The following is a 56493-nucleotide window of genomic DNA, read 5'->3' on the forward strand; positions in this document are numbered from 1 at the left end:
CACCTGAGCCTTCTTCAGCTCAAGGTCATGTCGGCGATCGAGAACTGCCGCACCGCAGCGCTCGGCGGTCACGTTGAGGCCTGCAAGGACTGCGGCCAATGGCGCATCGCCTACAACTCCTGCCGCAACCGGCACTGCCCGAAGTGCCAGGGCAAGGCGGCGCGGACATGGCTTGCCGAGCGCGAGGCCGACCTGCTGCCGGTCGGCTACTTCCACGTCGTGTTCACGCTGCCCGCTGAGGTCGCCGACATCGGGTTCCACAACAAGGCCCTCGTCTACGACCTTCTGTTCAAGGCGGCGTCGGAGACGATGCTGACGATCGCAGCCGATCCAAAACACCTCGGCGCGCGCATCGGCATCACCGCCGTGCTCCACACCTGGGGATCGGCGATGACCCACCATCCGCACGTGCACATGATCGTGCCGGGCGGCGGCATCGCACTGGGCGGAAGCCGATGGGTCTCCTCGCGGCCGGCCTTCCTGCTCCCGGTGCGCGTGCTCGGCAAACTGTTCCGACGGCTCTTCCTCGCCCGGCTGGTCGCTCTGCACGACGCCGGGCGGCTCGCCTTCTTCGGATCGCTGGTGCACCTGTCCGATCGACGCGCATTCCTGCACCACCTTGCTCCTGTTCGGAAGAAGTGTTGGGTGGTCTACGCCAAGGCGCCGTTCGCCGGGCCGGAGGCGGTGCTCGCCTATCTGTCGCGCTACACCCACCGCGTGGCAATCTCGAACCGCCGCCTGATCGGCTTCGATGAGGCCGGCGTCACCTTCCGCTACAAGGACTACCGTCGCGACGGCGCTGACATGCAGCAGGTAATGACGCTTGCTGCCGAGGAGTTCATCCGCCGCTTCCTGCTCCATGTGCTGCCGCGCGGCTTCCATCGCATTCGGCACTACGGCTTGCTCGCCGGCTCTGCCCGCAAGGCCAGCCTCGCGCTCGCCCGCCAACTCCTAAATGTCGCCGCGCCGCCCGATGACGACACACCGGGCGAACCGGACGACTTCCGCCCGCCATGCCCCTGCTGCGGCGGACGCATGATCATCATCGAGACGTTCGAACGGTGGAGACAGCCACGCGGACCGCCCGCCTCAAGAGCGCCGAACCGGGAGACCGCCCCATGATCCGGCATGACATCATCCAGATTCAGGCCTCAGGCATCCAGCCTCCGGCAACGGACCCACGCGTGTCCATGGTGACTATCGCAACCGACGGAGTCGCGACGAGCCACGTGCACGGCCGGCTAAACCGCGCGGAGGCACAACGAAGCGGCCTGTCCGCATCCACCCCCGCGCTTCCCAGCGGCGGTTGAGTTATCGCCGACATCGGCCGCAATTCGAAATCCCCATAGCCGTCGACTGTGGCCCGCGGGTTCCTTTCGTGAAGAGTTTCGTACGCCTGCCGGCGCCCGAAACTCTTCACGAAAGCAGCCGCCCGCAGCGTAGAAGTCAAATGGCTTGGGTCAGAACCTACCATTTACCAATGTCAGCTTCATGATCCATAGGCGCAGTCTTGGGGTCAGATGCGATGGCGGAGCGCCTCAACGATCACCGCCATCGCAGGCGAGAGCTGTCGCCTGCTCGGGTAGTAGAGGTGATAGCCCGCAAATGGCGGACTCCAGTCGTCAAGCACGAGCCTAAGGCATCCCTTGGCGATGTGGTGGCTGACGAGGTTTTCCGGGACATAGGCGATTCCGAAACCGCTTATCGCAGCCTCGATCATGGGAATGGACGAATTGAAGGTGAGTTGGCCTTCCACCCGCACACGAAGGTCGCGGCCATCCCTGGCGAATTCCCAGGCATATAATCCGCCGAACGTCGCCTGCCGCATATTAATGCAGTCATGATCGACCAGATCCTGCGGTGCGGTCGGAACCGGATGGCGGGAAAAGTACTCCGGCGAAGCCACGGCCACGAGCCTCCAATCCGGCCCGATGCGCACTGCTATCATATCCCTGTCGATGCTCTCACCAAGCCGCACGCCTGCATCGAAACGCTCCTCCACAATGTTCTTCATGCCGTTGTCGCTGTAGAGCTCGACGCACACGTCAGGATAGTCGCTGAGCAAGGGCTGCAGCTTCGGCCAGACGGTCGTCTGGAGCGCATGGTCGGACAGCGTGATGCGGACCGTTCCAGAGGGCTTGTCGCGAAAGGCCACCAGGCTTGCAAGGTCGGCTTCGATTTCCTCGAAGCGGGGAACAAGAGATTGGAAAAGTCGCTCGCCGGCCTCGGTCGGAGCGACGCTCCGCGTCGTACGTGTCAGCAGGCGGACGCCAAGACGACCTTCAAGCTCCTTGATTGTCGAGCTCAGGGTCGACTGCGAGGTTCCGAGCTTGGCCGCCGCCTTGGTGAAGCTGCGCTCCCGGGCGACCGCCACGAACCAGAGCAGATCCTTCATCCCATCGCGCTGCATAGGGCACCTCCCGTCGGACATTTATATCATGAGCAGATAAGTCCATGCGAATTACTTAGTCTAATAGAATGGGTTCCTCTGCAATATCTTCTGGCATCGCGACGGGGATTGGCGGCTGATCCGCCCGGTCGCCTAGCAAGGATGCCAATTATGGAAACGACCTACGACACAAGGCTTGTCGAAGACCGCGCCGCATGGGGCGCGGTGCTGTCGATGGCTCTGTGTGTTTCCGTGCTCATCGCATCGGAATTCATGCCGGTCAGCCTGCTGTCGCCGCTCGCGGCCGATCTCGGCATCACCGCGGGCCGCACGGGACAGGCGATCTCGATTTCGGGCGCTTTCGCCGTCGTGACCAGCCTGCTGGTCGCCGGCCTCACGCGCCGGATCGACCGCCGACTGGTCGTGACCGGCTTCACCCTTCTCCTGATCGTGTCCGGGCTCGCTGTCACCTTCGCGCCGAACTACGCGTTCCTCATGGTCGGCCGGGCGCTGCTCGGCATCGCGATCGGCGGGTTCTGGTCGATGTCGACCGCGATCGTCATGCGCCTCGTGCCGCAAGACATGGTTCCGAAGGGTCTCGCCATGCTAAACGCTGGCAATGCCATTGCGGCCACCATCGCCGCGCCGCTGGGCAGTTTTCTTGGCGCCTATGTCGGCTGGCGCGGCGCTTTCTTCCTCGTCGTGCCGCTTGGGCTCCTGGCGCTGGTCTGGCAGTGGACTAGCCTGCCGGCGCTGCCCCCGCGCCGGAGGAAGCGTCCAGGCAATCCGCTGGCGCTCCTCGGCCGTCTTCCTGTCGCCACCGGCATGGCGTCGATCATGATGCTGTTCATGGGCCAGTTCGCGCTCTTCACCTATCTGCGGCCCTTCCTCGAGAGCGTCACTAGGCTCGACATCGCCGCGCTTTCGGCGATCCTGCTGGCGATGGGGCTGGCCGGGGTGCTCGGCACCCTCTGCATAGGCCGGCTTTTGCGCACGCGCCTGTTTAGCATCCTCGTCGTCATCCCGCTGGTCATGGCCGCGTTGGCCGTAGCGCTCATCGCCTTCGGTACGCTGCCGATTCCTACAGCGCCGCTGCTCGTTGCCTGGGGCTTCTTCGGCACGGCCGCGCCCGTTGGCTGGGGCACCTGGCTCTGCCGCACGTTGCCGGACGACGCGGAGGCCGGCGGCGGGTTGCAGGTAGCCGTCATCCAGCTCGCCATCACCGGCGGCGCCGCCATCGGCGGCACGCTCTTCGATACGGTCGGCTGGTGGGGTGCATTCACTTTCGGCGCGGTGCTGCTCTGTGGATCGGCGCTCGCCGCCTTTGCAGCATCGCATTTGGCCCGGAGGTCGCAGCCATGACGGCAGCCATGACGATCGACCGTCCGGACCTCAGCCGCCGCGCGTTGCTCGGCGGCGCGCTCGCGGCAACGGTCCTGCCGCGGGCCGCCCGCAGCCAGCAGGGCAGCCAGGAGCCCACCGACATGAAGATCAAGATGATTTTCAATGGCCGGACCATGACCGCCACGCTCTACGACAATCCGTCGGCGCGCGACTTCTTCACCATGCTGCCGCTCAATCTCACCATCGACGACTACGCGCATAACGAGAAGATTGCCTATCTGCCGCGCAAGCTGACCGAGGAGGGCAGCGGCCCGTTCGGCAACGAGCGGCCATACGACCTTTGCTACTTCATGCCCTGGGGCAATCTCGCCATGTTCTACACCGACTACCGCCATCCCGGGCTGATCAGGCTCGGCCGCTTCGACGCGGCCGAAGAGGCCCTACGCGTAAGCGGCAAGTTCCCGCTTCGCATCGAACGCATCTGACAGGAGATCACCATGGATATTCTTCGCGCAGGCACCAGGCCGTCTGGCAAGGGGCCTTCCGACTGGTTCACCGGCACGGTCCGGATCGATCCGCTGTTCAACCCGTTCGACGCCGCGCGCGTGCAGGGCGCGCAGGTGACGTTCGAGCCGGGCGCCCGCACCGCCTGGCACACGCATCCGCTTGGACAGACGTTGATCGTCGTCTCCGGCCTCGGCCTCGTTCAGAGCGAGGGCGGGCCGGTCGAGGAGGTCCGTCTCGGTGACGTTGTCTGGTTCGCACCCGGCGAGAAGCATTGGCACGGTGCCTCACCCGAGACGGCCATGATCCACATTGCCCTCCAGGAGGTCAAAGACGGCAAGGTGGTGGACTGGCTGGAACACGTCAGCGACGCCGACTACGGCGCCTGACATCGATTGAACGAAAGGAAAGCAAAATGCTCGCAACCGTTCTTCATAAGCCCGGCGACATCCGCTGCGAGGAAGTCGAAGACCCAAGGATCCTTCGCCCGACGGATGCTATCATCAAGCTCTCGGCGAGCTGCATCTGCGGCTCGGACCTGTGGCCCTATCGCGGGCTGCAGCCGGTCAACGGCCCGATGCATATGGGCCACGAATATTGTGGCATCGTCGTCGAGGTCGGCGCAGAGGTGCGCACGGTCCGTCCCGGCCAGTTCGTCGTCGGCTCGTTCTGCCTCTCCGACAATACCTGCCCGCATTGCCGCTTCGGCTTCCAGTCGTCCTGTGTGCAGCGCGAGTTCATGTCGGGCGCGCAGGCGCCTTACGCCCGCGTGCCGTTGGCGGATGGCACACTGGTCGCCACCGCCGAGGTGCCGCCGGCCGAACTCATCCCCGACCTGCTGGCTGTGTCCGATGTGCTCGGCACCGGCTGGTATGCGGCCGACGCAGCCGAGGTCCGAGAAGGATCGACGGTGGTGGTGGTCGGCGACGGTGCGGTCGGCCTGATGGGCGTGCTTGCGGCCAAGGAGATGGGCGCCGAGCGCATCATCGCCATGAGCCGGCACGCCAGCCGCCAAAAACTCGCCCGCGAATTCGGCGCGACCGACATCGTCGCTGAGCGCGGCGAGGAAGGTGTGGCCCGGATCAAAGGGCTCACTAAGGACGTCGGCGCGGACTCGGTGCTGGAATGCGTTGGCACGGCGGAATCCTTCGACCAGGCGCTGGCCTGCTCTCGCCCCGGCGGCACCATCGGCTATGTCGGCGTGCCGCATGGCGTGAGCTTCGATGGCCAGAATCTCTTCTTCGGCCAGAAGCGCATGCTGGGCGGCCCCGCGCCGGTGCGCCGCTTCCTGCCCGACCTCATGGACCGTGTGCTCAAGGGCAGGATCAAGCCCGGCAAGGTCTTCGACCTCAAGCTGCCGTTGGCCGAGGTCGCTGAAGGCTACCGCGCCATGGACGAGCGGCGCGCCATCAAGGTCATGCTTTCGGTGTAAGCGAAGATTGGGCGGACGGCCTGTCCGCACCCACAAACCAGAAAAAGGACAACGACATATGACGATGAGATTGAAGATCGCTGCCCTTGCGCTTGCGCTTTCGGTCGCCACGCCGGCTTTCTCCCAAGAGTCCCCGATCATTGGCGCATGGCGCATGAGGTCGCTCGAGGCCGGTGCCGAGGGAAACCTCAAGCCCGTGACATATTCCGGCCAGGTCATCTTCACCGAGGCCGGCACCCTCTCGGTGCAGGCCCAGAACCCCGACGCTAAGGCGCCGGACACGCCTTACACGGCGAATGGCTACGAAGCCTATTACGGGCCGGTCGCCATCAACGACCAGGACAAGACCTTCGTCATCACGATCGAGTCCTCCCTGGTCCGCAACCTTGACGCCGGACAATCCGGCCGAAGGCTGGCGCGTGACCTACGAACGTTACTGATCGGAACAGCCCGGCTGTCAACGTGTTATCGGTGGCCACAATGGCCCGGACTTCTGACCGAAATGGCGCGATGGCGGAACTGGTGCCAATCATGGCGGCTGTCTTCGCCGGCTTCCTCCTGATCGGCTTGGCACTACCCGTCCTGCCGCTGCATCTTCACCAGCAGCTCGGCTTCGGCCCCTTCGCAGTCGGGCTGGTGACGGGTAGCCAGTTCGTCGCCTCGATGCTGTCGCGCATTGGAGCCGGAAATTATGCCGATGGGCGCGGCGGCAAGCGGGCCGTCGTCGTCGGCCTCATTGCCGCTGTCCTGGCGGGGTTCATTTACCTCGGCTCGCTGGCATTGCTCGACCGGCCGGTAGCGTCCGCATCGGCGCTCTTCGCCGGCCGGGCGGTACTGGGCGCGTCTGAGAGCTTCATCATCACAGGCGGCGTCGCCTGGGGCCTCTCCCTTGCGGGCGGACAGAACTCCGGAAAGGTCATAGCCTGGGTGGGCACGGCGATGTTCGCGGCGCTCGCGCTAGGCGCGCCGATCGGATCTGCGCTTTACGCGGCGAGCGGCTTCGCCGCGATCGCACTCGCGACGGTCGGCCTGCCACTTGCGACGCTGCTTGCCATCCTGCCTATGCGTGGCACCAGCCTCGCCGCGAGCGCCGCGCGACAGTCATGGACGAGCGTGGCGCAAGCGGTCTGGCTTCCCGGCGTCGGAGCTGCTTTCAGCAGCCTTGGCTATGGCGCAATCCTGTCCTTTGGCGCGCTGCTCTTTGCCGAACGCGGCTGGCAGCCGGTCTGGCTTCCCTTCACCGCTTATGCCGCGTCGCTGATCGCGGCAAGGCTGTGCTTCGGCCACCTGCCTGACAGGTTAGGGGGCGCGCGCGTCGCCGTGATCTTCGTGGCGGTCGAGGCTGCAGGGCTGATGCTGATCTGGCTTGCGCCCGGGCCCGTTCTCGCCGCCATCGGAGCGGGCCTGACTGGCCTCGGCTACTCGCTGGTCTATCCCGGTTTCGGTGCCGAGGCCGTAAGCCATCTTCCACCACGCAGCCGCGGCCTGGCCATGGGACTCTACACCGTCTTCCTCGACGTGGCGCTCGGCTTCGGCAGTCCGGCGCTCGGCTTGGTCGCTGGGTCGGCCGGGCTGCAATTCGTCTTCTTCGCCGTCGCGACGGCGACGCTTCCGGCGTTGGGCATCGCTCTGCTGCTGGGTCGCCGTAACGCTCCACTATAGAGCCGGATAGTCTGGGCTCGAGATGTCGCGCAACTACGATCGCTCCCGCCCCGCCCACGACCTTTTCGCCTCCGACATTATTGGCTTTGATCCAGCACTCGGCGATCAGCAGATCATCGCCTACCTGCTGCCGCTCAAGCAGGTCGAGAGCAGCCGCGATCGATAATGTTCGACCGCCGTTTGGATGGACGGAGGCATCATCTCGCTTCCGGATGCTGTCCGCAGCTTCCACCGTTTGTCTCGATGCGAGCAGATCCTAGTCTTTCGTATAGTCAGGCTCAAAACGAGTCGGCAGGTTGTCGGCGAATTTCAACCAAGGGAGCTTCTCCTCAAAAGCGACATGCAGCGTAGGTGCAAATTTTTCTGGCTCCTCCATCGCTGCCGCAAAAAAATGCATGACATCAGACATATTCTTTGAGCGGAAGGACAGCGGCGTGCCACAGTGATCGCAAAATGTTCTTTCCACACCGGGAGAAGAGTTGAATACCTTCGGTAGCTTGCCCAGCCATCGCCATTGGCCGTTCAAGACGCCAATATAGGAGGTCATCGGCGCAGAACATTGCCGCCGACAACTTTCACAATGACAGACCACGCAGGCCTGTGCCGGGCCATCGACTTCAAAGGCAATAGCGCCACATAAGCAATGACCACGCATGCAAATTCTCCTTGAGCCAACAAGGACAGCTTCATGCCTGGGCGTGAGGGAGGCGCCATGAAATGCGTCGAGCTGGCGCCCAATTCCGACATTCGGCGCTGGCGATTGTCCTCGCGTGCGCGAGGCGTTGCCTCCAAGCTGCCTGCACTACCCCCTTTCGGCATATTGAAATGTTCGTAGAGTTTCTCCGCCGGGCCGCTGAATTCACGGCCTGGCAGGTCTATCGCAACCCGAACACTACAGTGGAATTGCGGTCACTTCTTTGGCCGTTCGGATCACGAACATCGTGTGGTATCGCGCGACGTTGCTTCGGTCTCGGAACAGTCGCTCGCACAGCGCATCGAACTCTTCCATATCCGTCAGGCGGAGCATGAGGACGGCGTCGGTTTCGCCGCTCACACTGTAGGCCTGAGTGACGGCCGGTTCCTGAGCGGCCAACTCGAGAAAGTCCCGCATAAACTGCTCGCCATGACGCTCCAGTTCGACGGCGACGATCGCCTTCAAGCCCCGGCCAGCCTTTGCCGGTGCGAGAAGCGCGACAACGCGGCTGATGACACCGCTCTTCTTCAGTCGTCGTATGCGGCGCAGGCAGCTCGAAGGGGAAAGCCCGACTAATCCCGCCAGTTTGGCGTTAGTTCGTGAGGCATCATCCTGGAGCAGGTTGAGAAGCCTTCTGTCGATCTTGTCCATGTCGGTCGCGCTCATCGTCGGTGCGTTGCAATTTTATTGCACAGAATCGCCAACTTTGACCACAAATGCGAAGCGTCTCACGCTACTCAGATGGCTCCAGGGATGATGGAGCAGCATGATGGCAATTTGCGTCGCCTTCTATCGCAAGACATTGGAGACGCTTGAAATCTATTGGGAACTGGTTCGCGTGATCGTTCCGGTTGCGATTGCCACGCGGCTGCTGCAGGACCTTGGCGTCATCCAGGCGATTTCTCCGTTCTTCTCCCCGCTCATGTTGCAGGTGGGGTTGCCACCTGAACTCGCCTTTGCCTGGCTGACGGGATTGCTGGTCGGGATCTGGGGCGCGCTTGTGATCGTATTCACCTTGGTTCCGGTTTCGGCGCTCAGCACTGCCGACATGACGGTTCTTTCGGCTCTCTTGCTGTTTGCACATGCCATTCCGATCGAGCAACGGATCATTCAGAGGGCCGGGCCGAGCTTCCTGGTCACCGCGGCGCTTCGTATTGGCGGGGGTTTGGTCTTTGCTGTCCTTCTGCATCAGATATTCACCGTGACCGGATGGCTGTCAGGACCGGTGAAGCCGGCGTGGATGCCGACGAATGAAAGCACCGACTGGGGCGGCTTTCTCCTGGGTACGCTCAAAACCCTGGGCATCATGCTCGTTGTTCTGCTTGCGCTGAGCTGGGTGATCGAGCTTCTCAAGATGTCGGGCATTTTGGAGTGGATGAACAGAGGGCTTGCACCGCTCTTTCGGCTCGCCGGCATCGAAAAGCAGACGGTACCTTTCGCCGCTGTTGGCCTGTTTCTCGGGATTTCCTATGGCGCAGGACTGCTGATCCGCGAGGCGCGCACGCCTAGCGCGGAGCCGCGTCAGATATTCCTTGCCTGCGTGTTCATGGGTTTTGCCCATAGCCTCATTGAGGATACGTTGGTCGTTGTCACACTTGGCGCCGATGTCACGAGCGTGCTTCTCGGTCGCCTAGCGTTTGCCGTGCTCGCGACCGCCGTGATCGCAAAAGTGATCAAGGCGGTTCCCGACGCTCTTTTCTTCAAGACACTCTTCCACAAGGAGGAAGACAGTCCGCGCAATCGGATTTCGGAGCCGGCGATTAGCGGGCCGTTGACGTGCCCTCCTTACGCAGCAGCCGACATGTGTGTCGCATCGCTATCGGGACAGGACGCGGCTACCCCTCGCCCGACAGATCGCGCCGCGCCTTGTCGAGTTCTTCGGCATAGCGCCGCATCAGGTGGCCTTCGGTCAGCAGACCGACCACCTCGCGGTCGGTGAAATCCTCGACCACCGCCAATTCCTCGGCGCCGGCGCGCTGGAAGGTCTCGGCCGCCGATTGCACGTTCATGCTCGGCACCAGCACCGCATCCCTGAATTTGGCGAAGGACAGCACCGGCAACCATGCCCGCGTGATGCTGCGGCGATAAAGCCCATCTTCACCTCGGGGAACTGCGTTGACGTAAACGTCAACCCGAAGCTATATGCGCCGGCGGCCGTGGCTGTAAAACCAGGCAAGCGGCTTTCGGCCGGATCGAAGCGCCGGCGCGCGACAAACGCAAGCAGACGAGGAGAACCGCCATGAGCGTTCAGGAGATTGCCGACAACATCAGGTCGCGCGTGGCGAGTGCCGGGTTCGATCGCTCGGTGAAATTCGACACCGGCAGCGACGGCGTCATCGTCATCGACGGCGCCGATGTCTCGACCACCGATGCGCCGGCCGATTGCACCATAAAGCTGTCGCTCGACGATCTGGACTCGCTGATATCAGGCGACCTCAACCCGACCATGGCCTTCATGTCCGGCAAGATAAAGGTCGAAGGCGACATGAGCGTCGCCATGGCGCTGAGCCAGCTGATCGGCTGATCCACTCCGGTCAGGGATGAAAACAAGCCGCCGTGCAATGGGCGGCTTGTTTCTGATCCGTCACGCAGCGAGGGGCAGCCTCTGTGCCTTCAGTTTGCGCCCTGCCGCCTTCAGCGTGCCTTGCGCGCCGTCGAGCGCGCCGACGACCAGTTCCCGCGCCAGCAGGCGGTGCCGCTCGTAAGGCCCCGGCATGGCCAGCGAGCCGGTCTTTGCGGCCGAAAACCCGAAGCGCTCGTAATAGGGCGCGTCGCCGACCAGCAGGATCGCCGCATGGCCAAGCCGCTCGGCCTCAGTGACCGCATGGCGCATCAGCGCCGAGCCGATGCCGGCATTTTTCAGCGCCGGGTCGACCGCAAGCGGGCCGAGCAGCAGCGCTGCCTTGCCGCCCTCGCCCAGCACCACGTCCCACAGCCGCACCGTGCCGGCAACAGTGCCCGACGCGTCGCGCGCGACAAAGGCCAGGCCCTCGGAAGGCCGGCGGCCGCGCCGTAGCTTTTCCGACGACTTCTTCCGGCGCTTCGGCCCCATGGCGCGATCGAGCAAAGCCTCGCGCGCCGGGACGTCGGCGGCGGTTTCGGCGACGACCGCAATCTCCCCCCTCGAGGGGGAGATGTCGCCGAAGGCGACAGAGGGGGTTGTCGCGCGTGAAGCGCCGGCCTCCATCTCCGGCAGGAGGCCGAGTCCAGTCGAACCGACCCCCTCTGGCCGCCTCGCGGCCATCTCCCCCTCGAGGGGGGAGATTCCCACGCCTTCAACGATGAGATCTGCAATGTTCATTTCCGCGATCCTTCACAAGCGGATTGTTCCACAGGCGAGCCCGGGCGGGCGACAGGCGCCCACCGGGGATGATCTGAGCAACTCTTGCGAGCCCTCAGATCACGTAGGATCGGAGAGGCTCGAAGCCGTTGAAGGCGACCGAGGCGTAGGTCGTCGTGTAGGCGCCGGTGCCCTCGATCAGCACCTCGTCGCCGATGGTCAGCGACAAGGGCAGCGGGTACGGCGTCTTTTCGTACATCACGTCGGCCGAATCGCAGGTCGGTCCGGCGAGCACGCAAGGCGCGGTCTCGCTGCCGTCATGCGCGGTGACGATCGGATAGCGGATCGCCTCGTCCATCGTCTCGGCGAGACCGCCGAACTTGCCGATGTCGAGGAACACCCAGCGCACATTGTCGTTATCGGCCTTCTTCGAGATCAGCACGACCTCCGACTTGATCACCCCGGCATTGCCGACCATGCCGCGGCCCGGCTCGATAATCGTCTCTGGGATGGCGTTGCCGAAATGCTTCCTGAGCGCCGAGAAGATCGCCTGGCCGTAGGCCTGCGCCACCGGCACATCCCTGAGATAGCGGGTCGGGAAGCCGCCGCCCATATTGACCATCTTCAGCACGATGCCTTCGTCGGCCAGCGTCGCGAACACCTTCTTGGCGTCGGCCAGCGCACGGTCCCAGGCGGTCAGGTCGGTCTGCTGCGAGCCGACATGGAACGACACGCCATGGGCGTCGAGGCCGAGCGCCCTGGCATGGCGCAGCACGTCGACCGCCATCGCCGGCACACAGCCGAACTTGCGCGACAGCGGCCATTCGGCGCCCTCGCCGTCGGTCAGGACGCGGCAGAACACACGGGTGCCGGGAGCGACGCGAGCGATCTTCTCGACTTCTTCGACGCAGTCCACCGCAAACAGCTTGATGCCGAGTTGGTAGGCGCGCTGGATGTCGCGCTCCTTCTTGATGGTGTTGCCGAAGGAGATGCGGTCCGCCGGCGCACCGGCGTCCATCGCCATCTCGACTTCGGCAACGGAAGCGGTGTCGAAGGACGAGCCCATCGCAGCAAGCAGGCGCAGGATTTCCGGCGCCGGATTTGCTTTCACCGCATAGTAGATCTTGGAATCGGGAAGCGCCTTCTCGAAGGCGCGGAAATTGTCACGCACGACATCGAGGTCGACGACTAGGCACGGGCCGTTCGGACGTCGGGTGGCGAGAAAGTCAAGGATGCGCTGGGTAGCCATCGGGTCTCTCCATCAGCGCCTTTCGGCGCGCACAAAGGCTTGCGGACGCGGGCTCTCGGCCTCGCGAACACGCGGTGGACAAAGGCGGGACGGAAATCCATGGAACCAGCCGGTGGAGACCCCGGAACCATGAAGCGCCGTCTCGCGGCGGTGAACCTTGGCCTTGCCCGGCCTCGGTTCGCTTTGTCTGCCTTGGCTTGGATGGGAGACCCGTCCGCACTGCCGGCAATGAAGGTGTGCCTCTTCAGTAACCCCGGTCTTTGGACGACCGGCAGAACACCAGAAAGGCCCGCACCGTCGTTGCTTCAAGGTGTCCTCGGTTGGCGGTTGGCCGCTAAACCGACTGGAGGGGTTGGCTCCAGTTACCTTACCGATTACCCTCACCATTCGAGGATCGGCGGACACCCACAGGCACGTGCGACTTTGGGCAAGCGCGATATAAGATCGAAAGATTTCACAAGCAATAAAAATCGTATGGCAGGTTGTAAAATTTGTGGCATCGAACAATGCTGCGGCAACCAGAAGAACAATGCTGCGGCAAGCACATCCGGATATCGAACGCATGACAGGCACTCGCGGCCCGCTGAACGCTTTTCTCGACCTTGATCAAACCCCTGTAGCCAATGCGAAATCCGGCCCGCTTGCCGGCTTGCGGCTTGCCGTAAAGGACATCTTCGACGTCGCCGGCTACCGCACCGGCTGCGGCAATCCGCAGAAGTACCGGGACGCTTCACCGGCCATGGCCACCGCGCCGGCCGTCCAGGCGCTGCTTGATTCGGGCGCCCGCTTCGTCGGCAAGACGCAGACTGATGAACTGGCGTTTTCCCTGCTGGGGCTGAACGCGCATTTCCCGTCGCCGATCAATCCGGCAGCACCCGACCGCATCACCGGCGGCTCGTCCTCCGGTTCCGCCGCGGCGGTTGCCGGCGGGCTGGCCGACATCGCCACCGGCTCCGACACCGGCGGCTCGATCCGTGCGCCGGCAAGCTTCTGCGGCCTGGTCGGCCTCAGGACGACGCATGGCCGCATCCCGCTCGACGGCACCATGCCGCTGGCGCCTTCGCTGGACACGTTCGGCTGGTTCGCAAGCGACATAGTCATCTACGAAAAGGTCGGCACGGTGCTGCTCGGCGACGATCCGCATTCCCACGAACTGAGACGCCCCGTCACTCTCGCTGCGCTGGACGGCCTCGTGCTCGGCCCGCACGAGGCCGACGAATATCGCGCCATGCTCCGCAGTGTCGCTTCGGTGCTGGGCGCACAGCGCAGCGTCGGGCCGCTGTCGCATTCGACCGACGATCTCTATTGGTGCTTCCGCAAGCTGCAAGGCTATGAAGCCTGGCAAAGTCACGGCGCCTGGATCGCCGGCGGCGACCGCATGCTGGGACCCGGTGTCAAGGAGCGTTTCGAGCACGGCGCGACTGTCGACGCGGCAACCGCGCAGCACGAAACGGAACGTCGCGTTTCGTTTCGCCTCGAGCTTGCCGATCTGCTTGGCGAGGACGGCGTTCTTGTGCTTCCGACCGTTCCCGGTGCCGCGCCGCTCAAGGCCGCATCATTCGACGATTTGCAGACCTATCGCGAGCGGGCGCTGAGACTGCTCTGCCTTTCCGGCCTGTCCGGTTTTCCGCAAATCACGCTGCCGCTCGGCAAGACCGGCGGGGCGCCGTTCGGTCTTTCGCTGCTCGGCCCGAAGAACAGCGACCGGCAGCTGATTGCGCTGGCCGCCCGCATCCTTTCGGCCCACCAAGGAGGCGCATGACATGGATACGCTGACCCGCATGCGCGCCTTCATCGACGTGGTCGAGGCCGAAGGATTTTCGGCGGCGGCGCGCAAGATCGGCCGCTCCAAGGCGCTATTGTCGAAATATGTGCGCGAGCTGGAGGACGAACTCGGCGCGCTGCTGCTCAATCGGACCACCAGGCAGTTCTCCCTGACCGAGGCCGGCCACACCTACTACCGGCGCGCCTCGGAGATCGTGCGCGAGGTCGACAGCCTTGCCGATGCGGTGCGCGAATCCTCCGGCGACGTGCGCGGCAGGATCAAGCTGTCGGCGCCGCGTACGTTTGCCGACGCGCCGATCGGCCAGTCGCTGATCGATTTCGCCAAGCAGCATCCCGACATCGTCCTCGACATCCATCTCGACGACCGTTTCGTCGATCTGGTCGAGGAGGGCTTCGATCTGGCGGTGCGAATTTCGCGGCTGGAAAATTCCTCGCTGATCGCCAGGCGCCTGGCGCCATTTTCGGTACGGCTTTGCGCGTCTCCCGAACTGATCGCCAAGCACGGCATGCCGGTCAGGGCGCAAGACCTTGCCCGCGTGCCCTGCATCATCGACACCAACGGCCGCTGGCTGACCAATTGGCCGTTCAAGGGCGACGGTGCCGATACGGTGAGTGTTTCGGTCTCTGGCCCGATCGAGGTCAACAGCCCGATGGCGGCGAGGGCGGCCGCCGTGGCTGGATTGGGATTTTCCATCCTGCCGGATTTCATCGCCGCGCCCGACATCGAAAGCGGCAAGCTGGTGACTGCGCTGGATGACCGCATTCTGCCCGGCGGCGGCATTTTTGCCGTCTATCCGCACCGGCGCTATCTGCCTGCAAAAGTTCGCGTTTTCGTCGACTTCCTGGTGCAGTGGTTCAAGGCGCTGGACAACGCATGAGCTTTCAGCCGCGTTGCGGTCCCATTTTCGCCCGCTTTCTGGTAACTGTCGGCAATTCACCGAAGCCGATTGAATCGCGACCGAGAATGCACCTGAAACGGCAAGCAATGATGCTGGCTTCGGCCTTGACCGCGACGTTTGCCGCCGTCGGACCGGCTGAGGTGCATCCCCACGTCTTCGCTGAAGCCCGCCTCGAAGTGGTCCTCGGCCCGGATCACCAAACTGTGAAGGCATTGCGCCATGTCTGGCGCTTCGATGATTTGTTTTCGAGCACGGTGATGATGGAGTTCGACAAGAATTCCGACCTGAAACTCGACGACAAGGAGCTGAAGGATGTCGCCGATACCGTCCATGCCTCGCTTGCCGAATTCAACTATTTCCAGCTCGTCACCGTCGACGGCAAGGACGTGGCAATGACTCCGCCGCCGCATTTGATGGCCAATTTCGACAATGACCAGTTGATCATCCTGTTTGAATCTGAACCGAAGGTGCCGATCAAACTGAGCGGCAAGATAGATATCGGCGTCTACGACCCGACCTTCTACACCGCGATCGATTTCACCGAGGATGCTAATCTGCAGGTCGATGGGTTGCCGCCGACCTGCACCAGCAAGGTTGTCCGCCCAAACCCGGACGAGGCGATCGCCGAGAACCAGAAGACCCTGACCGATGCCTTCTTCAATGATCCGACGGGCACCGACATGAGCAAGATCTTCGCCACCAAGCTCGAACTGACCTGTCAGCCGGAAGGATAGATCCAGTGACGAAACCGTCCCTGCGTTTGGCCATCGGCCTTCTGGCCGTCGCCTTTGTGATGACGCACTTCCTCGGCTCCGCCCACGCCCAGAGCTCGCTCGGCATCGGCACCAATGACGGCATGGCTCCAACCGCCACCGGCCCGTTCGCCCACATCCTGATGTGGATCAATCTGCGCCAGCAGGAATTCTATCATGCGCTTGCCGGCGCAATGAAGGCGATGCGCCAGGACGGTAGCAAGTTGTGGCTGCTCATCGGCCTGTCCTTTGCCTATGGCATTTTCCACGCCGCCGGCCCCGGTCACGGCAAGGCGGTGATCTCGTCCTACATGGTGGCCAATGAAGTGGCGCTCCGGCGCGGCATCATGCTGTCCTTCGTCTCGGCCCTGCTGCAGGCGCTGACCGCGATCGTGGTGATGCTGGTCGCCTATTTCTTGCTGCGCGGCACTGCTGTCTCGATGACAGACGCCGCATGGTTCCTCGAAATCATGAGCTATGTCTTCGTCACTCTGTTCGGCGCCTGGCTGCTTTGGCGCAAGGCAGGCCCGGCCATCCTTCGCCTGTTCGGCGCAAATCCGGGCTACAGCCTCTCGGCTGCCCATGCCGGCCATTCACATGCCGGCCATGCGCATTCCGCGCATGCCCATGCGGCACATTCCCACGCGCTTCATGCACATGACCACCACGATCATGCGCATGACCATCACGATCACGGCGCCCACGACCACCACCACGCCCATGCTGCGCACGATCACCACAGCCATGCGGCGGGCGAGGTCTGCGAGACCTGCGGGCACTCGCATGCGCCCGACCCGGCGCTGCTTTCCGGTGATCGCTTCGATTGGCGCACGGCCTGGTCGGCGGTGGCTGCCGTCGGTATCCGCCCCTGTTCAGGCGCGCTGATCGTGCTGAGCTTCGCCTTGCTGAACGGGCTGTGGTTCGGCGGCATCCTTTCGGTGCTGGCCATGGCGCTCGGCACCGCAATCACCGTCTCGGCCTTGGCGACGCTTGCGGTGACCGCGAAGAACTGGGCGGTGTATTTCGCCGGCGACGGCCGCATGGGCAACCGCATCCATTCCTTCGTCGAGATCGGCGGCGCCGCCTTCGTCTTCCTGTTCGGCCTGCTGCTGCTCTCGGCCAGCCTGACTGGCGCCTGACCTCGTTGCGTCCGATCGGGGCGCTTTAACTAGGGATATTGCCCCCCAACTCGTCCTCGATATGGACGCGGATGATCTCGTCGAAGCTCGTTTCGGCGGCAAAGCCAAGCTCCCTCGAGCGCCGCGCCTCGAAGCGCGTCGGCCAGCCCTTCACGATCGCCCAGATCGTCTCGTCGGGCTCCTCGCGGATCAGTTTCACCGCCTTGGCGCCGGCGACACGTTCCAGCGCCTCGATCTGCTCGCCGACGGTGACGGCGACGCCCGGCATCGTCAGGTTGCGGCGCGGGCCGACGGCACTGCCCTCGATCTGAGCCGCATGGATCAGGAAATTCACCGCCGAACGCGGGCTGGCGTGTGTGTGGACGACCGAGCGCGGCACCGGCAGGATCGCTTCATGGCCGCTCAGCGGCTCGCGGATGACACCGGAGAAGAACCCTGAGGCCGCCTTGTTCGGCTTTCCCGGCCTGACGCAGATGGTCGGCAGCCTGATGCCGATGCCGTCGAAGAAACCGCGGCGCGTATAGTCGGCAAGCAGCGCCTCGCCGATCAGCTTCTGCGTGCCGTACGAGGTCAGCGGCGTCGGGTGGAACTCGTCCGGAATGATCTCGGGAAACGGTGCGCCGAACACGGCGATCGACGAGGTGAAGACGACGCGTGGCGTATAGGCGGCCAAGCGGATGGCATCGAACAGCGCCCTTGTGCCGTCGAGATTGACGCGATAGCCGAGATCGAAATTGGCCTCCGCCTCACCCGACACCACGCCGGCGAGATGGAAGATCACGTCGGGGCGCGGCGCGACCAGATTTGCGGTCGCTCCCGGTGCGGCAAGGTCGCCGGTGTGGAGGGTAATGCTGACACCTTCGAGCACCGGCGCTTGCGGCGGCACGATATCGTGAAGATCGAGCGCGGCGATCTTGCGGCCGCCGAGCGTCCCGTCCTTGGCCAACCTGGCGATGAGTTTGCGGCCGACCATGCCTGCCGCGCCGGTAATCAGAATGCGCATGTCACTTTCCCTTTTTGCGCTGGCTGCGGCTACGCAGCCAAAACACGACGAAGATTGCCACCATGAAGATCGCCGCGACGACACCGGCAAGCACCGTCGAGACCTTGCCGACCGCCAGCATCACTGCTGGAAGATAATAGGCTGCGATGCCGAACAGCAGCAAAACCCAGGCGGCGCCGATCGCCGCATTGCGGGTGTCGCGGTCCATCACGCGGCGCCAGGGTGGCGAGAGTTCATGTCGATCGTTGCCAATGCCCAGAACTCCCGAAGTCAGTGATAATGGCCGCGGTGCGGTGCCGTGTCATGCGCATGCTCGTGCTCGTCATCATGCTCATGGCTGTCCGCACATCGGCCGAATTCCGGTTCGACCGTGGCATGGGCTATGCCATGTTCCGCCGTAAGCCGCTTCTTGATCGCGCTGACCGCCATATGCGCGTCGACGCCGTCATTGAGGCAGGCATGCAACGTCGCCATGTTGCTGGAACCGTCGATCGACCAGACATGCATGTGATGCACCTCGCGCACGCCCTTGACTGTCGCCTCGATGTCCCTGGCGATCAGGTCGCGGTCGAGGCTTGCCGGCACGCCTTCGAGCAGGACGTGGGCGGCTTCGCGCATCAGCGACCAGGCCGTGGACAGGATCAGCAGCGCGACAAGCACCGACAGGATCGGATCGATAGGTGTCCAGCCCGTCGCCAGGATCACCAGCGCCGCCACGATCGCCGCCGCCGAGCCAAGCAGATCGCCGAGCACGTGCAGGATGGCGCCACGCATGTTCAGGCTATCGCGGTCGCCGCCATGCAGCACGAAGAAAGAGCCGATATTGACCGCAAGGCCGGCGATGGCAACGACCAGCATCGGCCCGCCGAGCACGGGCTCAGGCGTCAGCAAACGCCCCCAGGCCTCGTAGATGATCCACAGCGCGATGGCGAAGATGGCGATGCCGTTGGTGTAGGCGACCAATGTCTTGACCCGGCCGAAACCATAGGTGAGGCGCACGGTTGCCGGCCGGCCCGCGAGATGGAAGGCATACCAGGCAAGGCCGAGCGCAATGCAATCGGCAAGCATGTGGCCGGCATCCGCCAGCAGCGCCAGCGATCCCGTCAAGAGACCGCCAAGCGCTTCGACGACCATGAAGCCGGCGGTCAGGCAGGCCGCGATCAGCACGCGCTTCTTGTCGGTCGAGCCATGCACATGCCCGGCACGGTGACTTTGGTCGTGGCCCTGCACAGCATGGTCGTGGGTATGCGCCATCTATGAGCTCCTGCTAGAGCCTGATCCATCCCGGCAGAATCGGGATGGAGGCTCTATCTTTTTAACCATGATCTTACCCGAAAAATCGAATTCCACTTTTCGGGATCATGGTCAGGCGCCGAACTCAGCGCGAAAATCCTCGAGCCGCCGCCTCTGCTGGCCATCGCTGTCGAAATTAGCCGGATCCAGCCACGCCTCATAGGCTCTGCGCAGATCAGGCCATTCCCTGTCGATGATCGAATACCACGCGGTATCGCGGTTTTCGCCCTTGACCACAAGATGCTGACGGAAAATGCCTTCGAACTTGAAGCCGAAACGTTCCGCCGCGCGCTTCGACGGCTCGTTACGGTTATTGCATTTCCATTCGTAGCGGCGGTAGCCAAGCTCGTCGAAGACATACTTCATGAACAGGAACTGCGCTTCCGTCGCCGCCGGCTTTCGCGAGATCAGCCGGCCCCAATAGATGTTGCCGATCTCAATGACGCCATAGGTGGCGTCGATGCGCATCAGCGTCTGGCGCCCGGCGACCTTGCCGCTGGCCTTGTCGATGACCGTGAAGAACAGCGGGTCTTCGCTGGCTTCCGCCTTGTCCAGCCATGGCTGGAAGGCGGCACGGCTCTCCGGCGGGTAGTCTGGCAGCCAGGCAAAGCGGCCGTCGACATCGGCCACCGACGAGGCCTCAAACAGGCCGTCGCCGTGCTTTTCGGCGTTGAGCGGCTCCAGCCTGACAGTTCGCCCCTCCAGCACCTTGCGTTCGGGCCGCGGGCGCGGTTGCCAATTCTTGAGATTTTCCGACACCGAAAACTCCAATCCGTTTGACTTTTGCGGGCGGACGCTCACAAAAACGCACGCTCGCTGAAAGAACCACACGGACAGGAAAAATGCTCCACACGATTTCGGCCTTCGACCGCCTCGGCGAGGAAAATGCGTTCGCAGTGCTGGCGCGCGCCACGGCACTTGCCCATCAGGGCCGCGACATTGTCAATCTCGGCATCGGCCAGCCCGACTTCAAGACGCCGCAGCACATCGTCGAGGCCGCGATCAAGGCGCTGCGCGACGGCCATCACGGCTATACGCCGGCCAACGGCCTGCTGGCGACCCGCGAAGCGGTGGTCCGCCGCACGCTGGCCACTACCGGCGTCGAAGTCTCGCCGGAAGCGGTGATGATCCTGCCCGGCGGCAAGCCGACCATGTTCGCGGCGATCCTGATGTTCGGCGAGCCGGGTGCCGAAATCCTCTATCCCGATCCCGGCTTTCCGATCTACCGCTCGATGATCGAGTTCACCGGCGCTGCCCCCATCCCGGTGCCGATGCGCGAGGAGAACGGCTTTGCCTTTTCGGCCGAGGAGACGCTGGCGCTGATCACGCCGAAGACCAGGCTGCTGATTCTCAACTCGCCGGCCAATCCGACCGGCGGCGTCACGCCGCGCGCCGAGATCGAGAAGCTGGTCAAGGGGCTGCAAGCGCACCCGGACGTCGCCATCCTCTCCGACGAGATCTACGACGTGATGACCTATGACGGCGAGACGCACTGCTCGCTGCTCGCCTTCCCCGAAATCCGCGACCGGCTGATCGTGCTCAACGGCTGGTCGAAGACCTGGGCGATGACCGGTTGGCGCATGGGCTGGTCGATCTGGCCGAATGGCGACAAGGGCGCGCATCTCTACGACAAGGTGCGCAAGCTAGCGGTCAATTGCTGGTCCTGTGTCAACGCGCCGAGCCAGTATGCCGGCATTGCCGCCATCGACGGCCCGCAGGACGATGTCGACAAGATGATGCGCGCCTTCGACCGCCGCAGGAAGGTCGTGGTCGAGGGGTTGAATGCCTTGCCCGGCGTTTCCTGCATTACGCCGAAAGGCGCCTTCTATGCCTTCCCCAATGTTTCCAAGACCGGCTGGAAGGCCAAGAAGCTCGCCTCGGCGCTGCTCGAGGATGCCGGCGTGGCGCTGATCGGCGGCCCCGATTTCGGCATTCTCGGCGAAGGCTATGTCAGGCTGTCCTACGCGAATTCCGAAGAGAACATCCTGCGCGCGCTGGAGCGGATCGAGGCGTTCCTGGCGAAGTGAGGACGACGAAAGGAGACGCCAGATGTTCTATGCCATTCTTGCCTATCACGAGGAAGCAGCGATCACGGCACTGACGCCTGAGCAGGATGCGGCGCTGATGACCGATCTTCTCCAGATCAACGATCGGCTCTACCGGCAAGGCACCCTTGGGCCGGCGGCCCGGCTCGGCGCGACACAAGACGCCTGCACCTTGCGCGGGCCAGGCACCGGAATGGTTATCGACGGCCCCTTTGCCGAGACCAAGGAACAATTGCTGGGGCTCTATGTCGTCGACTGCGCCAACCGTGACGCCGCTATCGACATTGCGCGCGACCTTCGCCGCGTCAATCCGACCGCCGTCTACGAAATCCGCCCGATTTCGCTCTATCTTCCCGGCGTGCCGCTTCCGGTCACCCGGCCCTGATTTAGGACCGGGTTGAGATTAATTTAGCCTCGCCCGACAAACGGCATCTTCGTCGCCATCACGGTCATGAACAGCACGTTGGCGTCGAGCGGCAGGCTGGCCATATGGAGGACCGCATCGGCGACGCGCTCGACATCCATCACCGCTTCGGCGGCAATGGTGCCGTTGGCTTGCGGCACGCCGACCGTCATCGCCTGCGCCATGTCGGTCAGCGCGTTGCCGATGTCGATCTGACCGCAAGCAATGTCGAAGGGCCTGCCGTCCAGCGCCAGCGTCTTGGTCAGCCCGGTGATGGCGTGCTTGGTCGCCGTATAGGGCACCGAGCCCGGCCGTGGCGCATAGGCCGACACCGAGCCGTTGTTGATGATGCGGCCGCCCATCGGCTGCTGCCTGCGCATGGCGCCGAACGCGGCGCGAGCACACAGGAACGAGCCGGTGAGATTGACCCCGACGATGTCGTTCCACACGTCGACCGGGATGTCGTCGATCAATGTCGATTTGTAGCTCGTGCCGGCATTGTTGAAGAGCAGGTCGACGCGCCCGAAAGCCGCCGCCACCGTCTCGAACAGATCGTCGACCTGATCGGCCTTGCTGATGTCGCAGGCGAAGGCCAATGCCTTGGCCTGCGTCGGCCCGGCCGCGGCGATCGCATCCTCCAGCACCGGCTTGCGGCGACCGCAGAAGACCGTATCCCAGCCGGCCTTGAGCAGCGCCGTGGCGACGCTTTTGCCGATGCCCGTGCCGGCGCCGGTGACGATGGCGGTTTTATAGTCGGTCATGGCTGTACTCCCTGAAAGGGATGAGGCATCGCAAATGACGGGAACCATGGCAAGCCGGCCCAAAGCCTGTGCTCACAAAAAGGGCGGCCGTTGGCGACCGCCCCTGATCCGAACCGGGCATGGGAGGAGGAAAGCCGATCCGACTGACTGAAATCATGCGCTCACCGGATTAACGAGAAGCTAACGCCAACGGCGCTGAGCTCCGAGGCTTCCTCTTCGAGCTACCAGCGCGAGCCTGCGACCGGCTTGGCCGTGCTGCCCGCTGCCGGCACCTTCGCCGCCGTCACCGTCGCCTCGACATGGTCGACCAGCGCATCCGGCAGGCCGAGACGGCCGGCAAGCAGGTCGAGATAGCCGCGTTCGGCCCGCGTGTCCGGATCGATGGCAAGACGCGAGGCGGTGTAGAGTTCCAGCTTTTGCGCATCGGTCTTGGCCCCGGCGATCAGCACATCCAGATCGAGCGGCGCCTCCAGTTCCGACATCAGGAATTTCTCCGCTTCGGCGCCGACGCCGGCGAGGCTGAGCTTGCCGGCGATCTTCTGCCGCTCTTCGTCATCGACGTGACCGTCGGCCTTCGCCGCCGAGATCATCGCCCTGACCAGCGTCAGCGTGAATTCGTCTTCGCCCTGCGGCGCTTGCGACGGATGGAAGGCGGTATCGGCCGGCGGCGGCAGCAATTCCGGTTCGCCTGCAGCTTGCGTCTCGGCCGGCGCGTTGCCGTTCTTGTAGTTCTGGTAGGCCTTGTAGGCGAGGCCGCCGATCGCAGCCAACCCACCAAGCTTCACCGCCGCACCGGTGACCTGGCGGCCGGGGCCGGTTCCGAGCAGCACCGCAGCCAGCGCACCGGCGGCAAGCGGATTGTCCTTGGCCATCTGCACCGCCTGCCCGGCCTTGTCGCGGACGGTTGATCCGGTGCCGGGAACTTGCGAGCCGAGCAGATCGTCGAGGAGCTTCTTGGGATCGAACATCAATGCCTCCAGAATTGGCCCGGCCAAAGGCGCGCGGGCAGGGTTTGCACGTCGAAGACCTAGGTCCCGCAGTTTGACATTACAATGACGCGGTGCATCCTTTTGCCCGCTGCCACGCATGACGTTGCACCGACATCTGCTGGGATTTCACGCGGAAATTATAGTGCTGCAGCCTCCATCCGCGTCAAAAAACGCGCGGCGCTGTGGACATTGGACGTGTCGAAACCGCCCCCGACTAATGTCGCGGCATGTCGCTTGGGAGGAGCCTGGCATGACCGATGAGACAGACCGCCAGCCGGCACGCGACCCCCAGGAACTGGAGCGCCTGTTGATTTCACGGCAATGGGTCGGAGACATTGACGGCATGGCAGCGCTTTTCGAGCAGCATGCCGTCATCGACAGCGGTGGCGGACAACTGACGTTCGGCCGCGAAGCCATCCGGGGGCTGTTCGCGGAGATCACCGCAACCGGCCGAAAATTTCAGTCCGGAGATCAGCGCCCGGCTGTCGTCAATGGCGACCTGGCGCTCACCTCGACCCGGCTTCCCGACGGCACCATCACCACCGAGGTCGCGCGCCGGCAGAGCGACGGGACATGGCTGTGGGTCATCGACCGCTTCTCTGTTGCTTGACGTTAAGTTGCTTAACGTGAAGCTAACTTCCGATGTGGCGGTCGCCGCGTGCTTGCGCCAGCTCGACCTGGTGCTGGCGCTCGGCGTAGCGGGCGCGATCTTCGTCCGAGCGGGCATCGAAGCAATGCGGGCATGAAACGCCGGTAGCATATTGCGGCGACAGCCGGTCTTCCGCGGCTAGCGGATGCCGACAGGCGCGGCAGAGTTCGGCCTCGCCTTCGACCAGCCCGTGCGATACCGAAACGCGCTCGTCGAAGACGAAGCATTCGCCTTGCCAGAGGCTCTGTTCGGCGGGCACGTCCTCGAGATATTTCAGAATGCCGCCCTTGAGGTGGAACACATCCTCCAAACCGAGCGACTTCACATAGGCCGTCGCCTTCTCGCAGCGTATGCCGCCGGTGCAGAACATGGCGACCTTGCGCCCGTCGAGCTCGTGCCGATGCCGCTCGACCCAGGCCGGGAATTCGCGGAAGCTGTTGGTGGCGGGATCGACAGCGCCCTTGAAGGTGCCGAGCGACACCTCGTAGGCGTTGCGCGTGTCGATGACGATGGTACCCGTATCCGAGATCAGTGCATTCCAGTCGGCCGGCGCGACATAGGTGCCTGCACCTGCCGCCGGATCGATATTCTCCACGCCCACGGTGACGATCTCGCGCTTCAACCGCACCTTCATGCGGTGGAACGGCATCGTTGCGGCGCTGCTGTATTTGATCTCGAGGCCGGCGAGACCGTCGATGGATTCGAAATGATCGATGAGCGCGGCGATTGCCGTTTCACTGCCGGCGACCGTGCCGTTGATGCCCTCACGCGCCAACAGCAGCGTGCCTTTGATGCCGCGTGCGCAGCAGAAGGCGGCGAGCGGCGCGCGCAGCGCCTCGAAGGTGTCGAGCCGGGCGAAGCGGTAAAGCGCGGCAACGCGGAAGGCTTGGCTGGGCAGTGTCATCACCAAGCCACTAAACGCTCACGACAGCCGGATCAAGGCAGAGCCGGGTGCGGTCTGATCGCGGAAGGTTTCGAACACCACGCGTGACATCGCGACACGCCGCGTTTCGTGGACAGAAAAACCGCCTTCTGCTAACCGGTCGACTTGATCAACAGAGGAGAGACGACGAATGCCCAGCACGACCGAAAAGCTCCTGTCGCTCCTCAACGGCCAGCCGGTCATACCGGTGCTGAAGATCGCCAATCCCGCCGACGCGGTGCCGCTGGCCCGGGCGCTGGCCAGCGGTGGCCTGCCGGTGATCGAGATCACGCTGCGCACCGCCGACGCGCTGGAGGCGATCCGCCGGGTGGCAGGCGAGGTCGAAGACGCCGTCGTCGGCGCCGGCACCATCCTGGACGCCCGGCAGTTCGGCGAGGCGGCGGCCGCCGGCTCGAAGTTCATCGTCAGCCCCGGCATCACCCGCGAGCTTCTCGCGGCAGCCAAGGACAGCGACGTGCCGTTGCTGCCCGGTGCCATCACGCCGGGAGAGGTCATGGCCGCCCGCGAAGCCGGTCTGCGCTTTCTGAAATTCTTCCCGGCCGAACAGTCGGGCGGCATTGCCTCGCTCAAGGCTTTCGCCTCGCCGCTTGCCGACGTGAAATTCTGCCCGACCGGCGGTATCACCGGCAAGAACGCCGCCGACTACCTCAGCCTGCCCAACGTCATCTGCGTCGGCGGTTCCTGGGTGGCGCCGGACGAGCTGGTCAAGGCCGGCAAATGGGACGAGATCGAAGCCTTGGCGCGCGCGGCAAGCAAGCTCGGGCGCTAGCATCTTCTGCATCAAAAGTCGCCGCCGATCTGGCCGATCTGGTTCGCAGGCTGGTTCCCGCTCATGGGCTCGAACCACGATTCACGCCTTCAAAGGGCGCTGTCCTACCATTAGACGAAGCGGGAGAATGCCGACCAGTGGTTAGCATCCCTGGATGAAGGAAGCCAGTGCCGGCGGTGGAGGCCGCGCGGGGTGCCAGCGCAGCCTTTACGATATTTGCCCAGCGCGGCCTACTCGGTCTTGAAGCGGGCAACCGACATGAACTTGACGGCTTTGCCGGTGAACCGGTTTGCGTCGGCCATCTCGTTGCCCGGTTGGAAGCCTATCGTATAGACCTCGCTCGGTGCCGTACGGACGAAGTCGTAGGCGTAGCGCGGCGCCGTTGTCGCATCTGAAACGGTTGCGACATACTCACCGCTGTGCAGCGCCCAACGGGCGGCCTGCGGCGCGGCGGCGACCACCACCGGCTTGGGGCCGGGCTTCAGGTCGCGGGCGGTGGCCCTGGGTTCCTTGCGTGTGGTCTTCACGCCCGCTCCGATGACGGCCGCCGGATCGGAGCCTGCCCGGCGGGCAACGATGGCCTCGCGCGGCGATGCCCCGTCGCTCGATGCCCCGTCGTCGCTCGCCGGTTCCTCGAACACCGATGCTTGCTCGGAAAGCGACGCGACCTTGTATTCGTCGGTCGCGCTGACCCTTTCCAGAACGGCCTTGACCTCGTCGGGCTCTGAACTGTCGGGCCGCGCCGACGGCAATACCGAGAATGCGTCGGTGGCGGTGTTGCTCCGCTCGGCCGCACTCGCCAGCGCCAGCAACACTTGCTTGTCCTGCGGCGCAAGACCCGCCGGCGAAAGATCGGCCGGCAGCGAATGATCGGGCCGCCAGCTCGGCACGGGAATGTTGTTTGCAGCGACCTGCGCCGGGCCGGCCGCAGCAGACGGGTCTGCTATGCCGAACGGAACATTTGCCGGCGCCACACTTGCCGGCGCTTGCGCGGTCGCCACCGCCTGTTCAGTCGATCCAGCCGCATCCGCCACGCCGAACGGAACGTTCTCAGGCGGCTGGGCGCCGACGTCCGTCTTCGGGCGCGGAGCAAAATCCGGCAGCGGGATGCTGCGCGCAGGCAATGCCGCGATGATCGTCTCCGGCGTGTCGTTCTCCGGTTCAGGCGCAGGCGCCGGAGCATCGGCGACTTCCGGAATCTGAGCGCGCTTGGCATCCTGAGGCGCCACGATGGCAATGCCAGGCAGGTTGCTGCTCTTGGCGGACGGCGCCGGCTTCACGTTACGGGGCTTTGGCGCCGGCTCGGCCATCGCCACGTCGGCGCTGTCGTCCGCCTCGTCGTCGCCACCGCCGAAGAGGGCTGCCAGGAACCCACGGGATTTTTTGGCACCGCCGCTTGCGCTGGCGAGTTCGATGGCCGGCGCGCCGGCGCCCTTGCGGGCTTTGTAGGAGGCGAGGGCCTGTTGATAGCCAGGCAGCGGCTTGCCGTCGCTCGGCACATGCAGCGTCTTGCCGTTGGGGAACACGCGCGCCAGTTCCTGGCGGCTGATGCCGGGCCAGTGGCGTACATTGCCGACATCCATATGCACGAAGGGCGAGCCGGAGCTGGGATAGTAGCCGACGCCGCCGCCCTGCATCCTGAGGCCGACGTCGCGCAGCTTCTTCAGCGGCACGCCGGGAATATAGAAATCCATCGCCCTGCCGAGCATGTGCTGGCTCTTCTCGGCGACGCCCCTGCTGCGGCTGCGCAGCATCGAATTCGTGGCCGGCGAACGATAGCCGCAGACGACCTGGATGTAATCGGTGGCGCCGCTCTCCCGATAGGCCTCCCAGACCAGGTCCAGCAGGCGCGGATCCATCTTGGTCGGCTCGTTGCGACGCCAGTCGCGCAGGATGATGTTGATCTTTCGCAAGCCCGCCTGGTCGTAGCGCCCGTTGCGCTTATAGACGATCTCCGCCTTTTCATGCGTGTGGAGATGATAGAGCTTCAGCGAACGTGTCTCGGCGCTGGCGCCGGTTGCCGCCGCTGCAAGGAACCCGACGGCAACAATCACCGCTGCCAGCCATCTCGGCCAGACGCTCATGTGATAATGCCGCCCGTTTTTGTGTCGTTCGATTCTGTTCAAATCAAAAGGCCTTGCAGGCTGCCGTTTTGTCCCCGGATTTGACCAAACGGATGCGTGGTGTGTGCATCCGAATATCGATCCTAATGGTTAATCATCGCTTATTGAAGCCGAAATGCGGTAACACGGTGGCGATATCCCGCCAAAAATATTGCGCAGGATATCTTGGTAAACCGCTGGTTTAGATCATGTTTTGGCGCCAGCTCGAAACACGATCTGTTACCGTCCGCCTTAATACGTGAACACTGTGGCGAACACATCATTTCGACGCGCAGTTGCGTGGAATGATGTCCGGATGAGAACCGGCCTGGCCCTGTGACTCAGGAAGCGAGCCGTTCGACGCGGCCGGTTTCCGGGTCGATGCCGTATTCCTTGAGCTTGCGGTAGAGCGTCGACCGGCCGATGCCGAGGCGGCGGGCGACTTCGCTCATCTGGCCGTTGTAGTGATCGATGGCGAGCTTGATCATTTCGAGTTCGACGTCGGCCAGCGCACGCACATTGCCGCGCTCGTCGAGCGCCCGCAGCGTGCCGAAACGAGGCTTGGCTGGTGCATCGGCGTCGGCGGCTGCGATGCCGCCAGCGGCGGATATGTTGTCGCGCGGCTGGCTGCCCGAAGCCACTCCGGAAGCTGGCCACCCTGGAGTTGGCCCCCCTGAAGCTGGCCACCCTGGAGCTGGCAAGGCAATACCCGAATCGAGATTGACCGTGCCCTCGATTTGCGTCCGGATCTGCGGGAATTCTTCTTCGGTCAGCATGTCGCCGTCGGCGAGCACCGAAGCCCGGAAGACGGCGTTTTCGAGCTGCCTTATGTTGCCCGGCCAGTCATAGGCCTGCAGCATGGCAAGCGCCGCAGCCGAGATGCCTCGCAGGCGGTGGCGCGGATCGGCGGGCGCCACCTTCTCCATGAAATGCTCCACCAGATAGGGGATGTCGTCGCGACGGTCGCGCAATGGCGGCACGAAGATTGGATAGACGTTCAGCCGATAGAACAGGTCCTCGCGGAACTTGCCGTCCTTGACCTGCTGCAGCAGGTTGCGATGGGTTGCCGAGATCAGCCTGATGTCGACCCTGACGGCCGAGCGCCCGCCGACCGGATCGACCTCGCCGTCCTGTACGGCGCGCAACAGCTTGACCTGCACGTCGAGCGGCAGGTCGCCGATTTCGTCAAGGAACAGCGTGCCGGTGTGCGCTTCGACGAACTTGCCGGTATGTTTTTCGGTGGCGCCGGTGAACGAGCCCTTCTCGTGCCCGAACAGGATCGATTCGACCAGATTGTCGGGGATGGCGCCGCAATTGACGGTGACGAAGGGTTTCGAGCGGCGGTCGCCGCTGCCCTGGACGGCGCGCGCCACCAGTTCCTTGCCGACGCCGGATTCACCTTCGATCAGGATCGGAATGTTGGACGCCGCCGCCTTGCGGCCGAGCCGGATCACCCGATCCATCGCCGGACTGTGGGTGATCATGTCCTTGAATGTCAGATGGCCGCCACGCTGTCGTGACGAGCGCTTCACTTCGCCTTCGAGCGCTTCGACCTTGAGGGCGTTGCCGATCGACGCCTGCAGCCTGTCGGGAGAGGCCGGCTTGACGACGAAGTCGAAGGCGCCGTGACGCATTGCCGAAACGACGGTTTCGATGCCGCCCTGCGCGGTCTGCACGATGACGGGAATGTGGATGCCACGCTCGCGCATCGCCTTCAGCACGCCGATGCCGTCGAGCCCGGGCATCATAAGGTCTAGGATGACCACCGACACGTCGCGCGCATTGGGTCCGTCGACAAACTCGAGACCCGCCTCGCCGCCATCGGCGACGATCGCGGTGTGGCCGAATTTCGTCACCGCCGCCTCGAGCAGCCTGCGCTGCACGGGATCGTCATCGACTATGAGTATGGAAGCTGCCATGACTGATCCGACCGTGCCCGCCCGAGAATGCGCCCTATGGATCATCTTGGCACAGGGTTCTAAATAAGCTTTCAAAAAACCCGGTGAATGAATTCCTTAGGATTTGACCGGCTTCTCGTTTCCTCGAATTTTTGTGTCTGGAAGGATCGGCAATGCGCATGGTTTTTGCTCGAAAGCTGGCGGCGGCGCCCGGTCAGGGCGTGGCGGAGCTTGGCGACCTGCCGGAATGGAATCTGGCCGATCTCTATTCGGGCATGGAAGCGCCCGAGTTGAAGCGCGACATCGCCAAGGCCGCCGTCGATGCCATCGCCTTCGAGAGCCGTTGGAAAGGCACGCTCGCCGCCGAGGCCGGGCGTGGCAGCGCCGGCAGGCTTGGCGAGGCGCTTCAGGCCTATGAAGCGCTGGAGGAGCTGATCGGCCGCATCGTCTCCTATGCCGGGCTTGTCTATGCCGGCAACACGTCGGATCCGCAGCGCGCCAAGCTCTATGGCGACATCCAGGAAAAGATGACCGATGCCAGCGCGCACCTGCTGTTTTTCGCGCTCGAGCTGAATCTCATCGACGATAGCGCGATCGAAACCGCACTCGCCGCCGATCCGGCCTTCGCCCATTACCGGCCCTGGGTGCTCGATCTGCGCAAGGACAAGCCCTATCAGCTCGAAGACCGCATCGAGCAGCTCTTCCATGAAAAATCGATCACCGGGCGCGGGGCCTGGAACCGCCTGTTCGACGAGACGATGACCGATTTGCGCTTCGACGTCGACGGCGAGGAGCTGACGCTGGAGCCGGCACTCAATCGCCTTCAGGATGCCGACGGCGAGGTGCGCCGCCGGGCATCCGAGGCGCTGGCCACGACCTTCCGCAAGAATTTGCGCGTCTTCACGCTGGTCACCAACACGCTGGCCAAGGACAAGGAGATTTCCGACCGCTGGCGCGGCTTCGAGGACATTGCCGATTCCCGCCACCTCGCCAACCGCGTCGAAAGCAGCGTGGTGGATGCACTCGCCGCCGCGGTTCGCGACGCCTATCCACGCCTGTCGCATCGCTATTACGCGATGAAGGCGCGCTGGCTCGGCATGGAGGTGATGAACCACTGGGACCGCAATGCGCCCCTGCCGGAGACCCCGCAGGCGGTCATCGGCTGGGACGAGGCCAAGAACACCGTGCTTTCCGCCTACCAGCGCTTTTCGCCCGACATGGCGGAGATCGCCAGAACTTTCTTCGACCGCAACTGGATCGATGCACCGGTGAGACCCGGCAAGTCGCCTGGCGCCTTCGCGCATCCGACCGTGCCTTCGGCGCATCCCTATGTGCTGCTCAACTACATGGGCAAGCCGCGCGACGTGATGACGCTGGCGCACGAGCTCGGCCACGGCGTGCACCAGGTGCTGGCCGGCGGCCAGGGCGCCTTGATGGCATCGACGCCGCTGACGCTGGCCGAAACCGCATCGGTGTTCGGCGAAATGCTGACCTTCCGCTCGCTGCTCGAGCAGACCACCGACAAGCGCGAACGCAAGGCCATGCTCGCCCAGAAGGTCGAGGACATGATCAACACGGTCGTGCGCCAGATCGCCTTCTACGAGTTCGAGCGCAAAGTGCATGCCGAGCGCAGGAGCGGCGAACTGACCTCCGACAAGCTCGGCCAGTTCTGGTTGGAAGTGCAGGCGGAAAGCCTCGGGCCGGCGATCAAGCTGCGCGAAGGATACGAGATTTTCTGGACCTATATCCCGCACTTCATCCACTCGCCTTTCTACGTCTATGCCTACGCATTCGGCGATTGCCTGGTGAACTCGCTCTACGCGGTCTACCAGAACGCCGAGCGCGGCTTTCAGGAGAAATATTTTGCCATGCTGCGCGCCGGCGGCACCAAGCATCATTCCGAGCTTCTGGCGCCGTTCGGCCTCGACGCGGCCGACCCTGCCTTCTGGCAGATCGGGCTTGGCGTGATCAGCGGACTGATCGACGAGCTGGAAGCACTGGACAATTGATGCGCAACACTGGGTGATGCGCAACACCGGGTGACCGGGTTTTCCAGAACAGTTTAGCTGCAATGCATATTGGCGATGGTTCTATTCTTGTCTTGGATATTTGTTCTTAAATAACTTTCCATGGAAGTTTTCCGTTAGATTCCCGTAAGCTGTATGATAGCGTCCGCCCTCAAGCTCAGCCGGGCATGAATGGGTCAGGTCGGAAAATCCCGACCGGTCATGGCGTGTCGGCGGATGCGACAACGGCTGTTGGCCAGGGGCAAACCGGTCGCCGACGGCTCGATCGAAGCCGGCTGTTCTGCAAATTGCGGAACCACCATCGAATGGTCCTTCGCCGAGGTCATGGCTCTACAGGCCAGGGCGGACGGATCGGACTGGAGAGAGAAAGACAATGGGCACTTTTTTCTACATGCTCCTGGCGTTCCTGGTAGGTGTGTTGGTTGGCTGGTTCATTTGGGGACGCCTGCGTGGCGAACTCGACAGTTTGCGCGGCGATCTAGACCGCACGCGCAGCGAACGCGACAGATTGCGGGCCGATAGCGACCGTCTGACCGGTGAGTTGGATGCATGCGGCCGCGCCCGCGCCGATCTCGAACGCCGGCTGGGCGAGGCGAAAACCAACCAGGCGCCAACCGCGAAGGCGGCAACAGCCAAGGCGCCAGCCGCCAAGACCGGCGCGACCAAAGCCGCGATGCAGGCGCCGTCAAGGCTGATGTCGACATCCGCACCGGCCAAACCGGCGCCGAAGAAATCTGCAACGGCCAAAGCCGCGGCTGCGCCGCGCGCAACTGCCGCTAAACCGGCAACGCCGAAACCGGCCGCATCGAAAGCGACCACCGCGCCCAAGACTGTGCCAGTGGCAAGCAAGGCTGCGCCGGCGGCAAGCAAGACCGCGCCAGCGGCAAAGAAAGCCGCGACCGGCAAGGCAACAGCCGCGGCAGCAGGCAACGCCAACGATCTGCGTCGCCTGATCGGCATCGGCCCGACCAACGAGCGGCTGCTCAAAGGGCTTGGGGTCACGACCTATGCCCAGATCGCCGCCTGGACGCCCGACGACGTCAAGCGGATCGAGGCGACGTTGAATTTCGACGGCCGTATCGAACGTGAACGCTGGATTGAGCAGGCGAAACTGCTTGCCGCCGGCGACGAAAAGGAATTTGCGCGCCGCTTCCCGACCGCGGGAGAAGCCAGCAACACCTGATCCACCGCAGGCGGCATCTGGAACAAGGCGGCGCTCTCTGGCGCCGCTTTTGTTTTTGCCGCCGCGCCTTTGCGTCTTGAGACGCCGTTCCCTCGATTGCGCACGGTCGAGCCCCCATATAGATCGATCGCTGGCGACCGCAGCATCCGAGCCTTATGCCCCTGCCCTTTGCAATTTTCAGGAACGACGAGACCGCGCGGCAGCTCGTTTTCGACTGGCCGGCCGAGATAATCGCAGCGCATGGCGAGGCGGATTTTTTGCCGGCGCTGGAAGCCGCGCAGGCTGCACATGACGGCGGCAAATGGCTGGCCGGTTATTTCTCCTACGAGGCCGGTTACCTGCTCGAACCCAAGCTCGTTCCGCTACTGCCGGCCGGCCGCCGCGCCCCGCTTTTCTGCCTCGGCGTGTTCGATGCGCCGGTCGAGGAGACGGTCGCGCCAGGCGATCTGCCGGCTAGCAACGGCCCAATCTTCGACGCCAAGGCAGCCTGGTCTTCGGACGACTACGCCAAACGCTTTGCCAGGCTGCATGACCACATCCGCAAGGGCGACTGCTACCAGGGCAATCTGACCTTTCCGGTCCATGCGCAATGGTCGGGCGATCCGCTGGTCGCCTTCAACGCGCTGACCGAACGCCAGCCGGTGAAGTATGGGGCCCTGGTCGCGCTCGGCGATCCGATCGTCTTGTCGCGTTCGCCCGAACTGTTCTTCGAGGTGGACGCGGAAGGCATGATCGAGACGCATCCGATGAAGGGCACCGCGCCGCGCGGGGCAACAAAAGCCGAGGACGATCGCCTGAAAGCGTTCTTGCGCAACGACGAGAAGAACCAGGCCGAGAACCGGATGATTGTCGATCTCCTGCGCAACGACATTTCACTGATCAGCGAGGTTGGCACGCTCGATGTGCCGGAGCTTTTCCGCATCGAGAGCTACCCGACCGTCCACCAGATGGTGAGCCGCGTGCGGGCGAAACTCTTGCCCGGCCTCGCCATCCGCCAGATTTTCGCCGCGCTGTTCCCCTGCGGCTCGATTACCGGCGCACCGAAGATCCGCGCTATGGAAATTCTGCGCGAGCTGGAAAGTGGCCCGCGCGATGTCTATTGCGGCGCCATAGGCTGGATCGCGCCCGGCGGCCGGATGCGTTTTTCCGTGGCGATCCGCACCATCTCGCTCTTTGCCAATGGCGAGGCGGTCTACAATGTCGGCGGTGGCGTCGTCTTCGATTCGACAGCCGAAGAGGAGTACCAGGAGTGTCTGCTGAAAGCCCGTTTCGCGACGGGAACACTGCCGATTTCGAACTGATCGAAACAATGCGCTGGGAATCCGGCTCGGGTTTCCTCCGTTTCGACCGCCATCTCGCGCGGCTCTACGGCTCGGCAAGCGAACTCGGTTTCGCCTGCGATCCGCAAAGGGTCGGCGAAGCGCTGATGAATGCGGTCGGCCACCAACAGATCGCGTTGCGCACACGCCTCGTCCTGTCGCGCAAGGGCGAAGTCGCGGTTTCGGCGCAGCCTTACGAGCCGCTCGCCGCAGACAAGGTCTGGACACTTCAACTGGCACGGGTGCGGCTTGATTCGAGCGACACGCTGCTGCGTCACAAGACCAGCCGCCGACAACCCTATACGCGCGCCCGCGCCGAATATCTCGCCAGCCGCGCCGACGAGGTGCTGCTCGCCAATGAGCGCGGCGAAATCTGCGAGGGCACGATCACCAACGTCTTTGCCGATTTCGGCGACGGCGTGCTGGCCACGCCGCGGCTCGATTGCGGCCTGCTGCCTGGCGTCCTGCGCGGCGAACTGCTGGATCAAGGCCGCGCCGGTGAAGCGGTCTACACGTGGAACGAACTGAAATCGGCCAAGGCGCTGTTCGTCGGCAACTCGCTGCGCGGATTGATCCCGGCGCGGCTGGGCTGAAGCATCGGGAGACAACAATGTTCGTGGTTTCGCTGAACTACAAGGTGCCGCTGACCGAGATCGACCGCTTGCAGCAAGCGCATGTCGAGTGGCTGAAGGCCTGCTATGCGCAAGGTATCTTTGTCGCCTCCGGGCCAAAGCGGCCAAGGACCGGCGGCATCATCATCGCGCGCGGTCCACGCGAGGTGCTCGATGCCAGACTGGCGGACGATCCCTTCGCCAAGGCAGGTGCCGCCGATTACGAAATCACCGAATTCACGGCGAGAATGGCCGCCGCCGCACTGGAAGCCTACAAAGAGGCATGAGTTTCCGCCCGCCGACCCACACACCCTATGACGGCTCGTCGAAACTGTTCACCATCGGGCTGAAGCCGCTCAATCTCGATAGCTGGATCGAGGTCGACGAATATCTGCTGCCCTACCTTGCCGAGAAACGCCGGCTTTACGCGGAAATTCCCGACAAGGTCTTTGTCGAGGAGCAAGCAACGCGCGACGCCCAGCGCGAAGTGCTCGATCTGCTCGGTGCGCATCTGGCGGCGAACTTTCCGGAGACCCACAGGCGTACCGACAATGCGATCGAGGTGATCGACGGCACCGACAATCTCGAGGGCTCGGGCACCCCAGCTTCTTTCAGCGATGCGCCGCTTATCGCCGCCTCGCTGCTCGTCCAGGAGGATTTGATCCTGATGCGCCGCGACGACAGCGGCTGGCGTCTGGCCGCCGGCTCGCTCTGCTTCCCCTCGTCATGGTCGCTGATCGAAAAATTCGGCAAGCCGCTGCAGCAGATCCACGCACCGGTACCGGGTTTCGGTCCAGGCACACGCCCGGCCGAGCTCATCAACCGCATGTTCGACGGACTCCAGGGCCAAGCCGTCGAGCGCTACAACTGGTCGATCCAGGCGGGCGACGCACTCTACCACCCGCTCTCCAACCTCGAACGCATCGACCGCGCCAGCAGTCGCCCGTCGAGATTCCCGGATGGCGACATCGACGCCCATGCCTTTATCCGCGTCGAGCGGCAAACGCTGAGAAAGCTCCCCGTTTCGGGCGACGTACTCTTCACCATCCGCATCCATCTCGACCCGCTCGCCGTGCTGGAACGCCACCCCGACCGCGCGGCGCTCGCGGCGTCCTTGGCCGAACAACTTCTGGCGCTGGACGAGGCACAGCTCGACTACAAGGGGATGACCGCCGACCGTAACCGGCTGGTCGCGTGGCTCAGGGCGCTGGCGCTGTCCTAGAGCAGTTCATCGTCTCACGGAAACGCCGAACCGCTCTATCTCTTTGTTTCTGCGCAATCCCGGACGGAAAACCGTTTCACACCTTTCCTGGAATTGCCCTAAATCGCAGCCAGGCCCAGCAGCAGGATCGCGGACATCGCGGTAAAGACGGTGACGTTGACATCCCACCGCCAGCCCGCCGGTCCAAACGGCGGCCGGAACGGCGGATAGCCGTTCTCGTCATACAGCACGCCGCCATAGATCGGCCGCGAGAGCATGGCCGCGAAGAATGCTCCATACATAGCCGCGGCCAATCCCCCGGCGAGATCGAGCCGCTCGGCTTCGAGTTGTCCCTCGATCCAGATAAGTCCGAGCGCAATCAGCGCCACACCGGTGTAGCTCAGCACCTGCCAGACGACATGAAACCGGGCGTGTGGGGTCCACAACGGATTGGTGGCATGTGTGGCGTTGAAGATCCTTGGTCACAGCGCCGATATTGGTCTCATAATTTCGGTCCAGAGACGGCGTCTGCCCTTCGTCATTCTCGAAAGCGACGCGGGTCCCGACATCAATTCGATAAAGATCGACGGCTGGAGCGGCGCGGTAGCTGCCGTCCGGCATTTGACCGGGCTGGGGCACCGGCATTTTGCCATCCTTTCGGCGCGACGGACTCCCGGCCCACCGATTGTCCACATGCCCGGACAGGCAACGCGCCCGCTTCTGGCCGGCTTCCCGCTCGACGATGAAAGGCTCGACGGTTTCAAACAGGGTTTGGCGGAGGCGAATTTGTCGATCGACGATGTCCCGATCCTCGAGACGATCCCAGGCGAGCCATCTGCCGGAGCAGTGGTGTTCGACAGGGCGCCTGAAGCAACCGCGATCCTGACCATGTCGGATTGGCAGGCGATCACAATACTGGACGAGGCGGTTCGCCGCGGCATCGGCGTGCCGGGCCACGTATCGGTCGTTGGCTTCGATGGCACTGCTGAATCCGCACGCACCACGCCTCCGATGACCACTGTGGCGCAAGACGTGATCGGAAAAGGCAGGCTTGCCGCCCGAATGGTTATTGACAATGAAGCCCCCCGCCAGGTCGTTCTGCCGGTAGAACTGGTGGTTCGAGCCTCCACAGCCGGGCCGAGGGCAAAAATCCGCTGAAACGCGCGGATGCGCCATCCGCATCGGGGCGGCGCTGGCAGCGTCTTTTCGCTGAGCAGCGTCTGGCACTGAACGGGGCACACCTTGACTATAAGGGCCTGACAGCCGACCGTGACTGTCGGCGGAAGACAACTGTAACTTGTGGCTTGGGGGCACAATGATCCAGCATCTTGGCAGGCCGGTCACGTTCATGGCCGCGATCCTGGTACTGTCGATAGCAGCTGAGGCGGAGCCGAGGCCTGCGCCGACGATCTGCTGGAACTGCCGGTCTCCGAGGCACATGACCTCTTCAAGCCTGCATTCGCAAGACTGGTCGAGCCGTAGCCGGGATGGCGCGGCGTGAGGCCGGCCGTCCGCTTTTCGCTTTATTGTGACAATGATCTATGGTTTGTCGCGCCGCGGCCAAGCCGCTGTTCCGAAGCGTTTTTTGAGGGAGTAATCGATAAATGGCGAATGAAAACTGGCCCGTTTACGGTGAGATCACCGGCCCTGTAGTGATGATCGGCTTCGGCTCGATCGGACGGGGAACGCTGCCGCTGATCGAGCGCCATTTCAAATTCGACAAGTCGCGCATGACGGTCATCGACCCGCGCGACACCGACCGCAAATTGCTCGACGAGCGCGGCATCACCTTCATGCAGGATGCGGTGACCAAAAACAACTACAAGAAGCTGCTGACACCGCTTTTGACCAATGGCGGCGGCCAGGGCTTTTGCGTCAACCTGTCGGTCGACACTTCCTCGCTTGAGCTGATGAAGCTCTGCCGCAAGCTTGGCGTCCTCTATATCGACACGGTGGTCGAACCCTGGCTCGGCTTTTATTTCGACGAGAAGGCCGACAACGCCTCACGCACCAACTATGCGCTGCGCGAGACCGTACGTACTGAAATCGCGAAGAACCCGGGCGGCACCACTGCGATCTCGTGCTGCGGCGCCAATCCCGGCATGGTCTCATGGTTCGTCAAGCAGGCACTGGTCAACCTCGCCACAGATCTTGGCCTCGACTTCTCGGAACCCGCGCAGCACGATCGCGAAGGCTGGGCCAGGCTGATGAAGAAGGCCGGCGTCAAGGGCATCCATATCGCCGAGCGCGACACCCAGCGCACCAAGAAGCCCAAGCCGATGAACGTGTTCTGGAACACCTGGTCGGTCGAAGGCTTCATTTCGGAAGGGCTGCAGCCGGCCGAGCTCGGCTGGGGCACGCATGAGGCGTGGATGCCGAAGAACGCCAAAAGCCACAAGAACGGTTCGAAGGCCGCGATCTATCTGGAGCAGCCCGGCGCCAATACACGCGTGCGCACATGGTGTCCGACGCCCGGCCCGCAATACGGTTTCCTGGTGACACACAACGAAGCGATCTCGATCGCCGATTTTTTCACCTTGCGCGGCAAGAAGGGCAAGGTGCAATACCGGCCGACCTGCCATTACGCCTATCATCCCTGCAACGACGCAGTGCTGTCGCTGCACGAGATGTTCGGTGTCGCCGGCAAGGCTCAGCCCGTGCATCACGTGCTCGACGAAAATGAACTGGTCGATGGCGTCGACGAACTCGGCGTGCTGCTCTACGGCCACGCCAAGAACGCCTACTGGTACGGCTCGCAGCTGTCGCTGGCCGAGGCGCGCAAGCTGGCGCCCTATCAGAACGCCACCGGCATGCAGGTCACGTCGGCGGTGCTGGCCGGCATGGTCTGGGCGCTGGAAAATCCCGAGGCCGGCATCGTCGAGGCCGACGAGATGGATTACAAGCGCTGCCTCGACGTGCAGGGCCCCTATCTCGGGCCGGTCAGGAGCTATTATACCGACTGGACACCGCTCGACAATCGGCCTGGTCTGTTTCCCGAGGATCTCGATACCAAAGACCCGTGGCAATTCCGCAACATCCTCGTTCGATAGCAGCGTTGCCTCGACACTCGGCCAGCTTGCAATCGCCCGGAAATCGGGCGATTGAAGAGGGGCGGCCTAGAGCCACGTGCGTCCATTTGCACGCACAAAGTACGCTCTAGCACTTTGAATGTGCGCATCGTGCTTTCCGAAAATCGGATCGATTTTCGGGCCGATGCGAGAGGAGAGGATCTTGAAGATGACGATTGCGCAAAGACTGCTTTCGGCTGGCATTGCCGCGGCCGCTACGGTCGCGTTGGCGGCCTGCACGACAACCGGCCCAGGCGAGCCGCCGGTGATCACGGCCAAGGGGGTTGAAGGCTCCTGGATCGACGCGCAGGGCACGGGCTTGTCCACCTTCAAGGGCGGCAGCTTCGCGACCGTCGCAACCGACACCGGCCAGAAGCTTGCCGATGGCAGCTACACCATGACCGGCGGCACCTCGGTCGAGATTCATGGCACTTCGCTGATCCGCCAGACGCCGATCAGCTTCAACTGCCTGATGGTCTCCACCAGCCAGCTCAATTGCACCAGCGCGAGCGGGCAGAATTTTGTGCTGACCAGGCGCACCTGAAATCCGATTCCGAATTTACTTTGCACAAGGACGGCGGTTTCAAGCCGCCGTCTTCTTGCGCCGGCAAAGCTGATGCCGATTTCCGCTTGCATCGACTGAAACGCGATGTGAACATAGCCCAAGAGGGCTGTTACATCCCAGTCAAACAAGAGCGTTAAACGCCTCTGCGCATGACCCCGAAAATCGGAGTCGATTTTCGGAAAGGATCATGCGCAAAATAAAAATTGGTACAGCGTCCTTTGCGCGTCCCAAATGACGCGCGGCGCTGTACTCAAGTTATCCGGGAGACGAGAATGAAGAAGATTGCTGCCATCGCCGCGCTGTCGGCATCGGCGCTTGGCCTGTCGGCAGGGGTATCCTTTGCCGACTACACGCTCAACATCCTGCACATTAACGACTGGCATAGCCGCATCGAGAGCAACAACAAGTACGAATCGACCTGCTCGGCCGAGGAGGAGACCAAGGGCGAATGCGTCGGCGGCGCCGGCCGCCTGGTCACCGCGATCGCGCAGGAGCGCAAGAAGCTGGAAGGCCAGAACGTGCTGCTGCTCAGCGCCGGCGACAATTTCCAGGGCTCGCTCTTCTACACGACCTACAAAGGCAAGACCGAAGGCGAATTCCTCAACCAGATGAAATTCGATGCCGAGGCTCTCGGCAACCATGAGTTCGACGATGGCGAGTCGGCGCTGGCGCCGTTTCTCGACATGATCGAGTTTCCGGTGCTCGGCGCCAATGTGAAGGCCAATGCGCAATCCAAGCTCGGCGACCGCGTCAAGCCGTCGATCGTGGTCGAGGTCGGCGGCCAGAAGATCGGCATCGTCGGCGCGGTCACCAACGACACGCCGGAGCTTGCCACCCCTGGCCCGAATATTGCCATCGAAGACGACGTCAAGTCGATCACCGCTGAGGTCGAGAAACTGAAGCGAGAGGGCGTCAACAAGATCATCGCGGTCACCCATATCGGCTACAAGCGCGAGCGCGACGTGATCGCCAAGATCCCGGGCGTCGACGTGGTGGTCGGCGGCCACAGCCATTCGCTGCTGTCCAACACCGACCCCAAGGCGGAAGGCCCATATCCGACGATGGTCGACAATCCGGACGGTTACAAAGTGCCGGTCGTGCAGGCGGCGTCCTATTCGAAATATCTCGGCGAATTCAAGGTCGTGTTCGACGACAACGGCGTCGTCAAGGAGGCAAGCGGCGATCCCATCCATCTCGACAAATCGATCACGCCCGACCCCGCCGTGCTTGCCCGCATCAAGGAACTCGGCGCGCCGATCGAGGCCTTGAAGAACAAGGAAGTCGCCGAGACCACCAAGGCGATCGACGGCAGTCGCGAAAACTGCCGCGCCCGCGAATGCGAGATGGGCAATCTGGTCTCCGACGCCGTCCTCGACCGGGTCAAGGGCCAAGGTGTCGAGATCGTCATCTCGAATGGCGGCGGCTTGCGCGCCTCCATCGACCAGGGCACCGTCACCATGGGCGAGGTTCTCACCGTCCTGCCGTTTCAGAATACTCTGGCGACCTTCCAGATCTCCGGCAAGGATTTGGTTGCCGGCCTCGAAAGCGGCCTCAGCCAGGTCGAGGACGGCGCCGGGCGCTTCCCGCAAGTTGCCGGCCTGAAATATGCGTTCGACAAATCGGCGCCGCCTAACGGACGCGTCAAATCGGTCGAGGTCATGGAAGGCGGCGCCTGGACGCCGATTAAGCCGGACAAGGATTACCTGGTCGCCACCAACAACTATGTCCGCCAGGGCGGCGACGGCTACAAGGTGTTCGCCGAGAAGGCCAAGAACGCCTATGATTACGGCCCGGGGCTGGAACAGGTCGTCGCCGACTACCTAGGCGCGCACCGGCCCTATACGCCGAAGCTCGACGGCCGCATCACCGAGATCGCCGCGACCGTAGCCCCGGCCGCAGAACCTGCCAACCCTGCCGAACCGCCAAAACCTGCCGAGGCTGCGCCGGCAAAGCCCGTTGAGCCGGCAATGCCCGAAATGCCGGCCGGCTCCGGCGACATTTCCAAGACGCCGCCGGCCGTCCCGGCTGAAACAGCGCCGGCACCCGCACCCGCCGAGCCGGCCCAGCCGGCGGCACCTGCGGCTCCGGCCACACCGGCTCCGGCGACCCCTGTTCCGGCTGAGCCGGCACCGGCCGAAAGCAGCCATGTGATCGTCGCCGGCGATACCTATTGGGATCTCGCGGTGAAGGCTTATGGCGACGGCACCAAATGGAAAATAATCTCCGATGCCAACAAAGCCTACGAGCCACGCCGCCTTCCGGTCGGCGCAACCTTGACGATCCCGGCGGCCTCGAAGTAATCCGGCCGCAGGAACGCAATGCACCCGCCCGGCAGACCGGGCGGGTGTTGCATTTCTGGAATAAGGTGCGGCCAGACGCAGCATTTGAAAACCAGCGCGGCATCGCTACTTTCGCCGCGGCACCGTTGGTTCGCGGTGTTGGAGAACCTCATGGCGCTTGCCAACCCTGCTGAAATCAAAGCCGAGAAGACTGCCGCCTCGCCGTCGGCAGGGCGCCCTCTGGTCAGGACCGGCAAGGTCGGTGTCATGCTGATCAATCTCGGCACCCCGGACGGCACCGGCTTCAAGCCGATGTGGCGCTACCTCCGGGAGTTCCTGTCCGATCCGCGCGTCATCGAGCTCAACAAGGCGATCTGGTATCCGATCCTCTACGGCGTGGTCCTCACCACCCGGCCGAAGAAATCAGGGGCCAACTATGCCAGGATATGGAACCGGGAGCGCAACGAGTCGCCGCTGCGAACCTACACCCGCGCCCAGGCCGAGAAGCTCGGGCTCGCGCTCGGCGAGCTACCCAATGTCGTCGTCGACTGGGCGATGCGCTACGGCAACCCTTCGACCGAGAGCGTGGCCGAGAGACTGGTCGAGCAAGGCTGCGACCGCATCCTGTCTTTCCCGCTCTATCCGCAATATTCGGCGACGACGACTGCGACTGCCAACGACCAGCTGTTTCGCGCCCTGATGAAGATGCGCCGCGCCCCGGCCATTCGCAGCGTGCCACCCTATTACAACGAGCCGGCCTATATCGAGGCGCTCACCCGTTCGATCGAAAAGCATCTGGCGAGCCTCGACTTCGAACCGGAAATTGTCATCGCTTCCTATCACGGCATTCCGAAACCCTATTCCGACAAGGGCGACCCCTACCACGCCCATTGCCTCGAGACGACCCGACTGCTGCGCGAAAAGCTCGGCTGGGATGAAAACAAGCTGATTACCACCTTCCAGTCGCGCTTCGGCGCGCAGGAGTGGCTGCAGCCCTACACCGACAAGACGGTCGAAAGACTAGGGCGCGAAGGCGTGAAATCGGTCGCCATCGTCAATCCAGGATTTTCCGTCGACTGCATCGAGACGCTGGACGAGATCGGCAGGGAAGCGTCCGAGACCTTCCATCATGCCGGCGGCGAAAAGTTCGCACACATCCCTTGCCTCAACGACAGTGCCGAGGGCATGGCGGTGATCGAGGCGATGGTGCGGCGCGAGCTGTCCGGCTGGGCCTGAACAGATCACCCGTCTATGCACCCGCAATCCGTGATCACCTGATTGTAACATTGCTGAAACACACTTAAGTGTTTGATGGGAATCGGTCGCGTGGAATATCCAACATGGCCGGCCTTTGAGGGGAGAGCCAAATGGGTTTCAGTGGTTTTGATATCGCGCTTCTTGTTCTTGTCGCCCTTGTCGTGCTGGTGCTTATCAAGGGCTTCCGAACAATTCCGCAAGGCTATAATTATACCGTCGAACGTTTTGGCCGTTACACCAAGACATTGAACCCAGGCCTCAACCTGATCGTGCCTTTCGTCGACCGTGTCGGCGCCAAGATGAACATGATGGAGCAGGTGCTCGACGTTCCGACGCAGGAGATCATCACCCGCGACAATGCCACCGTTGCCGTCGATGGCATCGCCTTCTATCAGGTGCTCAACGCGGCGCAGGCCGCCTACCAGGTCTCCGGCCTGCAGAATGCGATTCTCAATCTCACGATGACCAACATCCGCACCGTGATGGGCTCGATGGACCTCGACGAACTTTTGTCGAACCGCGACGCCATCAACGAGCGCCTGCTGCGCGTCGTTGACGAGGCGGCGCATCCCTGGGGCATCAAGATCACTCGTGTCGAGATCAAGGACATCAACCCGCCGGCCAATCTCGTCGAATCGATGGGCCGACAGATGATGGCCGAGCGCAATAAGCGCGCGCAGATCCTCGCCGCCGAAGGCCTCAAGCAATCGCAGATCCTGGAGGCCGAAGGGCGCAAGGAAGCCGCCTTCCGCGACGCCGAGGCGCGCGAGCGCTCGGCCGAGGCTGAAGCACGCGCCACGCAGGTGGTGTCGGAGGCGATTTCCAAAGGCGACGTGCAGGCGCTCAACTACTTCGTCGCGCTGAAATACACCGAAGCGCTGACCAAGATCGGCTCAGCGACAAATAGCAAGCTCGTGCTGATGCCGATGGAGGCCTCATCGCTGATCGGCACGCTCGGCGGTATTGGCGAAATCGCCAAGGAAGTTTTCCGAAGCGAAGGCACCGCCGGTGCCGCACGACAGGCTGCCCGCCCGCCGGTCGTTCGTCCGAGCGAAACCTGAGGCCACAGCCATGCTCGACCGCATTGTTTCCGAACTCGGCCCGTGGAGCTGGATGGTCCTCGGCTTCGTCCTGCTGGTAATGGAGGTCATCGCGCCGGGCATTTTCATGCTGTGGATCGGCATTGCCGCGCTGTTGATCGGCGTCGTCTCACTGCTCATCTGGGATGCCGGTTTCTGGACCTGGCAAGTCCAGGTCCTCGCCTTCCTCGCGCTGTCGCTGGTCTCGGCCTATGTCGGCAAGCGGCTGGTGGGCGGGCGCCATGATGAAACCGACCAGCCCCTGCTCAACCGTCGCGGCGCACAGATGGTCGGCCGGACGGCGACCCTTGCCGAGCCGATCAAGGACGGGCGCGGCCGCGTAAAGCTGGGCGACACGTTGTGGCGCGTCTCCGGCCCTGACCTGCCGGCCGGCACGCAAGTGCGCGTGACGGGCGCCGCTGATACCGACCTGGAACTGACGGTCGAGGCGGTCTAGAAGCCCGCTAGGCAGCACCGATGCGCAGCAGGTCGTGCAGATGGACGAGCCCGATCGGCCGCCTGCCTTCGACCACCATCAGGCTGGTGATAGCCGAGTCGTTGATCGTCTGCAGCGCCGTCGCAACAAGCGTGTCGGGCGCGGCCATTTTCGGCTCTCTGGTCATCACCTGATCGACGCTCATTGCCAGGAGATCGCTGCCGATATGGCGCCTGATGTCGCCATCGGTGATGATGCCGATCAGCTTGCCGTCCGCGGCAGTCACGGCCACGCAGCCAAACCCCTTGCGCGACAATTCGAGGATTGCCTCGCGCATGCCGGTACCTGACGATACCAGCGGCAGCCTGTCGCCGACATGCATGATCTCGCGGATCTGCGTCAGGTTGGCTCCGAGCTGGCCGCCGGGATGGAACGTGCGGAAATGGTCCGGGGTGAAGCCGCGTGCCTCGAGCAGCGCTATGGCCAGCGCATCGCCCATCACCATTTGCAGCAGCGTCGAGGTCGTCGGCGCAAGCCCGTGCGGACAGGCTTCCGGTGCTCGCGGCAGCAGAAGCACCACGTCGGCCGCGCGCGCCAGCGCCGATTTTTCGCCCGCGGTGACCGCGACCAGCGGGATCGAGAAGCGCCTCGAATAGGCGATGATGCCCTTGAGCTCGAGGCTTTCCCCCGACCACGACAGCGCGATGATGGCGTCGTTCCTGGCGATCATGCCGAGGTCGCCGTGATTGGCTTCGGCAGGGTGAACGAAGAAGGCCGGCGTGCCGGTCGAGGCGAGCGTTGCGGCGATCTTCGAGCCGATATGGCCGCTTTTGCCGACCCCGGTGACGATGACGCGGCCATCGATCTGCGACACCATGCCGACGGCTCGTGCGAACGGCTCGGCCAGCCCGTTTTCGAGAGCGTCTGCCAGTGCCGCGACGCCGGCCTGCTCCGTCGCCACGGTTCTCAGCGCCGAGGCAATCGCGGCCTGCCCGTCATGCCGCTTCCTGTCTGGGGATTTCACGTCCATGGACGATGCGATTAGCGCTTCGGCGCGCGCCTGTCCAACGGAATTGCCGTCCCGAACCTCCTGACGGGCCATGCCTCAACGCTCCGTTAACCATCCCCATTTACGGTTTCGTAAGTATGGCGCGCGTGCGCCGCGCAAGCAGTGGTGCCGATGTCCGGGTTTCAGCCTCAAAACAAAATGGGACGAAAGGGCAAGGCGGTCTGCGCTTTGCTGCTGGCAACCAGTGTCTTTGCGTTGTCGCGGCCGGCACTGCTTTGCGCCCAGGAAACCGAGCTGCGCGGCGAGGTTTCGGAATCGACAATCCTGGACGACCAGCAGTACAAGATCAGGCAATCGAGCATAGCCGGAACCCAAGCCGCGCAGGCTGCTGCAACCGCCAACGACAATACGCCGCTGCCTACCTATCGCCCGGCCAGCCAAGGGGCGTTGCCTGACGACGGCACGGGCGAGGCGGCCACAACCGGCGGCACTTTCGATCAACCAGCGGCCAGCGGCGACCCATTTCCCGACAACCCTGCTCCGCCCCCCCGACGGCGGCCAAGCGCGACGCAACGCGCCGCCAATGCGGCCAACGCCGAAGACGAGACCGCTGACAGCCAGAAGCGCAAGAGAACCGCGACTGCAGCCGCGGCGGCGACCGATGACACCGATACCGCCGCCATAGACGAGCAGGATACGGTCAACCGCCGTGCCGTCACCATCGATTCCGCCGAGAGGCTCAAGCTCGACCCCGGCGCCGAGCGCACCGAAGCCATCGAAGGCCAGGACAAGAAGAACGAGGACGACCCGTTCGCCGCCACCGGCATCAAGCTCGGCTCCTTCGTGATCCGGCCGACGCTCGAGCAAGGCCTGACGTCTTCGACAAACGCCGATTCGAGCAGCCTCGGCAAGCCGGCCTTGCTGTCGGAAACGACGCTGCGCTTCAACGCCGTCTCCGACTGGCGGGAGAATTCGGCGACGGTTGAGGGCTATGGCATCTTCCGCGAAACCTTGTCCGGCTATGACATTCACGAGGCGCAAGGCCGCGTCGACGGCACACTCAACATCGATCTCGACAATGATCTGCGCGCCATCGCCAAGCTGGGCTATGAGGCCTTGCCCGAATCGGCCTCGGCGCCGGACGCGGTCGTCGGCGCCGTTGGCCAGCCGGTGCGCCAGACCGTGAACGGCAGTCTCGCCGTCGAGAAGGATGCCGGCAAGATGCGCTTCGCGCTGACCGGCGCGGTCGAGCACGACATCTTTGGCGACGCCAAGCTTTCGTCGGGCGGATCGCTGTCGCAGAAGGGCCGCGACTCGACGCTCTACACGGCCATTTTGCGTACCGGTTACGAGATCTCGCCTGCCATCACCCCGTTCACCGAAATCGAGATCGGCCGGCGCGCTTATGATTTGCGCGTCGATCCAAACGGCTTCCAGCGCTCCTCGACCAGGCTTGGCGCACGGGCCGGCGTCGAGCTCGATCTCCGCGAGAAGCTTACCGGCGAGTTCTCGGTCGGCTGGCTGCGCGAAGCTATCGACGACGATGCCCTGCCGGCTATTTCGGGCGCGACGGTCAATGCCGATCTCAAATGGTCGCCGGAACGCGGCACCACGATCGGGCTCACCGCACAGACGACCGCCGAGAACACGACGAATGCGGGCGAAAGCGGCGACATGCTCTATTCCGGCAGCCTCACCGGCGAGCGGCAGATCCGCGCCAACCTGACCGGAAATGCCGCTCTCGGCCTTGAATGGCGCGACTATACCGGCTCCGACGATCATGATTTGACGCTGAGCGCCGAGGCTGGGCTGACGTGGTGGCTGAACCGCTACACCGGGCTCACCACCCGCGCCAGGACTGAAAAACTGACCAGCAACCTGGTTGGGCGCGACTACACGGCCAACAGTATCTTCGTCGGCTTGAAGTTGCAGCGCTAAATGCATGTCGCGCAAAAGTTTGCAGCGGTTTTGCGATAACGACTTGCGTAAAACAAGAACCTAAAGCGCGTCGCATGAGGCCGGTCGAACGCGGCGCGCTTTAGCCGATCAGCGCGGCAACCGGTGTTGAAACTACAAGGCTACGCCGCGGCGTTCTGACGGCGCGAGTTCGTCGAGAAGCGTGCGAATGACACCGGCCATGCTGGCATTCATGTCTCTGCGCCACAGTGCGAAGGCAACGTTGGCCTCGACGAAGCCTTCGGGCGAGCCGCAGTCGAACGTTCGCCCGCGGTAGTGGTAGCCGTAGAAGGGCTGTTGCTTCTGCAGCTTCAGCATTGCATCGGTGAGCTGGATCTCGTTGCCGGCGCCTTTTTCCTGACCTTCGAGTATCTTGAATATCTCCGGCTGCAGGATATAGCGCCCGTTGATGTAGAGGTTCGACGGCGCCGTGCCGGTCTTCGGCTTTTCCACCATGCCGGAGATGCGGAAACCGTGATGCGCGGCCTCGCCGCGGCCGACAATGCCGTATTTGTGCGCCTCGGCCGGATCGCATTCCTGCACGGCGACGATGTTGTTGCCGGTCTCGGCGTAAAGCTCGACCATGTCCTTCATGCAGCTTTTTTCCGACTGCATGATCATGTCGGGCAACAGCAGCGCAAAGGGCTCGTCGCCGACGAGCTCGCGCGCGCACCAGACGGCGTGACCAAGGCCGAGCGGTACCTGCTGGCGGGTGAAGCTGGTCTGCCCCGGCGCCGGCTGCAGCCGCTGCAGGCGGGCGAGCTGGTCGTCCTTGCCGCGCTGCGCAAGCGTGTCGTAGAGCTCGAATTGGACATCGAAGTGATCCTCGATGACCGTCTTGTTGCGGCCGGTCACAAAGATGAAATGCTCGATCCCGGCTTCGCGCGCCTCATCGACCACATACTGGATGACCGGCCTGTCGACGACCGTCAGCATTTCCTTGGGAATGGCCTTGGTGGCGGGGAGAAAGCGCGTGCCGAGACCGGCAACCGGGAACACTGCCTTGCGAACTCTCTTCATGTGCCAATTATCCATTTGCATGCCTGTTCGGCAATCCCGATTCGAGACATTTTCATGCCGAAATCGAGGATTACTGAACGGCGGGTCAGAAATCTCAGCTGGTAAAGCATTGACGCATCTTTTCACCCCGGACGGCACCTATGGTAAACCAAATGCTAACCGGGTTCGGCGATGAATAGTCTTCCTGAGATGAAGAAGGAGGAAAAGATGTCCGTTCGCAACGCCGCAAGGCGCTTCACCAGCGTCCTGACGGCCGCCAGCCTCTCGCTTGCCTTGCTCATGCCCAGCGGGTCGGCTTTTGCCGATGCCGGCTTCCGCCAATGGGTCGCCAGCTTCCGTGCTACCGCCGTGGCGAGCGGCGTTTCCGGCTCCGTCTACGACCAGGCATTCAAGGGCATCAACGATGCTGACCCGGTGGTGCTGGAAAAGGCCCGTACTCAACCCGAATTCACCGCACCCGCTTGGGATTATTTCGACAACCGCGTCCATGACCAGTCGGTCGCCGTCGGCCAGCAGATGGCAAGGAAATGGAAGCCTTGGCTGGACAGGATCGAGGCAAGATACGGCGTCGACCGCTACATCCTGCTGGCCATCTGGTCTATGGAATCTAATTACGGCGAAACCCTCAAGCGCGATGATATCATGCGCAATGTGGTGCGTTCGCTGGCGACGCTTGGTTATGCCGACCCGAAGCGAGCGAAATTTGCCCGCACCCAACTGATCGCGGCGCTGAAGATCCTGCAGACCGGCGACATCGACGAAAGCCATCTCAGCGGCTCATGGGCCGGCGCGATGGGCCATACCCAGTTCATCCCCACCAGCTACCAGTCCTATGCGGTCGATATGGACGGCAACGGCAAGCGCGACATCTGGAATTCGATTCCCGACGCTCTGGCGACAGCCGCCAATTTGCTGAGGAAGAACGGCTGGCAGGCAGGCAAGACCTGGGGTTATGAGGTCAGCCTTCCGGACGGCAAGAAGCTGCCCGGAGGCTCGAAGTCGCTGTCGCAATGGCAGGCGCTGGGCGTCACCCGTGCCAACGGCAAGCCGTTCAAGAACGGTGCGGACAAGGCGACTTTGAAGCTGCCCGGCGGCCGCGGCGGGCCAGCCTTCCTGATGATCAAGAATTTCTCCGTCATCAAGCGTTACAACAATGCCGACAAATATGCGCTCGCCGTGGGCCTTCTTGCCGACGAAATCGCCGGCTATGGCGGGCTTGTGCAGGACTGGAAGCGCCCGTTTACCAAGCTCTCCTTCGAGGAAAGGCAGGAGCTTCAGAAGCGACTTTCCGAGCACGGCTATTACGACGGCAAGTTCGACGGCAAGATCGGTGACGGATCGAAAACCGCCATCATGGCCTTCCAGGCAAAGGCTGGCTTGACCCAGGACGGGTATCCGAGCAAGGAAGTGCTCAAATGGCTCAGGCAGAACTAGAGCCGGTTGCGGGATGGAGAGGGTGATTGGTTTCGGCTGCGCGCATCCGGTTAATCGTTCGTCGCGTGCCGATCCTGGTTCTGGCGATCGCCGTTCTGGCAGTCGGCGCAGCCAGTGCCTTTCATACCTCGGCCATGGCGCAGGAGCCGGAAAGTCGTGGCTGGTCGCTGCGCGACCTGTTGTTTCCGCGCAGAAGCGAGCGGTTTGAGCAGCCGCCGCCCGAATTCCAGAGAGAATTCCAGAGAACAAAGCCCAGGCCCAAGCTGAGAAAGCCCCGGTCAGTTCGCCGGCCGCCGCCGGCCGAGCCGACAACCCCGGTGGCCGAGAAGGCGCCGGATGCACGCGTCGTTCTGGTGGTCGGCGATTTCATGGCGTCTGGGCTGGCTGAGGGGCTCGACGCCGCCTTTGCCGAGAACACCGGCGTCAGGATCGTCGTCCGTGCCAACGGATCGTCCGGCTTCGTGCGTGACGATGTCTACAACTGGCCAGGCCAGGTCAAGTCGCTGATCGCCGCCGAAAAACCGGCAGCCGTTGTCGTCATGCTCGGATCCAACGACCGGCAGCAGATGCGCGTCGGCGATGTGCGCGAGCAGCCGCGATCCGAAAACTGGACCAAGGAATACGAGCGCCGGACCGAAGCGTTCGGCAAGGCCATCGCAGCAACCAAGGTGCCGTATCTGTGGGTTGGCATGCCGGCCTTCCGGGTCTCGAAAATGACCTCCGACATGCTGGCCTTCAACGACATCTTCCGCTCGTCCGCCGAAAGCCACGGCGGCGAATTCGTCGACGTCTGGGACGGGTTCGTCGACGAGAACGGCGCCTTCATCACCAGCGGACCGGACATCAACGGCCAATCGGTGCGCCTGCGCTCCGACGACGGCATCAACATGTCGAAGGCCGGCAAGCGCAAGCTCGCCTTCTATACCGAAAAGCCGCTGATGAAGATCCTTGGGCTGGCCGCGCCGGGAAGCGTGGTGACAGCGTCTGCCCCGGCCGGCGCTCCCGTCGAGGCGCCGTCACCTGCTGCCGCACCGATAGCTGTCGATCGCACCGCGCCGATGCTGCTCAGCGATCCGGCGCTGGACGGCGGCTCGGAACTTCTCGGCGCCGCCCCGCCGGCAAAAGCTGACAATTTGCCGGGCGAAAGGCTGATCGTCGAGGGCAAGGCGCCCGACGCCTCACCGGGCCGCGCCGATGACTTCTCCTGGCCGCCCAAGACACAACCTGCGACGGCGGCCGCATCCGATACGACGACGGCGATCCGCCAGTAAACAGAACCTCTTCGGAACTGGCTCAGCGCGGCAGCACGCTCGATCCCATCAGCGCCTCGTCGATGGCGCGCGCCGCCTGGCGGCCCTCGCGGATCGCCCAGACGACCAGCGACTGGCCGCGCCGCACGTCGCCCGCCGCATAGAGCCTTTCGACGCTGGTCCTGTAGTCCCGGTCATTGGCCTCGACATTCTTCGAACGGCGGCTGTCGGTGACGATCTTCATCTGCCCGTCGAGTTCCGAGACCGGCCCGCGAGCGGCTGGCCCGGCAAAGCCGATGGCGATGAACGCGAGATCGGCGCGGATGACGAATTCGGTGCCGGCGATTGGCTTGCGCTTTTCGTCGACCTCGCAGCATTTGACCCCGGTCAGCTGGCCGTCCTCGCCGATGAATTCAAGCGTCGCCACCTGGAATTCGCGCTCGGCGCCTTCGGCCTGCGACGATGACGTGCGCATCTTGGTCGCCCAGTAGGGCCAGACCGACAGCTTGTCTTCCTTTTCCGGCGGCTGCGGCCGGATGTCGAGCTGGGTGACGCGCACCGCGCCCTGGCGGAAGGCGGTGCCGACGCAGTCTGAGGCAGTGTCGCCGCCGCCGACGACGACGACATGCTGGCCGCCGGCGACGATCGGGCGCGACGGCCATGCCACCGACTGGATCGGCTCGCCGCCGATACGCTTGTTCTGCTGCACCAGATACGGCATGGCGTCGTGCACGCCGTCGAGATCGTCGCCCGGGATGTTGGCCGGGCGCGGCGTTTCGGAACCGCCGCAATAGAGCACGGCATCATATTCGGCGAGCAGTTCGGCGACCGGCTTGTCGACGCCGACATTGACGCCGCAATGGAAGCTGACACCTTCGCCCTGCATCTGCTCGATGCGCCGGTCGATATAATGCTTCTCGATCTTGAAATCGGGGATGCCGTAGCGCATCAGCCCGCCCGGCCGGCTCTCGCGCTCATAGACGTGAACGTCATGGCCTGCGCGGCCGAGTTGCTGGGCAGCCGCCATGCCTGCCGGCCCCGAGCCGATGATCGCGACGCGCTTGCCGGTCTTCCGTTCCGGCGGATAGGGCCGGATATGGCCGGTTTCATAGGCTTTGTCGGCAATCGCCTGCTCGATCGTCTTGATGGCGACCGGAATATCCTCGAGGTTCAGCGTGCAGGCTTCCTCGCAAGGTGCGGGGCAGATGCGGCCGGTAAATTCCGGAAAATTGTTGGTCGAATGCAGGTTGCGGATCGCGTTTTCCCAGTCGCCATTGTAGACGAGGTCGTTCCAGTCCGGGATCTGGTTGTGGATCGGGCAGCCGGTCGGTCCATGGCAATACGGAATGCCGCAATCCATGCACCGCGCGGCCTGTTTCTCGACCTCCTTGTCCGACATCGGCAGCGTGAACTCGCGGAAATGCCGGATGCGGTCGGAAGCCGGCTGGTACTTGTGCACCTGCCGGTCGATCTCGAGAAACCCTGTTACCTTGCCCATAGTCCAGTCCCTGCTGTCCGGAAGGCACGCCTGGCGACGCACCCGTTAACCTCATAAGGCAGCCGTGGCAACCTTCAGTCCGAGGTCAGGATTGTTGATGAAGATGGTTGCCAGGACGCATGGCCTCCCGGCAATTTCCAAATCTATTCCGCCGCCACGTTCATGCGCATCCGCTCCATCTCGATCAGCGCGCGGCGGTATTCGACCGGCATGATCTTCCGGAATTTCGGCCGGAAAGTCGCCCAGTCGTCGAGGATTTCGCGACCTCGTACCGAGCCGGTGTAGTGGACGTGGTTGGAGATCAGCTGATAGAGCCGCTCCTCGTCATGGCTGGTCATATCGCCGGATACGTCGACACGGCCCTTATGGTCGAGATCGCCGCCATGGTGGAGCAGCTTTTCCATCAGGTCGTCCTCTTCCGGAACCGGCTCCAGCTCGACCATCGCCATGTTGCAGCGTTCGGCGAAATCACCCGCCTCGTCGAGCACATAGGCGACGCCGCCCGACATGCCGGCGGCGAAGTTGCGGCCGGTCTGGCCGATGACGACGACGATACCGCCGGTCATGTATTCGCAACCATGGTCGCCGACGCCTTCAACGACGGCGGCGACACCCGAATTGCGCACGGCAAAACGCTCGCCGGCAACGCCGCAGAAATAGGCCTCGCCCTCGGTTGCGCCGTAGAGCACGGTATTGCCGACAATAATGGACTCGGCAGCAACGATTTTCGTGTTCTCCGGCGGGCGGATGACAATGCGGCCACCCGACAGGCCCTTGCCGACATAGTCGTTGGCAGCGCCCACCAGTTCGAAGGAGACACCGCGCGCCAGGAAGGCGCCAAAGGACTGGCCGGCCGTGCCGGTGAGCTTGACCGAGATCGTGTCCTCGCGCAGGCCCTTGTGCTTGAAGCGCTTTGCCACCTCGCCCGACAGCATGGCGCCGGTCGAACGGTCGACGTTGCGGATCGGCAGTTCGACACTGACCGGCTGCCTGGCTTCGAGCGCCGGCTTTGCGAGTTCGATCAGCTTGCGGTCGAGCACGTCGTCGATCGGATGCTTCTGCCGCTCGGTCCAGTGCACCGCCTCGTGCGGCGCATCGGGCTTGTAGAACATCTTGCTGAAGTCGAGCCCGCGTGCCTTCCAGTGCTGGATCAGCTCGCGCTTTTCCAGAAGGTCGGTGTCGCCGATGATCTGGTCGAGATGGGTGTAGCCCATCTCGGCAAGCAGCGCCCGCACCTCTTCCGCCACATAGAAGAAGAAGTTGATGACGTGCTCGGGCGTGCCCTTGAAGCGCTTGCGCAGCACCGGGTCCTGTGTCGCGACGCCGACGGGGCAGGTGTTGAGATGGCACTTGCGCATCATGATGCAGCCGGCCGCGATCAACGGCGCGGTCGAAAAGCCGAACTCGTCGGCGCCGAGCAGTGCGCCGATAATGACGTCACGCCCGGTGCGCAGGCCGCCATCGACCTGCAGCGCGACGCGCGACCTGAGGCCGTTGAGCACCAGCGTCTGGTGCGTCTCGGCAAGGCCCATCTCCCACGGGCTGCCGGCATGCTTGAGCGAGGTCAGCGGCGAGGCACCGGTGCCGCCGTCATAGCCTGATATGGTGATGTGGTCGGCACGCGCCTTGGCGACGCCGGCCGCAACCGTGCCGACGCCGACTTCCGAGACCAGCTTGACCGATACGTCGGCCGCCGGATTGACGTTCTTCAGGTCGTAGATGAGCTGCGCCAGATCCTCGATCGAATAGATGTCGTGATGCGGCGGCGGCGAGATCAGGCCGACGCCCGGCGTCGAGTGCCTGACCTTTGCTATGGTCGCATCGACCTTGTGGCCCGGCAGCTGGCCGCCCTCGCCGGGCTTCGCCCCTTGCGCGACCTTGATCTGCATCATGTCGGAATTGACCAGATATTCCGCCGTGACGCCAAAGCGTCCCGAAGCGACCTGCTTGATTGCCGAGCGTTCGGGGTTCTTGCCGCCGCCCGGCAGTGGCAGATAGCGGTCGGCCTCTTCGCCGCCCTCGCCGGTGTTCGACTTGCCGCCGATGGCGTTCATGGCGCGCGCCAGTGTCGTGTGCGCTTCCCTTGAGATCGAGCCGAAGGACATCGCCCCGGTCGAGAAGCGCTTGACGATATCGGCCGCCGGCATCACCTCGTCGAGCTTGACCTTCTTACGCCCGGTCTCTTGCGCAAGCTTGATCTTGAACAGGCCGCGAATGGTCTGCGCCTGCGCCGTCTCGCTGTCGATCTGGGCGGAATAGTCCTTGAACGTCTCCCACGAGCCTTGGCGCACGGCGTGCTGCAAGGTCGCCACGGTGTCGGGCGACCAGATATGGGCCTCGCCGCGCATGCGGAACATGTATTCGCCGCCGACCTCGAGGCTGTTGCGCAGCACCGGGTCGTTGCCGAAGCCGTCGGTGTGGCGGCTGACCGTTTCGGCGGCGATCTCGTCCAGCCCGACGCCTTCGATCAGCGTCGCCGTGCCGGTGAAGTACTTCTGCACGAAGTCCGACTTGAGCCCGATGGCGTCGAATATCTGCGCGCCGCAATAGGACTGGTAAGTGGAGATGCCCATCTTGGACATCACCTTCAGGATGCCCTTGCCGATCGACTTGATGTAACGGGAGACGACTTCGTAGGCATCGACCTCCGCTGGCAATTCGCCACGCTTGTGCATGTCGAGCAGCGTGTCGAAAGCGAGATAGGGATTGATCGCCTCGGCGCCGTAGCCGGCGAGACAGCAGAAATGATGCACCTCGCGCGGCTCGCCGGATTCCACGACGAGCCCAACCGAGGTGCGCAATCCCTTGCGGATCAAATGATGGTGCACGGCCGCCGTTGCCAGCAGCGCCGGAATGGCAATGCGATCCGGCCCGAGCTGACGGTCCGACAGGATGATGATGTTGTAGCCGCCGGCGACCGCCGCCTCGGCGCGCTCGCACAGCCGGTCGATGGCGCCCTGCATGCCGGCCGCGCCTTCATTCGAACCGTAAGTGATGTCGATCGTCTTGGTGTCGAAACGGTCTTCGGTGTGGCCGACGGAGCGCAGCTTCTCCAGATCGCCGTTCGTCAGGATCGGTTGGCGCACTTCGAGCCGCTTGCGGCGCGAATTGCCGACAAGATCGAAGATGTTGGGCCGCGGCCCGATGAAGGACACCAGGCTCATCACCAGCTCCTCGCGGATCGGGTCGATCGGCGGATTGGTGACCTGTGCGAAATTCTGCTTGAAATAGGTGTAGAGCAGCTTCGATCTGTCCGACATTGCCGAAATCGGCGTGTCGGTACCCATCGAGCCGACGGCTTCCTGGCCGGTGGTCGC

General features: G+C 63.5%; 53 protein-coding genes, 1 tRNA gene and 2 pseudogenes (2 of these 56 running past the window's edge). 34 read left to right on the plus strand and 22 right to left on the minus strand.

Annotated features, from left to right (window positions below):
- Positions 1 to 1122, plus strand: partial view of an IS91 family transposase gene (locus NKH16_RS04600; RefSeq protein ID WP_352742013.1) — the 3' portion only. 72 nt of this gene lie to the left of the window's left edge; 1122 of the gene's 1194 nt are visible here — the last part of the coding sequence; the start codon falls outside the window, past its left edge; the stop codon is at positions 1120 to 1122.
- A 394-nt stretch (positions 1123 to 1516) separates the two neighbouring features.
- Here NKH16_RS04600 and NKH16_RS04605 read toward each other — a convergent pair whose 3' ends face one another.
- Positions 1517 to 2410 carry a LysR family transcriptional regulator gene (locus tag NKH16_RS04605; RefSeq protein WP_352742015.1) on the minus strand — a complete coding sequence of 298 codons (894 nt, stop codon included), beginning with the start codon at positions 2408 to 2410 and terminating at the stop codon, positions 1517 to 1519.
- A 150-nt stretch (positions 2411 to 2560) separates the two neighbouring features.
- Here NKH16_RS04605 and NKH16_RS04610 point away from each other — a divergent pair, with 150 nt between their 5' ends.
- The 7 genes from NKH16_RS04610 to NKH16_RS04640 are packed head-to-tail and all read left to right on the plus strand — an operon-like array spanning position 2561 to position 7497.
- Positions 2561 to 3751: an MFS transporter gene (locus NKH16_RS04610; protein ID WP_352742017.1), complete on the plus strand. Its 1191-nt coding sequence runs from the start codon at positions 2561 to 2563 to the stop codon at positions 3749 to 3751.
- Between the two features lie 8 nt (positions 3752 to 3759).
- Positions 3760 to 4218, plus strand: a complete 459-nt coding sequence (locus NKH16_RS04615; protein ID WP_352742239.1) for a cyclophilin-like fold protein — start codon at positions 3760 to 3762, stop codon at positions 4216 to 4218.
- 12 nt (positions 4219 to 4230) lie between these two features.
- On the plus strand, positions 4231 to 4626 hold the full coding sequence (locus tag NKH16_RS04620; protein ID WP_352742019.1) for a (R)-mandelonitrile lyase: 396 nt from the start codon (positions 4231 to 4233) through the stop codon (positions 4624 to 4626).
- Between the two features lie 26 nt (positions 4627 to 4652).
- On the plus strand, positions 4653 to 5669 hold the full coding sequence (locus NKH16_RS04625) for a zinc-dependent alcohol dehydrogenase family protein (RefSeq protein ID WP_023675436.1): 1017 nt from the start codon (positions 4653 to 4655) through the stop codon (positions 5667 to 5669).
- A 58-nt stretch (positions 5670 to 5727) separates the two neighbouring features.
- Positions 5728 to 6231 (plus strand): hypothetical protein, encoded by a 504-nt coding sequence (locus tag NKH16_RS04630; protein WP_352742021.1) that lies wholly within the window; start codon positions 5728 to 5730, stop codon positions 6229 to 6231.
- Positions 6201 to 7331: an arabinose transporter gene (locus tag NKH16_RS04635; protein ID WP_352821173.1), complete on the plus strand. Its 1131-nt coding sequence runs from the start codon at positions 6201 to 6203 to the stop codon at positions 7329 to 7331. The genes NKH16_RS04630 and NKH16_RS04635 overlap by 31 nt, the downstream gene beginning before the upstream one ends.
- A gap of 22 nt (positions 7332 to 7353) precedes the next feature.
- The gene (locus tag NKH16_RS04640; protein WP_352742025.1) at positions 7354 to 7497 is read left to right on the plus strand and encodes a hypothetical protein; all 144 of its coding nucleotides are present in this window, start codon (positions 7354 to 7356) and stop codon (positions 7495 to 7497) included.
- A 90-nt stretch (positions 7498 to 7587) separates the two neighbouring features.
- Here the strand turns inward: NKH16_RS04640 and NKH16_RS04645 are convergent, their stop codons facing one another.
- On the minus strand, positions 7588 to 7986 hold the full coding sequence (locus tag NKH16_RS04645) for a GFA family protein (protein ID WP_352898503.1): 399 nt from the start codon (positions 7984 to 7986) through the stop codon (positions 7588 to 7590).
- Between the two features lie 237 nt (positions 7987 to 8223).
- Positions 8224 to 8676: an Lrp/AsnC family transcriptional regulator gene (locus NKH16_RS04650; RefSeq protein WP_352698605.1), complete on the minus strand. Its 453-nt coding sequence runs from the start codon at positions 8674 to 8676 to the stop codon at positions 8224 to 8226.
- A 655-nt stretch (positions 8677 to 9331) separates the two neighbouring features.
- Between NKH16_RS04650 and NKH16_RS34985 the strand changes: the two are divergent.
- Positions 9332 to 9604 (plus strand): annotated as a pseudogene (locus NKH16_RS34985) (nucleoside recognition domain-containing protein); the annotation flags it as partial.
- 256 nt (positions 9605 to 9860) lie between these two features.
- On the opposite strand, the pseudogene NKH16_RS04660 reads toward NKH16_RS34985, so the two are convergent.
- Positions 9861 to 10061, minus strand: a pseudogene (locus NKH16_RS04660) (chloride channel protein); the annotation flags it as partial.
- A gap of 203 nt (positions 10062 to 10264) precedes the next feature.
- Here NKH16_RS04660 and NKH16_RS04665 point away from each other — a divergent pair.
- Positions 10265 to 10549: an SCP2 sterol-binding domain-containing protein gene (locus tag NKH16_RS04665; protein WP_352448193.1), complete on the plus strand. Its 285-nt coding sequence runs from the start codon at positions 10265 to 10267 to the stop codon at positions 10547 to 10549.
- A 60-nt stretch (positions 10550 to 10609) separates the two neighbouring features.
- On the opposite strand, the gene NKH16_RS04670 is transcribed toward NKH16_RS04665, so the two are convergent.
- Both NKH16_RS04670 and odc2 read right to left on the minus strand, forming a co-directional pair.
- Complete coding sequence (locus NKH16_RS04670; RefSeq protein ID WP_352742240.1) at positions 10610 to 11212, minus strand: GNAT family N-acetyltransferase; 603 nt, start codon at positions 11210 to 11212, stop codon at positions 10610 to 10612.
- 208 nt (positions 11213 to 11420) lie between these two features.
- The gene (gene odc2 / locus NKH16_RS04675) at positions 11421 to 12554 is read right to left on the minus strand and encodes an ornithine/lysine decarboxylase (RefSeq protein ID WP_352742029.1); all 1134 of its coding nucleotides are present in this window, start codon (positions 12552 to 12554) and stop codon (positions 11421 to 11423) included.
- Positions 12555 to 13116: 562 nt separating this feature from the next.
- Between odc2 and NKH16_RS04680 the strand changes: the two genes are divergently transcribed.
- The 4 genes from NKH16_RS04680 to NKH16_RS04695 all read left to right on the plus strand — a co-directional run bounded on the left by NKH16_RS04680 (position 13117) and on the right by NKH16_RS04695 (position 17129).
- Positions 13117 to 14316 carry an amidase gene (locus NKH16_RS04680; RefSeq protein ID WP_352898507.1) on the plus strand — a complete coding sequence of 400 codons (1200 nt, stop codon included), beginning with the start codon at positions 13117 to 13119 and terminating at the stop codon, positions 14314 to 14316.
- Position 14317: 1 nt separating this feature from the next.
- Positions 14318 to 15217, plus strand: coding sequence for a LysR family transcriptional regulator (locus NKH16_RS04685; RefSeq protein ID WP_023675422.1), 900 nt, complete (start codon positions 14318 to 14320; stop codon positions 15215 to 15217).
- Positions 15218 to 15303: 86 nt separating this feature from the next.
- Positions 15304 to 15972 (plus strand): DUF1007 family protein, encoded by a 669-nt coding sequence (locus tag NKH16_RS04690; protein WP_352742033.1) that lies wholly within the window; start codon positions 15304 to 15306, stop codon positions 15970 to 15972.
- Complete coding sequence (locus NKH16_RS04695; protein WP_352821197.1) at positions 15969 to 17129, plus strand: nickel/cobalt transporter; 1161 nt, start codon at positions 15969 to 15971, stop codon at positions 17127 to 17129. Before NKH16_RS04690 ends, NKH16_RS04695 begins: the two co-directional genes overlap by 4 nt.
- A 25-nt stretch (positions 17130 to 17154) precedes the next feature.
- On the opposite strand, the gene denD is transcribed toward NKH16_RS04695, so the two are convergent.
- The 4 genes from denD to NKH16_RS04715 all read right to left on the minus strand — a co-directional run bounded on the left by denD (position 17155) and on the right by NKH16_RS04715 (position 20184).
- A complete protein-coding gene (gene denD, locus NKH16_RS04700; protein WP_352898511.1) occupies positions 17155 to 18132 on the minus strand; it encodes a D-erythronate dehydrogenase in 978 nt (325 codons plus the stop codon).
- Position 18133: 1 nt separating this feature from the next.
- Entirely contained in the window at positions 18134 to 18340 is a 207-nt protein-coding gene (locus NKH16_RS04705; RefSeq protein ID WP_352742037.1) for a hypothetical protein, read from the minus strand.
- Positions 18341 to 18402: 62 nt separating this feature from the next.
- The gene (locus NKH16_RS04710; protein ID WP_352742038.1) at positions 18403 to 19386 is read right to left on the minus strand and encodes a cation diffusion facilitator family transporter; all 984 of its coding nucleotides are present in this window, start codon (positions 19384 to 19386) and stop codon (positions 18403 to 18405) included.
- Positions 19387 to 19497: 111 nt separating this feature from the next.
- Positions 19498 to 20184 carry a GNAT family N-acetyltransferase gene (locus NKH16_RS04715; protein WP_352742040.1) on the minus strand — a complete coding sequence of 229 codons (687 nt, stop codon included), beginning with the start codon at positions 20182 to 20184 and terminating at the stop codon, positions 19498 to 19500.
- 83 nt (positions 20185 to 20267) lie between these two features.
- Between NKH16_RS04715 and NKH16_RS04720 the strand changes: the two genes are divergently transcribed.
- Together NKH16_RS04720 and NKH16_RS04725 are read left to right on the plus strand one after the other, a co-directional pair.
- The gene (locus NKH16_RS04720; protein ID WP_352465831.1) at positions 20268 to 21452 is read left to right on the plus strand and encodes a pyridoxal phosphate-dependent aminotransferase; all 1185 of its coding nucleotides are present in this window, start codon (positions 20268 to 20270) and stop codon (positions 21450 to 21452) included.
- A gap of 22 nt (positions 21453 to 21474) precedes the next feature.
- Positions 21475 to 21855 (plus strand): YciI family protein, encoded by a 381-nt coding sequence (locus tag NKH16_RS04725; RefSeq protein ID WP_352742042.1) that lies wholly within the window; start codon positions 21475 to 21477, stop codon positions 21853 to 21855.
- A gap of 23 nt (positions 21856 to 21878) precedes the next feature.
- Here NKH16_RS04725 and NKH16_RS04730 read toward each other — a convergent pair whose 3' ends face one another.
- Complete coding sequence (locus NKH16_RS04730; RefSeq protein ID WP_352742044.1) at positions 21879 to 22634, minus strand: SDR family oxidoreductase; 756 nt, start codon at positions 22632 to 22634, stop codon at positions 21879 to 21881.
- Positions 22635 to 22855: 221 nt separating this feature from the next.
- A complete protein-coding gene (locus NKH16_RS04735; protein WP_352488764.1) occupies positions 22856 to 23602 on the minus strand; it encodes a tellurite resistance TerB family protein in 747 nt (248 codons plus the stop codon).
- 271 nt (positions 23603 to 23873) lie between these two features.
- Here NKH16_RS04735 and NKH16_RS04740 point away from each other — a divergent pair, with 271 nt between their 5' ends.
- Positions 23874 to 24233: a YybH family protein gene (locus NKH16_RS04740; protein ID WP_352742046.1), complete on the plus strand. Its 360-nt coding sequence runs from the start codon at positions 23874 to 23876 to the stop codon at positions 24231 to 24233.
- A gap of 22 nt (positions 24234 to 24255) precedes the next feature.
- On the opposite strand, the gene trhO is transcribed toward NKH16_RS04740, so the two are convergent.
- Positions 24256 to 25176, minus strand: coding sequence for an oxygen-dependent tRNA uridine(34) hydroxylase TrhO (gene trhO / locus NKH16_RS04745; protein WP_502894797.1), 921 nt, complete (start codon positions 25174 to 25176; stop codon positions 24256 to 24258).
- Positions 25177 to 25194: 18 nt separating this feature from the next.
- Complete coding sequence (locus tag NKH16_RS04750; RefSeq protein ID WP_352588071.1) at positions 25195 to 25356, minus strand: hypothetical protein; 162 nt, start codon at positions 25354 to 25356, stop codon at positions 25195 to 25197.
- Here NKH16_RS04750 and NKH16_RS04755 point away from each other — a divergent pair.
- Entirely contained in the window at positions 25346 to 25984 is a 639-nt protein-coding gene (locus NKH16_RS04755; protein WP_352448209.1) for a 2-dehydro-3-deoxy-phosphogluconate aldolase, read from the plus strand. The two genes, NKH16_RS04750 and NKH16_RS04755, sit on opposite strands and share 11 nt — an antisense overlap.
- A gap of 51 nt (positions 25985 to 26035) precedes the next feature.
- Here NKH16_RS04755 and NKH16_RS04760 read toward each other — a convergent pair.
- The 3 genes from NKH16_RS04760 to NKH16_RS04770 all read right to left on the minus strand — a co-directional run bounded on the left by NKH16_RS04760 (position 26036) and on the right by NKH16_RS04770 (position 30005).
- Positions 26036 to 26109, minus strand: a tRNA-Gln gene (locus tag NKH16_RS04760).
- 105 nt (positions 26110 to 26214) lie between these two features.
- Positions 26215 to 28068 carry a peptidoglycan L,D-endopeptidase MepK gene (gene mepK / locus NKH16_RS04765; protein WP_352742050.1) on the minus strand — a complete coding sequence of 618 codons (1854 nt, stop codon included), beginning with the start codon at positions 28066 to 28068 and terminating at the stop codon, positions 26215 to 26217.
- A gap of 359 nt (positions 28069 to 28427) precedes the next feature.
- On the minus strand, positions 28428 to 30005 hold the full coding sequence (locus NKH16_RS04770; protein ID WP_352448211.1) for a sigma-54-dependent transcriptional regulator: 1578 nt from the start codon (positions 30003 to 30005) through the stop codon (positions 28428 to 28430).
- 152 nt (positions 30006 to 30157) lie between these two features.
- Between NKH16_RS04770 and NKH16_RS04775 the strand changes: the two genes are divergently transcribed.
- From NKH16_RS04775 to NKH16_RS04800, 6 genes are all read left to right on the plus strand, one after another.
- Positions 30158 to 31993, plus strand: a complete 1836-nt coding sequence (locus NKH16_RS04775; RefSeq protein WP_352821167.1) for a M3 family oligoendopeptidase — start codon at positions 30158 to 30160, stop codon at positions 31991 to 31993.
- A gap of 391 nt (positions 31994 to 32384) precedes the next feature.
- Positions 32385 to 33194, plus strand: a complete 810-nt coding sequence (locus tag NKH16_RS04780) for a helix-hairpin-helix domain-containing protein (RefSeq protein WP_352742054.1) — start codon at positions 32385 to 32387, stop codon at positions 33192 to 33194.
- Between the two features lie 155 nt (positions 33195 to 33349).
- Entirely contained in the window at positions 33350 to 34495 is a 1146-nt protein-coding gene (locus NKH16_RS04785) for an aminodeoxychorismate synthase component I (protein WP_352448214.1), read from the plus strand.
- Positions 34444 to 35106 carry an aminotransferase class IV family protein gene (locus NKH16_RS04790; RefSeq protein ID WP_352898522.1) on the plus strand — a complete coding sequence of 221 codons (663 nt, stop codon included), beginning with the start codon at positions 34444 to 34446 and terminating at the stop codon, positions 35104 to 35106. Before NKH16_RS04785 ends, NKH16_RS04790 begins: the two co-directional genes overlap by 52 nt.
- Positions 35107 to 35123: 17 nt before the next feature.
- Positions 35124 to 35411 (plus strand): YciI family protein, encoded by a 288-nt coding sequence (locus NKH16_RS04795; RefSeq protein ID WP_352448216.1) that lies wholly within the window; start codon positions 35124 to 35126, stop codon positions 35409 to 35411.
- Entirely contained in the window at positions 35408 to 36346 is a 939-nt protein-coding gene (locus NKH16_RS04800) for a heme-dependent oxidative N-demethylase family protein (RefSeq protein WP_352448217.1), read from the plus strand. The genes NKH16_RS04795 and NKH16_RS04800 overlap by 4 nt, the downstream gene beginning before the upstream one ends.
- Before the next feature lie 98 nt (positions 36347 to 36444).
- On the opposite strand, the gene NKH16_RS04805 is transcribed toward NKH16_RS04800, so the two are convergent.
- Positions 36445 to 36732 (minus strand): hypothetical protein, encoded by a 288-nt coding sequence (locus NKH16_RS04805; RefSeq protein WP_352742058.1) that lies wholly within the window; start codon positions 36730 to 36732, stop codon positions 36445 to 36447.
- Between the two features lie 55 nt (positions 36733 to 36787).
- Here NKH16_RS04805 and NKH16_RS04810 point away from each other — a divergent pair, with 55 nt between their 5' ends.
- The 7 genes from NKH16_RS04810 (at position 36788) to NKH16_RS04840 (ending at position 45030) form a co-directional block, all read left to right on the plus strand.
- Positions 36788 to 37483, plus strand: coding sequence for a substrate-binding domain-containing protein (locus tag NKH16_RS04810; RefSeq protein WP_352742060.1), 696 nt, complete (start codon positions 36788 to 36790; stop codon positions 37481 to 37483).
- Between the two features lie 446 nt (positions 37484 to 37929).
- Entirely contained in the window at positions 37930 to 39375 is a 1446-nt protein-coding gene (locus NKH16_RS04815; RefSeq protein WP_352742062.1) for a homospermidine synthase, read from the plus strand.
- A gap of 187 nt (positions 39376 to 39562) precedes the next feature.
- Positions 39563 to 39937, plus strand: coding sequence for an outer membrane lipoprotein Omp10 (gene omp10, locus NKH16_RS04820; RefSeq protein WP_023720183.1), 375 nt, complete (start codon positions 39563 to 39565; stop codon positions 39935 to 39937).
- Positions 39938 to 40230: 293 nt separating this feature from the next.
- Positions 40231 to 42258, plus strand: a complete 2028-nt coding sequence (locus NKH16_RS04825; RefSeq protein WP_352742064.1) for a 5'-nucleotidase C-terminal domain-containing protein — start codon at positions 40231 to 40233, stop codon at positions 42256 to 42258.
- 150 nt (positions 42259 to 42408) lie between these two features.
- Positions 42409 to 43473, plus strand: a complete 1065-nt coding sequence (hemH, locus tag NKH16_RS04830; RefSeq protein ID WP_352448222.1) for a ferrochelatase — start codon at positions 42409 to 42411, stop codon at positions 43471 to 43473.
- A 131-nt stretch (positions 43474 to 43604) separates the two neighbouring features.
- Positions 43605 to 44555, plus strand: coding sequence for an SPFH domain-containing protein (locus tag NKH16_RS04835; RefSeq protein WP_352448223.1), 951 nt, complete (start codon positions 43605 to 43607; stop codon positions 44553 to 44555).
- A gap of 10 nt (positions 44556 to 44565) precedes the next feature.
- On the plus strand, positions 44566 to 45030 hold the full coding sequence (locus NKH16_RS04840) for an NfeD family protein (protein WP_023675390.1): 465 nt from the start codon (positions 44566 to 44568) through the stop codon (positions 45028 to 45030).
- Positions 45031 to 45037: 7 nt separating this feature from the next.
- Here the strand turns inward: NKH16_RS04840 and NKH16_RS04845 are convergent, their stop codons facing one another.
- Positions 45038 to 46039 (minus strand): KpsF/GutQ family sugar-phosphate isomerase, encoded by a 1002-nt coding sequence (locus NKH16_RS04845; protein WP_023675389.1) that lies wholly within the window; start codon positions 46037 to 46039, stop codon positions 45038 to 45040.
- A 177-nt stretch (positions 46040 to 46216) separates the two neighbouring features.
- Here NKH16_RS04845 and NKH16_RS04850 point away from each other — a divergent pair, with 177 nt between their 5' ends.
- Entirely contained in the window at positions 46217 to 47956 is a 1740-nt protein-coding gene (locus NKH16_RS04850; RefSeq protein WP_502894798.1) for an outer membrane beta-barrel protein, read from the plus strand.
- A gap of 132 nt (positions 47957 to 48088) precedes the next feature.
- Here NKH16_RS04850 and galU read toward each other — a convergent pair whose 3' ends face one another.
- Positions 48089 to 48994, minus strand: coding sequence for a UTP--glucose-1-phosphate uridylyltransferase GalU (galU, locus tag NKH16_RS04855; protein WP_352742067.1), 906 nt, complete (start codon positions 48992 to 48994; stop codon positions 48089 to 48091).
- A gap of 207 nt (positions 48995 to 49201) precedes the next feature.
- Here galU and NKH16_RS04860 point away from each other — a divergent pair, with 207 nt between their 5' ends.
- Together NKH16_RS04860 and NKH16_RS04865 are read left to right on the plus strand one after the other, a co-directional pair.
- Positions 49202 to 50428, plus strand: coding sequence for a lytic murein transglycosylase (locus NKH16_RS04860; RefSeq protein WP_352742068.1), 1227 nt, complete (start codon positions 49202 to 49204; stop codon positions 50426 to 50428).
- A gap of 26 nt (positions 50429 to 50454) precedes the next feature.
- Positions 50455 to 51699 (plus strand): SGNH/GDSL hydrolase family protein, encoded by a 1245-nt coding sequence (locus tag NKH16_RS04865; protein WP_352898529.1) that lies wholly within the window; start codon positions 50455 to 50457, stop codon positions 51697 to 51699.
- Between the two features lie 22 nt (positions 51700 to 51721).
- On the opposite strand, the gene NKH16_RS04870 is transcribed toward NKH16_RS04865, so the two are convergent.
- Positions 51722 to 53176 (minus strand): glutamate synthase subunit beta, encoded by a 1455-nt coding sequence (locus NKH16_RS04870; protein ID WP_352448228.1) that lies wholly within the window; start codon positions 53174 to 53176, stop codon positions 51722 to 51724.
- A gap of 143 nt (positions 53177 to 53319) precedes the next feature.
- Positions 53320 to 56493, minus strand: partial view of a glutamate synthase large subunit gene (gene gltB, locus NKH16_RS04875; RefSeq protein WP_352898531.1) — the 3' portion only. It continues 1557 nt past the right edge of the window; only the last 3174 of its 4731 coding nucleotides appear in the window; the start codon falls outside the window, past its right edge; the stop codon is at positions 53320 to 53322.

Origin of the sequence: Mesorhizobium sp. M1307, from assembly GCF_040318155.1 — a bacterium.
Taxonomy (GTDB): domain Bacteria; phylum Pseudomonadota; class Alphaproteobacteria; order Rhizobiales; family Rhizobiaceae; genus Mesorhizobium.

Bases quoted from the DNA above. Each gene is read 5' to 3' on its own strand.
- NKH16_RS04650 (WP_352698605.1), bottom strand. From the start codon at position 8,676: ATGGACAAGATCGACAGAAGGCTTCTCAACCTGCTCCAGGATGATGCC.
- odc2 (WP_352742029.1), bottom strand. From the start codon at position 12,554: ATGGCTACCCAGCGCATCCTTGACTTTCTCGCCACCCGACGTCCGAAC.
- NKH16_RS04625 (WP_023675436.1), top strand. From the start codon at position 4,653: ATGCTCGCAACCGTTCTTCATAAGCCCGGCGACATCCGCTGCGAGGAA.
- NKH16_RS04680 (WP_352898507.1), top strand. From the start codon at position 13,117: ATGACAGGCACTCGCGGCCCGCTGAACGCTTTTCTCGACCTTGATCAA.
- NKH16_RS04740 (WP_352742046.1), top strand. From the start codon at position 23,874: ATGACCGATGAGACAGACCGCCAGCCGGCACGCGACCCCCAGGAACTG.
- NKH16_RS04730 (WP_352742044.1), bottom strand. From the start codon at position 22,634: ATGACCGACTATAAAACCGCCATCGTCACCGGCGCCGGCACGGGCATC.
- NKH16_RS04755 (WP_352448209.1), top strand. From the start codon at position 25,346: ATGCCCAGCACGACCGAAAAGCTCCTGTCGCTCCTCAACGGCCAGCCG.
- NKH16_RS04735 (WP_352488764.1), bottom strand. From the start codon at position 23,602: ATGTTCGATCCCAAGAAGCTCCTCGACGATCTGCTCGGCTCGCAAGTT.
- NKH16_RS04825 (WP_352742064.1), top strand. From the start codon at position 40,231: ATGAAGAAGATTGCTGCCATCGCCGCGCTGTCGGCATCGGCGCTTGGC.
- galU (WP_352742067.1), bottom strand. From the start codon at position 48,994: ATGAAGAGAGTTCGCAAGGCAGTGTTCCCGGTTGCCGGTCTCGGCACG.
- denD (WP_352898511.1), bottom strand. From the start codon at position 18,132: ATGCGCATTCTGATTACCGGCGCGGCAGGCATGGTCGGCCGCAAACTC.
- NKH16_RS04685 (WP_023675422.1), top strand. From the start codon at position 14,318: ATGGATACGCTGACCCGCATGCGCGCCTTCATCGACGTGGTCGAGGCC.
- NKH16_RS04630 (WP_352742021.1), top strand. From the start codon at position 5,728: ATGACGATGAGATTGAAGATCGCTGCCCTTGCGCTTGCGCTTTCGGTC.
- NKH16_RS04605 (WP_352742015.1), bottom strand. From the start codon at position 2,410: ATGCAGCGCGATGGGATGAAGGATCTGCTCTGGTTCGTGGCGGTCGCC.
- omp10 (WP_023720183.1), top strand. From the start codon at position 39,563: ATGACGATTGCGCAAAGACTGCTTTCGGCTGGCATTGCCGCGGCCGCT.
- trhO (WP_502894797.1), bottom strand. From the start codon at position 25,176: ATGACACTGCCCAGCCAAGCCTTCCGCGTTGCCGCGCTTTACCGCTTC.
- NKH16_RS04635 (WP_352821173.1), top strand. From the start codon at position 6,201: ATGGCGGCTGTCTTCGCCGGCTTCCTCCTGATCGGCTTGGCACTACCC.
- NKH16_RS04840 (WP_023675390.1), top strand. From the start codon at position 44,566: ATGCTCGACCGCATTGTTTCCGAACTCGGCCCGTGGAGCTGGATGGTC.
- NKH16_RS04640 (WP_352742025.1), top strand. From the start codon at position 7,354: ATGTCGCGCAACTACGATCGCTCCCGCCCCGCCCACGACCTTTTCGCC.
- NKH16_RS04725 (WP_352742042.1), top strand. From the start codon at position 21,475: ATGTTCTATGCCATTCTTGCCTATCACGAGGAAGCAGCGATCACGGCA.
- NKH16_RS04860 (WP_352742068.1), top strand. From the start codon at position 49,202: ATGTCCGTTCGCAACGCCGCAAGGCGCTTCACCAGCGTCCTGACGGCC.
- NKH16_RS04795 (WP_352448216.1), top strand. From the start codon at position 35,124: ATGTTCGTGGTTTCGCTGAACTACAAGGTGCCGCTGACCGAGATCGAC.
- NKH16_RS04845 (WP_023675389.1), bottom strand. From the start codon at position 46,039: ATGGACGTGAAATCCCCAGACAGGAAGCGGCATGACGGGCAGGCCGCG.
- NKH16_RS04780 (WP_352742054.1), top strand. From the start codon at position 32,385: ATGGGCACTTTTTTCTACATGCTCCTGGCGTTCCTGGTAGGTGTGTTG.
- NKH16_RS04620 (WP_352742019.1), top strand. From the start codon at position 4,231: ATGGATATTCTTCGCGCAGGCACCAGGCCGTCTGGCAAGGGGCCTTCC.
- NKH16_RS04850 (WP_502894798.1), top strand. From the start codon at position 46,217: ATGGGACGAAAGGGCAAGGCGGTCTGCGCTTTGCTGCTGGCAACCAGT.
- NKH16_RS04610 (WP_352742017.1), top strand. From the start codon at position 2,561: ATGGAAACGACCTACGACACAAGGCTTGTCGAAGACCGCGCCGCATGG.
- NKH16_RS04705 (WP_352742037.1), bottom strand. From the start codon at position 18,340: ATGGACCGCGACACCCGCAATGCGGCGATCGGCGCCGCCTGGGTTTTG.
- NKH16_RS04710 (WP_352742038.1), bottom strand. From the start codon at position 19,386: ATGGCGCATACCCACGACCATGCTGTGCAGGGCCACGACCAAAGTCAC.
- NKH16_RS04785 (WP_352448214.1), top strand. From the start codon at position 33,350: ATGCCCCTGCCCTTTGCAATTTTCAGGAACGACGAGACCGCGCGGCAG.
- NKH16_RS04615 (WP_352742239.1), top strand. From the start codon at position 3,760: ATGACGATCGACCGTCCGGACCTCAGCCGCCGCGCGTTGCTCGGCGGC.
- NKH16_RS04815 (WP_352742062.1), top strand. From the start codon at position 37,930: ATGGCGAATGAAAACTGGCCCGTTTACGGTGAGATCACCGGCCCTGTA.
- mepK (WP_352742050.1), bottom strand. From the start codon at position 28,068: ATGAGCGTCTGGCCGAGATGGCTGGCAGCGGTGATTGTTGCCGTCGGG.
- NKH16_RS04775 (WP_352821167.1), top strand. From the start codon at position 30,158: ATGCGCATGGTTTTTGCTCGAAAGCTGGCGGCGGCGCCCGGTCAGGGC.
- NKH16_RS04670 (WP_352742240.1), bottom strand. From the start codon at position 11,212: ATGGAGGCCGGCGCTTCACGCGCGACAACCCCCTCTGTCGCCTTCGGC.
- NKH16_RS04720 (WP_352465831.1), top strand. From the start codon at position 20,268: ATGCTCCACACGATTTCGGCCTTCGACCGCCTCGGCGAGGAAAATGCG.
- NKH16_RS04665 (WP_352448193.1), top strand. From the start codon at position 10,265: ATGAGCGTTCAGGAGATTGCCGACAACATCAGGTCGCGCGTGGCGAGT.
- hemH (WP_352448222.1), top strand. From the start codon at position 42,409: ATGGCGCTTGCCAACCCTGCTGAAATCAAAGCCGAGAAGACTGCCGCC.
- NKH16_RS04690 (WP_352742033.1), top strand. From the start codon at position 15,304: ATGCACCTGAAACGGCAAGCAATGATGCTGGCTTCGGCCTTGACCGCG.
- NKH16_RS04835 (WP_352448223.1), top strand. From the start codon at position 43,605: ATGGGTTTCAGTGGTTTTGATATCGCGCTTCTTGTTCTTGTCGCCCTT.
- NKH16_RS04770 (WP_352448211.1), bottom strand. From the start codon at position 30,005: ATGGCAGCTTCCATACTCATAGTCGATGACGATCCCGTGCAGCGCAGG.
- NKH16_RS04870 (WP_352448228.1), bottom strand. From the start codon at position 53,176: ATGGGCAAGGTAACAGGGTTTCTCGAGATCGACCGGCAGGTGCACAAG.
- NKH16_RS04645 (WP_352898503.1), bottom strand. From the start codon at position 7,986: ATGCGTGGTCATTGCTTATGTGGCGCTATTGCCTTTGAAGTCGATGGC.
- NKH16_RS04800 (WP_352448217.1), top strand. From the start codon at position 35,408: ATGAGTTTCCGCCCGCCGACCCACACACCCTATGACGGCTCGTCGAAA.